Origin of the sequence: Micromonospora sp. NPDC005203, assembly GCF_042872705.1 — a bacterium.
In the GTDB taxonomy this organism is placed as follows: domain Bacteria; phylum Actinomycetota; class Actinomycetes; order Mycobacteriales; family Micromonosporaceae; genus Micromonospora.
The window spans coordinates 1-54,671 of sequence record NZ_JBIAKV010000001.1; the positions used below are offsets into that span (position 1 = coordinate 1).

The 54,671-nt window shown below is 71.2% G+C and carries 53 protein-coding genes and 2 pseudogenes; 32 read left to right on the forward strand and 23 right to left on the reverse strand.

Features of this window, described 5'->3' with window-relative positions:
- Positions 1–248 precede the first annotated feature (248 nt).
- From ACFYPM_RS00005 to ACFYPM_RS00015, 3 genes are all read right to left on the reverse strand, one after another.
- A complete protein-coding gene (locus ACFYPM_RS00005; protein WP_387189519.1) occupies positions 249–680 on the reverse strand; it encodes a hypothetical protein in 432 nt (143 codons plus the stop codon).
- A 198-nt stretch (positions 681–878) separates the two neighbouring features.
- A complete protein-coding gene (locus ACFYPM_RS00010) occupies positions 879–2,093 on the reverse strand; it encodes a cation:proton antiporter (RefSeq protein ID WP_387189521.1) in 1,215 nt (404 codons plus the stop codon).
- A 5-nt stretch (positions 2,094–2,098) separates the two neighbouring features.
- Positions 2,099–2,599: a TrkA C-terminal domain-containing protein gene (locus ACFYPM_RS00015; protein ID WP_357243392.1), complete on the reverse strand. Its 501-nt coding sequence runs from the start codon at positions 2,597–2,599 to the stop codon at positions 2,099–2,101.
- A 30-nt stretch (positions 2,600–2,629) separates the two neighbouring features.
- Between ACFYPM_RS00015 and ACFYPM_RS00020 the strand changes: the two genes are divergently transcribed.
- Positions 2,630–3,727 carry a hypothetical protein gene (locus ACFYPM_RS00020; protein ID WP_387189523.1) on the forward strand — a complete coding sequence of 366 codons (1,098 nt, stop codon included), beginning with the start codon at positions 2,630–2,632 and terminating at the stop codon, positions 3,725–3,727.
- Positions 3,728–3,803: 76 nt separating this feature from the next.
- Here ACFYPM_RS00020 and ACFYPM_RS00025 read toward each other — a convergent pair whose 3' ends face one another.
- On the reverse strand, positions 3,804–4,022 hold the full coding sequence (locus tag ACFYPM_RS00025; RefSeq protein WP_357243398.1) for a winged helix-turn-helix domain-containing protein: 219 nt from the start codon (positions 4,020–4,022) through the stop codon (positions 3,804–3,806).
- Between the two features lie 284 nt (positions 4,023–4,306).
- Here ACFYPM_RS00025 and ACFYPM_RS00030 point away from each other — a divergent pair.
- Positions 4,307–4,569 (forward strand): annotated as a pseudogene (locus tag ACFYPM_RS00030) (hypothetical protein).
- 241 nt (positions 4,570–4,810) lie between these two features.
- Here ACFYPM_RS00030 and ACFYPM_RS00035 read toward each other — a convergent pair.
- A complete protein-coding gene (locus ACFYPM_RS00035) occupies positions 4,811–5,947 on the reverse strand; it encodes an epoxide hydrolase family protein (RefSeq protein ID WP_387189525.1) in 1,137 nt (378 codons plus the stop codon).
- An 85-nt stretch (positions 5,948–6,032) separates the two neighbouring features.
- On the opposite strand from ACFYPM_RS00035, the gene ACFYPM_RS00040 reads away from it, so the two are divergent.
- The 9 genes from ACFYPM_RS00040 (at position 6,033) to ACFYPM_RS00080 (ending at position 14,167) form a co-directional block, all read left to right on the forward strand.
- Entirely contained in the window at positions 6,033–6,677 is a 645-nt protein-coding gene (locus tag ACFYPM_RS00040) for a TetR/AcrR family transcriptional regulator (protein WP_387189527.1), read from the forward strand.
- Positions 6,678–6,762: 85 nt separating this feature from the next.
- Positions 6,763–9,354 (forward strand): ATP-dependent chaperone ClpB, encoded by a 2,592-nt coding sequence (gene clpB, locus ACFYPM_RS00045; RefSeq protein WP_387189530.1) that lies wholly within the window; start codon positions 6,763–6,765, stop codon positions 9,352–9,354.
- A 111-nt stretch (positions 9,355–9,465) separates the two neighbouring features.
- On the forward strand, positions 9,466–9,846 hold the full coding sequence (locus ACFYPM_RS00050) for a hypothetical protein (RefSeq protein WP_387189532.1): 381 nt from the start codon (positions 9,466–9,468) through the stop codon (positions 9,844–9,846).
- Between the two features lie 172 nt (positions 9,847–10,018).
- The gene (locus ACFYPM_RS00055) at positions 10,019–10,615 is read left to right on the forward strand and encodes a DUF4178 domain-containing protein (RefSeq protein ID WP_387189535.1); all 597 of its coding nucleotides are present in this window, start codon (positions 10,019–10,021) and stop codon (positions 10,613–10,615) included.
- Positions 10,616–10,705: 90 nt separating this feature from the next.
- Positions 10,706–11,464 carry a hypothetical protein gene (locus ACFYPM_RS00060; protein ID WP_387189537.1) on the forward strand — a complete coding sequence of 253 codons (759 nt, stop codon included), beginning with the start codon at positions 10,706–10,708 and terminating at the stop codon, positions 11,462–11,464.
- A 72-nt stretch (positions 11,465–11,536) separates the two neighbouring features.
- A complete protein-coding gene (locus ACFYPM_RS00065; protein ID WP_387189539.1) occupies positions 11,537–12,202 on the forward strand; it encodes a hypothetical protein in 666 nt (221 codons plus the stop codon).
- A gap of 11 nt (positions 12,203–12,213) precedes the next feature.
- Positions 12,214–13,023 (forward strand): SDR family NAD(P)-dependent oxidoreductase, encoded by an 810-nt coding sequence (locus tag ACFYPM_RS00070; protein WP_387189541.1) that lies wholly within the window; start codon positions 12,214–12,216, stop codon positions 13,021–13,023.
- Between the two features lie 169 nt (positions 13,024–13,192).
- A complete protein-coding gene (pyrE, locus tag ACFYPM_RS00075) occupies positions 13,193–13,732 on the forward strand; it encodes an orotate phosphoribosyltransferase (RefSeq protein ID WP_357243427.1) in 540 nt (179 codons plus the stop codon).
- Between the two features lie 57 nt (positions 13,733–13,789).
- Positions 13,790–14,167: a helix-turn-helix transcriptional regulator gene (locus ACFYPM_RS00080; RefSeq protein WP_030332125.1), complete on the forward strand. Its 378-nt coding sequence runs from the start codon at positions 13,790–13,792 to the stop codon at positions 14,165–14,167.
- A gap of 173 nt (positions 14,168–14,340) precedes the next feature.
- On the opposite strand, the gene ACFYPM_RS00085 is transcribed toward ACFYPM_RS00080, so the two are convergent.
- Positions 14,341–15,162 carry a DedA family protein gene (locus tag ACFYPM_RS00085; RefSeq protein ID WP_387189543.1) on the reverse strand — a complete coding sequence of 274 codons (822 nt, stop codon included), beginning with the start codon at positions 15,160–15,162 and terminating at the stop codon, positions 14,341–14,343.
- Positions 15,163–15,305: 143 nt separating this feature from the next.
- Between ACFYPM_RS00085 and ACFYPM_RS00090 the strand changes: the two genes are divergently transcribed.
- Positions 15,306–15,785: a SigE family RNA polymerase sigma factor gene (locus ACFYPM_RS00090; protein WP_357243436.1), complete on the forward strand. Its 480-nt coding sequence runs from the start codon at positions 15,306–15,308 to the stop codon at positions 15,783–15,785.
- Positions 15,786–15,787: 2 nt separating this feature from the next.
- Complete coding sequence (locus tag ACFYPM_RS00095) at positions 15,788–16,852, forward strand: LCP family protein (protein WP_387189545.1); 1,065 nt, start codon at positions 15,788–15,790, stop codon at positions 16,850–16,852.
- Positions 16,853–16,856: 4 nt separating this feature from the next.
- On the opposite strand, the gene ACFYPM_RS00100 is transcribed toward ACFYPM_RS00095, so the two are convergent.
- Positions 16,857–17,069, reverse strand: coding sequence for a hypothetical protein (locus tag ACFYPM_RS00100; RefSeq protein ID WP_387189547.1), 213 nt, complete (start codon positions 17,067–17,069; stop codon positions 16,857–16,859).
- 125 nt (positions 17,070–17,194) lie between these two features.
- Here ACFYPM_RS00100 and ACFYPM_RS00105 point away from each other — a divergent pair, with 125 nt between their 5' ends.
- On the forward strand, positions 17,195–17,578 hold the full coding sequence (locus ACFYPM_RS00105; protein WP_387189548.1) for a phage holin family protein: 384 nt from the start codon (positions 17,195–17,197) through the stop codon (positions 17,576–17,578).
- 136 nt (positions 17,579–17,714) lie between these two features.
- Positions 17,715–18,740, forward strand: coding sequence for a class II fructose-bisphosphate aldolase (gene fbaA / locus ACFYPM_RS00110; RefSeq protein ID WP_387189550.1), 1,026 nt, complete (start codon positions 17,715–17,717; stop codon positions 18,738–18,740).
- A gap of 53 nt (positions 18,741–18,793) precedes the next feature.
- On the opposite strand, the gene ACFYPM_RS00115 is transcribed toward fbaA, so the two are convergent.
- Positions 18,794–19,987, reverse strand: a complete 1,194-nt coding sequence (locus ACFYPM_RS00115; RefSeq protein ID WP_387189552.1) for an LOG family protein — start codon at positions 19,985–19,987, stop codon at positions 18,794–18,796.
- A 249-nt stretch (positions 19,988–20,236) separates the two neighbouring features.
- Here ACFYPM_RS00115 and ACFYPM_RS00120 point away from each other — a divergent pair, with 249 nt between their 5' ends.
- On the forward strand, positions 20,237–20,665 hold the full coding sequence (locus tag ACFYPM_RS00120; RefSeq protein ID WP_387189554.1) for a DUF3151 domain-containing protein: 429 nt from the start codon (positions 20,237–20,239) through the stop codon (positions 20,663–20,665).
- 45 nt (positions 20,666–20,710) lie between these two features.
- Here ACFYPM_RS00120 and ACFYPM_RS00125 read toward each other — a convergent pair whose 3' ends face one another.
- Both ACFYPM_RS00125 and ACFYPM_RS00130 read right to left on the reverse strand, forming a co-directional pair.
- Positions 20,711–22,726, reverse strand: coding sequence for a MinD/ParA family protein (locus ACFYPM_RS00125; protein ID WP_387189556.1), 2,016 nt, complete (start codon positions 22,724–22,726; stop codon positions 20,711–20,713).
- Between the two features lie 93 nt (positions 22,727–22,819).
- Entirely contained in the window at positions 22,820–23,833 is a 1,014-nt protein-coding gene (locus ACFYPM_RS00130) for a diacylglycerol kinase family protein (protein ID WP_387189557.1), read from the reverse strand.
- A 124-nt stretch (positions 23,834–23,957) separates the two neighbouring features.
- Here ACFYPM_RS00130 and ACFYPM_RS00135 point away from each other — a divergent pair, with 124 nt between their 5' ends.
- The 6 genes and pseudogenes from ACFYPM_RS00135 to ACFYPM_RS00160 all read left to right on the forward strand — a co-directional run bounded on the left by ACFYPM_RS00135 (position 23,958) and on the right by ACFYPM_RS00160 (position 29,980).
- Positions 23,958–25,256, forward strand: coding sequence for an adenylosuccinate synthase (locus ACFYPM_RS00135; protein WP_387189559.1), 1,299 nt, complete (start codon positions 23,958–23,960; stop codon positions 25,254–25,256).
- Between the two features lie 184 nt (positions 25,257–25,440).
- A pseudogene (locus ACFYPM_RS00140) lies at positions 25,441–25,581 on the forward strand (type IV toxin-antitoxin system AbiEi family antitoxin domain-containing protein); the annotation flags it as partial.
- A gap of 225 nt (positions 25,582–25,806) precedes the next feature.
- Positions 25,807–26,370, forward strand: a complete 564-nt coding sequence (locus ACFYPM_RS00145; RefSeq protein ID WP_387191383.1) for a hypothetical protein — start codon at positions 25,807–25,809, stop codon at positions 26,368–26,370.
- A gap of 122 nt (positions 26,371–26,492) precedes the next feature.
- On the forward strand, positions 26,493–27,743 hold the full coding sequence (gene purD / locus ACFYPM_RS00150; RefSeq protein WP_387189560.1) for a phosphoribosylamine--glycine ligase: 1,251 nt from the start codon (positions 26,493–26,495) through the stop codon (positions 27,741–27,743).
- 438 nt (positions 27,744–28,181) lie between these two features.
- Positions 28,182–28,766, forward strand: coding sequence for a SigE family RNA polymerase sigma factor (locus ACFYPM_RS00155; protein ID WP_387189562.1), 585 nt, complete (start codon positions 28,182–28,184; stop codon positions 28,764–28,766).
- A gap of 2 nt (positions 28,767–28,768) precedes the next feature.
- Entirely contained in the window at positions 28,769–29,980 is a 1,212-nt protein-coding gene (locus ACFYPM_RS00160; RefSeq protein WP_387189564.1) for a hypothetical protein, read from the forward strand.
- A 55-nt stretch (positions 29,981–30,035) separates the two neighbouring features.
- Here the strand turns inward: ACFYPM_RS00160 and ACFYPM_RS00165 are convergent, their stop codons facing one another.
- The 3 genes from ACFYPM_RS00165 to ACFYPM_RS00175 form a co-directional block, all read right to left on the reverse strand.
- Entirely contained in the window at positions 30,036–31,598 is a 1,563-nt protein-coding gene (locus ACFYPM_RS00165) for an AMP-binding protein (protein ID WP_387189566.1), read from the reverse strand.
- 200 nt (positions 31,599–31,798) lie between these two features.
- A complete protein-coding gene (locus ACFYPM_RS00170) occupies positions 31,799–33,013 on the reverse strand; it encodes an acyl-CoA dehydrogenase family protein (protein WP_387189568.1) in 1,215 nt (404 codons plus the stop codon).
- Between the two features lies 1 nt (position 33,014).
- On the reverse strand, positions 33,015–33,467 hold the full coding sequence (locus tag ACFYPM_RS00175; protein WP_387189570.1) for an SCP2 sterol-binding domain-containing protein: 453 nt from the start codon (positions 33,465–33,467) through the stop codon (positions 33,015–33,017).
- A gap of 68 nt (positions 33,468–33,535) precedes the next feature.
- On the opposite strand from ACFYPM_RS00175, the gene ACFYPM_RS00180 reads away from it, so the two are divergent.
- Positions 33,536–34,174 (forward strand): TetR/AcrR family transcriptional regulator, encoded by a 639-nt coding sequence (locus ACFYPM_RS00180; protein ID WP_387189572.1) that lies wholly within the window; start codon positions 33,536–33,538, stop codon positions 34,172–34,174.
- Positions 34,175–34,216: 42 nt separating this feature from the next.
- Here the strand turns inward: ACFYPM_RS00180 and ACFYPM_RS00185 are convergent, their stop codons facing one another.
- Complete coding sequence (locus ACFYPM_RS00185) at positions 34,217–34,861, reverse strand: DedA family protein (RefSeq protein WP_387189573.1); 645 nt, start codon at positions 34,859–34,861, stop codon at positions 34,217–34,219.
- 169 nt (positions 34,862–35,030) lie between these two features.
- Between ACFYPM_RS00185 and ACFYPM_RS00190 the strand changes: the two genes are divergently transcribed.
- Both ACFYPM_RS00190 and ACFYPM_RS00195 read left to right on the forward strand, forming a co-directional pair.
- Entirely contained in the window at positions 35,031–36,182 is a 1,152-nt protein-coding gene (locus tag ACFYPM_RS00190; protein ID WP_387189575.1) for a sensor histidine kinase, read from the forward strand.
- On the forward strand, positions 36,179–36,820 hold the full coding sequence (locus ACFYPM_RS00195; protein ID WP_387189577.1) for a response regulator: 642 nt from the start codon (positions 36,179–36,181) through the stop codon (positions 36,818–36,820). The genes ACFYPM_RS00190 and ACFYPM_RS00195 overlap by 4 nt, the downstream gene beginning before the upstream one ends.
- A gap of 25 nt (positions 36,821–36,845) precedes the next feature.
- Here the strand turns inward: ACFYPM_RS00195 and ACFYPM_RS00200 are convergent, their stop codons facing one another.
- From ACFYPM_RS00200 to ACFYPM_RS00230, 7 genes are all read right to left on the reverse strand, one after another.
- Positions 36,846–37,445, reverse strand: coding sequence for a DedA family protein (locus ACFYPM_RS00200; RefSeq protein ID WP_387189579.1), 600 nt, complete (start codon positions 37,443–37,445; stop codon positions 36,846–36,848).
- 154 nt (positions 37,446–37,599) lie between these two features.
- On the reverse strand, positions 37,600–38,862 hold the full coding sequence (locus ACFYPM_RS00205) for an adenylosuccinate synthetase (protein WP_387189581.1): 1,263 nt from the start codon (positions 38,860–38,862) through the stop codon (positions 37,600–37,602).
- Positions 38,859–39,818 (reverse strand): hypothetical protein, encoded by a 960-nt coding sequence (locus ACFYPM_RS00210; RefSeq protein WP_387189583.1) that lies wholly within the window; start codon positions 39,816–39,818, stop codon positions 38,859–38,861. The genes ACFYPM_RS00205 and ACFYPM_RS00210 overlap by 4 nt, the downstream gene beginning before the upstream one ends.
- Before the next feature lie 9 nt (positions 39,819–39,827).
- A complete protein-coding gene (locus tag ACFYPM_RS00215; protein ID WP_387189584.1) occupies positions 39,828–40,799 on the reverse strand; it encodes a serine/threonine protein kinase in 972 nt (323 codons plus the stop codon).
- Entirely contained in the window at positions 40,796–41,548 is a 753-nt protein-coding gene (locus ACFYPM_RS00220; protein ID WP_387189587.1) for an NUDIX domain-containing protein, read from the reverse strand. The genes ACFYPM_RS00215 and ACFYPM_RS00220 overlap by 4 nt, the downstream gene beginning before the upstream one ends.
- An 80-nt stretch (positions 41,549–41,628) precedes the next feature.
- A complete protein-coding gene (locus ACFYPM_RS00225) occupies positions 41,629–42,447 on the reverse strand; it encodes a MaoC/PaaZ C-terminal domain-containing protein (RefSeq protein ID WP_387191385.1) in 819 nt (272 codons plus the stop codon).
- Between the two features lie 140 nt (positions 42,448–42,587).
- A complete protein-coding gene (locus ACFYPM_RS00230) occupies positions 42,588–43,952 on the reverse strand; it encodes a 3-oxoacyl-ACP reductase (protein WP_387189589.1) in 1,365 nt (454 codons plus the stop codon).
- A 55-nt stretch (positions 43,953–44,007) separates the two neighbouring features.
- Here ACFYPM_RS00230 and ACFYPM_RS00235 point away from each other — a divergent pair, with 55 nt between their 5' ends.
- The 3 genes from ACFYPM_RS00235 (at position 44,008) to purB (ending at position 48,106) form a co-directional block, all read left to right on the forward strand.
- Positions 44,008–45,300, forward strand: a complete 1,293-nt coding sequence (locus ACFYPM_RS00235; RefSeq protein WP_387189591.1) for an acetyl-CoA C-acetyltransferase — start codon at positions 44,008–44,010, stop codon at positions 45,298–45,300.
- Positions 45,301–45,391: 91 nt separating this feature from the next.
- Positions 45,392–46,576, forward strand: coding sequence for a Fic family protein (locus ACFYPM_RS00240; RefSeq protein ID WP_387189593.1), 1,185 nt, complete (start codon positions 45,392–45,394; stop codon positions 46,574–46,576).
- 105 nt (positions 46,577–46,681) lie between these two features.
- A complete protein-coding gene (purB, locus tag ACFYPM_RS00245) occupies positions 46,682–48,106 on the forward strand; it encodes an adenylosuccinate lyase (RefSeq protein ID WP_387189595.1) in 1,425 nt (474 codons plus the stop codon).
- A 117-nt stretch (positions 48,107–48,223) separates the two neighbouring features.
- On the opposite strand, the gene ACFYPM_RS00250 is transcribed toward purB, so the two are convergent.
- Positions 48,224–48,787: a YbjQ family protein gene (locus ACFYPM_RS00250; protein ID WP_387189598.1), complete on the reverse strand. Its 564-nt coding sequence runs from the start codon at positions 48,785–48,787 to the stop codon at positions 48,224–48,226.
- A gap of 24 nt (positions 48,788–48,811) precedes the next feature.
- Entirely contained in the window at positions 48,812–49,495 is a 684-nt protein-coding gene (locus ACFYPM_RS00255; protein WP_387189600.1) for a S1 family peptidase, read from the reverse strand.
- 356 nt (positions 49,496–49,851) lie between these two features.
- Between ACFYPM_RS00255 and purS the strand changes: the two genes are divergently transcribed.
- From purS to ACFYPM_RS00275, 4 genes are all read left to right on the forward strand, one after another.
- Positions 49,852–50,115 (forward strand): phosphoribosylformylglycinamidine synthase subunit PurS, encoded by a 264-nt coding sequence (gene purS / locus ACFYPM_RS00260; protein WP_357243527.1) that lies wholly within the window; start codon positions 49,852–49,854, stop codon positions 50,113–50,115.
- On the forward strand, positions 50,112–50,795 hold the full coding sequence (gene purQ / locus ACFYPM_RS00265; RefSeq protein WP_387189602.1) for a phosphoribosylformylglycinamidine synthase subunit PurQ: 684 nt from the start codon (positions 50,112–50,114) through the stop codon (positions 50,793–50,795). The genes purS and purQ overlap by 4 nt, the downstream gene beginning before the upstream one ends.
- A 67-nt stretch (positions 50,796–50,862) precedes the next feature.
- Complete coding sequence (gene purL, locus ACFYPM_RS00270; RefSeq protein WP_387189603.1) at positions 50,863–53,520, forward strand: phosphoribosylformylglycinamidine synthase subunit PurL; 2,658 nt, start codon at positions 50,863–50,865, stop codon at positions 53,518–53,520.
- The gene (locus ACFYPM_RS00275) at positions 53,489–54,280 is read left to right on the forward strand and encodes a 2-phosphosulfolactate phosphatase (RefSeq protein ID WP_387189605.1); all 792 of its coding nucleotides are present in this window, start codon (positions 53,489–53,491) and stop codon (positions 54,278–54,280) included. The genes purL and ACFYPM_RS00275 overlap by 32 nt, the downstream gene beginning before the upstream one ends.
- Positions 54,281–54,671 lie beyond the last annotated feature (391 nt).

The window sequence follows — 54,671 nt, forward strand, 5'->3', positions numbered from 1 at the left end:
CGGGACGCGGTGATGCCAGGGTGGGGGTCGCGGCCCGTTCGTCGTCATGAGTGCGGGCCGGGACGCGGTGATGCCAGGGTGGGGGTCGCGGCCCGTTCGTCGTCATGAGTGCGGGCCGGGACGCGGTGATGCCAGGGTGGGGGTCGCGGCCCGCACGCCGTCATGAGTGCGGGCCGGGACGCGGTGATGCCAGGGTGGGGGTCGCGGCCCGTTTGCCGTCATGAGTGCGGGCCGGGACGCTACCTACCTCAGCCGAGGCGGCGGTTCTCGCGGACCAGACCGCCTTCGCACCACTCCCGGTAGACGAAGAGGTCCGGGCGGGCCAACAGCACACGGCCGTTGTGCGCCCAGATCTTCATCAGCTCGTCGCCGTCCCGTTCGGCCTGCTCGACGAGCTTGCGGAAGCGGCGCTTGGGGTGGGCGCGGAAGTTCGTCCGGATGCCGTCGGCCGCGTAGATGTAGAGACAGTGCAGGGCGAAACGCCGGGCCGGGCAGGTCGGGTCCATCGCCAACTCGAAGAGTGTCAGCACCAGCCGGTCGCCGGAGACCAACAGGTCCCAGTCGGGTGGCATCGAAGCCAACGGCACCGAATCGGGCTTGTACGCCCAAGCTCGCAACTCCGCCGGACTCGGATCGACGGGGTTGGCGAAGCCGTGGAACGTCGACTCCTGCACGCTCACCGGCCAACCTTCCGCTCTCGCCCGTTTGTGGCAACGCTGCCTACGGACGTGGCTGCTGGGGCGAAACGGTAACCCGCCGTCGGGTGCTGCGGTAGTAGCCGCGAGGAGCAATTCCGCAACCGTTGGCATGGTCGGGTTCATCGGCATCGGCATCGGCATCGGCAGCGGCAGCGGCAGCGGCAGCGCGGCCGGTGGAGCTCAGTGCAGTGAGTCGACGACCGGGGTCGACTCCCGCCGCTGGGCCGCCGCGCGGTTACGCAGCCACCGCTTGAACCACGGGAAGTCCGGTAGCCGAGCGAGGATCGGCCCGGTCACCACTGTGATCAGGACGTACGTCGCGGCCAGCGCCGCCAACCGCGGCTCGACGCTCCCGGCGGCCACCGCGAGGCCGGCGATGACGATGGAGAACTCACCGCGAGGTACGAGTGCCAGGCCGGCCCGCCATCGGCCGGGTTCCGCGATGCCGACGCGGCGGGCGGCAAGGTATCCGGTGAGCGTCTTCGTCGCCATGGTGACCACGGCCAGGGCGAGTGCCGGCAGCAGCACCGGCGGAATGTCCTGCGGGTCGGTGACCAGGCCGAAGAAGACGAAGAACACCGCGGCGAACAGGTCCCGCAGCGGGGAGAGCAACTCGGTGGCGTGGTGCGCCACCGGGCCGGAGAGGGCGATGCCGACCAGGAACGCGCCGACCGCCGCCGACACCTGGAGCGATGCGGCGAGGCCGGCGATCAGCAGGGTCAGACCGAGTACGCCGAGTAGCAACGCCTCCGGGTCCTTCGCCGAAAGAGCGGACGAGATGAGGTGGCCGTACCGGATGGCGACCACGAGCACGAGCAGCACGGTGCCCACCGCGACGGCGAGCGCGATGCCGCCGCCGAGCAGTCCGGTGCCGGCCAGTACGGCGGTGACCAGCGGCAGGTAGAGCGCCATCGCCAGGTCCTCGATGACCAGCACCGAGAGGATCACCGGGGTTTCCCGGTTACCGAGCCGGCCCAGGTCGGCGAGGACCTTGGCGATCACCCCGGAGGAGGAGACCCAGGTGATGCCGCCGAGAACCAGGGCAGCGACCCAGTCCCAGCCGAGGAGCAGGGCGAACCCCGCGCCGGGTAGCGCGTTGAGCACGCCGTCGATCAGCCCTGCCGGTGCCGCCGAGCGCAGGTTGCCGACCAACTCGTTGGCCGAGTATTCCAGGCCGAGCATCACCAGCAGCAGGATCACGCCGATCTCGGCGCCGACGGCGAAGAACTCCTCGCTGGCGTCCAGCGGCAGCAGGCCGCCGTGGCCGAACGCGAGCCCGGCGAGCAGGTAGAGGGGGATGGGAGAGAGACCGAAACGCCGGCTGAGCCGGCTGAGGAGCCCGAGCAGCAGCAGCAGCGCACCGACTTCGATGAGCAGCGTGGTGAAATCGTGCATCCGCCTCAGCCGTCCGGGTCACTGTCGGCGAGGATGGCGGACACGCCGTCGAGACCTCTACGGGTCCCGACAACGACCACCACGTCGCCGGCCGCGAAGCGGAAGGAGGGGAGTGGCGAGACGATCACTTCGCCTTCGCGCAGGACCGCCACGATGGAGGCGCTGGTGCGGGTACGCGCCTTGGTGTCGCCGAGCTTGCGGTTGACGTACGGCGAGCCGGCCGTGATCGCGATCTGCTCGGTGAGCAGACCGGCGGCCTGCTCCCGCAGCCCGGAGAGCTGGCCGAGCATCAGCGACGCGCCGAGGATGTCGGCCAGTGCCTCAGCCTCGTCGTCGGTCAGCGGGATGTCCGCCTGGCAGGAGTCCGGATCGTCAGGGTCGTAGAGCACAAGGTCACGACGGCCGTTGCGATGGGAGACCACGCCGAGCCGACGGCCGGATTCGGTCACCAGATCGTGACGCACTCCGATGCCAGGTAAGGCAATCTGTTCCACACGTACTCGCACCCGGGCAAGGCTACCGCTTCGGAGACGCCGATGATCGGACGGAGGTCGGGTCGGGCGGTGGTCCTGCTGCTCGTACCCCTGCTAGCTGGGTGTTCGATCGGCGACATCCGCCGACATCCGCCGACCGTGCCGTCGTCCCGGGCGGCCGTCACCACGCCGTCTCCATCGGCCGCCGTCGCAGAGGTCCGCCGCGTCCGGGTCGCCGTTGGGCAACGGTACGACCCGCCGTACGTCGAGTTCGTTGACGCCGAGCACGGTTACAGCCTCTTCGCCAACTGCGGCGAGCCGCCGCCCGGCGACGACTGCCCGGCGCGGATCTTCGCCACCGATGACGGCGGACGGTCCTGGCGGGAGCTGCGACACCCCCACCCCGCGGCGGAGAACCACCAGCTCTACGCCGCTGCGGGGGTGCTGACGCTGTGGAGTGAGCCGCACGGCTGGTGGACCTCGACCGACGGCGGCACCTCGTTCACGCACAGGCTGGACGGGCCACCGCCGCAGTGGCGCGGCGCCCAGGGTCGATTCCAGTTGATCGAGGACAGTGGTCAGGTCGGCGAGTGGGACGGTCAGCGGCTGCGCCCGCTCGCCACCCAGCCGCGCGTACCCGCCTTGAACACGGTCGACGCGGGCGACGGCCCGCTGGTGGTCGCGGCCGGGACGAAGGACGGGAAGCCGTACGCGGCGGTCTCGTTCGACCGGGGGCGGAGCTGGCAGCAGACCCCGGTGCCGGCACCCGACGGGCTTGTCGGCGTCCTGCGGGCCGTGGTCGATCGGGACGGGACGGGATGGCTGGTCGGGGAGCGGCCGGACCGCAGGTCCTTTCCGGCGCTCTGGCGACTGCGCCGAGGGTGGGATCCGATCCGCGCCGAGGGGCATCCGCCGCAGATCCAATCCGTCGCGCCGATCGGCGGCGGGCTGCTCGCGGTGACCGGCTCGGCGGGCACGGGCACAGGCGCGGTCGGGGACGGTCGCTACAGCGAGCTGCCCTGGCCGATCGGCCCCGACCGACACCTGTCGGTGCTCACCGACGGCACGATCGTGGCCGCCGGCGGGGACGGTGACATCCTGCTCGGCGTCGGCCGGGTGGCCGAGCGCCGCTGGACGGAGATCATCCTCGACAGACCCTGACAACCATCCGGCCACGTGCTCACCGCCCGAGATCTTGGATGAATCCGGCCCTCCAGCCGCGCTTTCGCGCCAAGATCTACTTCTCGGCTACGTACGTGCCCTTGCCTTGGTGGCCTTCGATCAGGCCCTCGGCTTGCAGGATCAACAGGGCTGAGCGGACTGGCTCGGCGGACACCCCATAGTGGGCGATCATCTCGCGCAAGGACGGCAGTTTGTCGCCGGGCGCGTACTCGCCGGAAGCGATCTTGTCGCGGATGTCCTGCGCGATGCGTTGGCGGTCCGAAACTCGGGGCATGGGCAACTCCTGGTAGGCCCCCAAGATCCTCCCATGCGGTTGGCCGGGCGACCAACACTTCGCGTGCTAAGCATGGTCACCACTTGCCCTGCAATGCTTTGCATCGCATGTTGACCGGGCGGGCACTCGGGATGCGGAAAGCCTGGTAGGCAACCGGCCTCCTCGGCCGGGTCGTCCGTGTCGCCGTTGGCGCGGCCGTGTGCTCCCCTCGGGTAAACGGCCGTGCCAGCGATCCGCACCTCCAGGAGAGGAGCACCGCCGATGGTGGACCGAGGGTTGCGGCGATGAGCGGGCGGTTCGTCATTCACCTGCCGATATCCGCGCCCGATCTGGCACGCGCCAGATGCTCGGTCGGACCGCCGGTCGGTCGCTGGCCTTCCTTGCCCGGATCGACCTTGGCGGGATCACCGTCTCGGCCGAGGACGACCAGGGGGTACGGCACTGGGTCTTCTGCGACCGGCGGCTGGACGGTGGCCGTCGTTGCGTACTCCGCGCAGATCACGAGACTCCCTGCACTGTCCGCCTGCCCCGGCGAATCAGGCCATAAGGGTCTTGGAGGGCCGTTCCTAGAGGTGATCGACTCGGTTTTCATGATGTCGCGGGGTCTTGGCGGTCCGGATACCCCGACTTCCTGAAGGCCGAGTGGATCAACCGCGCCGGGGCCGGACGCCGGGGCCGGACGGGCGGGGCCGGACGGGCGGGGCCGGACGGGCGGGGCCGGGCGGCGGGGCTGGACGCGCCGGTGCCCGCGCCGGCAGCGCGGGCGCGGGCAGTTGGGCACGCCGTGGTCAGCGAAGGCTGGCGAAGAACTCGCGGATGTCGGCGACCAGGACGGCGGTGGCCTGGTGGGCCGCGTAGTGACCGCCGACGTCGCCCCGGCCCTCGACGTCCGTCTGATAGGCCGTCCACCGGACGATGTTCGCGTGGTCCCGCTCGGCGAAGCGGCGGATGGACTGGAAGTCGCCGGGGAACATGGCGAGCGCGGTCGGTGCGGTGGTCGGCTCGGTCGGCGGCTCGCCGGCGTGCGCGTCCTCCCGGTAGAGCCGGATCGCCGAGGCGGCCGTGCCGGTGAACCAGTAGAGGGCCACGTTGGCCAGGACGAAGTCGGCGTCCAGGCTCTCGTCGAAGAGTTGCGAGTTCCAGGCGAGGAGCCCCACCGGGGAGTCGGCCAGCGCGAACGCCAGGGTCTGCGGCTGCTGGCTGTGCACCTGGTTGAAGGAGAACTTGTTCTCGTAGAACCACTGGAGGTGCCCGAGCGCGGTCTGATCCGCCTCGGAGAGGCCGGCGAACTCGGCCGGGTCGCCGGAGGGGAACGAGAAGAGTTGGGTGACGTGGACGCCGAGGACGTGTTCGGAGTCGATCCGGCCCACCTCCGGCGCGACCATCGAGCCGGCGTCGTTGCCGACCGCACCGTAGCTGTCGTACCCCAGGCGGTTCATCAGCTCGGCCCAGGCGCGGGCGGTGCGGAACCGGTTCCAGCCGGCGCTGCGGGTCGGGCCGGAGAAGCCGAAGCCGGGCAGCGACGGGATGACCAGGTGGAAGGCCGGCGCGGCCGGGTCGCTGGGCTCGGTGAGCGGGGCGATGACGTCCAGGTATTCCAGAACCGAGCCGGGCCAGCCGTGGGTGAGCACCAGCGCTGTGGCGTGCGGCCGGGACGACCGGACGTGCAGGAAGTGGATCTGCTCGCCGTCGATCTCGGTGACGAACTGGGGGTGGGCGTTCAGCCGGGCCTCGACGGCCCTCCAGTCGAACTCGCCCCGCCAGCGGTCGACGAGGGTGCGCACCCGATCGGTGCTCATCCCGTAGGCGTCGCCCGCGCCGGGCAGCTCGGCGGGCCAGATCGTGCGGCCGAGCCGGGCGGCCAGGTCGTCGAGGTCGGACTGCGGGATCTCGACGCGGAACGGGCGGATCGCGGTGTCGCTCATGACGGAACTCCTTCGGAACGGAATGTTTCGTTCTGCAATCACCGTAGCAGAGCGGAACGATCCGTTCCAGTGTTAGGCTGGCGACATGGCAACGACTTCCGGCAGGACGCTGGGCGGGCGCCGCGCCCAGGCCGCCCGCAACGACGAGGTGATCCTCGAAGCCGCGCGCGCCGTCTTCCTCGACGACCCGAAGGCCCCGATCGCCGCCGTCGCCGATCGCGCGGGCGTGGGCATCAGCGCGCTCTACCGGCGGTACGCGGGCAAGGAGGACCTGCTGCGTCAGCTCTGCCACGACGGGTTGCGCGGGTACGTCGCCGAGGCCGAGGCCGCCCTTGCCGAGCCGGACGGCTGGGCCGCGTTCACCGGTTTCCTGACCCGGGTGGTCGATGCCGACGTGCACTCGCTCACCGTCCGCCTGGCCGGCACCTTCACCCCGACCGAGGAGATGGGTCGGGACGCGATGCGCGCCGGCGAGTTGGCCACCGCCCTGTTCGAACGTGCCCGCGCCAGCGGGCGGCTGCGCCCGGACGCGGTCGTACACGATCTGGGGTTGTTGTTGGAGTCGTGCGCGGCGGTGCGGGTGCCGGATCCGGAGCGGACCGGGCAGTTGCGCCGCCGCCAGCTCGCGGTGCTGCTGGCCGGTCTGTCGTCGGCGTCGGACGCGGACCCGCTGCCCGGCCCGGCCCCGGCGGCCGGGGAGTTCGACTGGCGGTGGCGGCCGCGGGGGTGATGGGCGTCACACGCTAAGGTTGAGTGGAATACGCTCAACTCTGGTTGTGTCCTTCTCAGTGGACAACGCCGATCCGGGGGAGCCCATGAACACCGAAAGACTCACCACCAAGAGCCGCGAGACCATCACGGGCGCTGTCGCGCTGGCCAACCAGCGTGGCCACGCCACCGTGGAGCCCTGGCACCTGCTGCTGTCACTCCTGGACACCGATGGCTCGACCGCCACCGGTCTGTTGCGCGCCGTCGGGGCCGACCCCGCCGAGCTGCGCCGGGCCGCCCAGCGCGCGGTCGACGCCCTGCCGGCCGCCCGCGGTTCGAGCATCGCCGAGCCCACGTTGGCTCGGGAGTTCGTCAACGCCATCGGCGCCGCCGAGCAGATCGCCCGCCCGTTGGGCGACGAGTACACGTCCACCGAGCACCTGCTCGCCGGCCTGGCCCGGGTGGGTGGCGCGGTCTCCGGCGCGCTGAAGACCGCCGGTGCCACCGAGGATGCCCTGGTCGCGGCCTTCCCGACGGTCCGCGGTGGCGACCGCCGGGTCACCACCGCCGACCCGGAGCAGACCTATCAGGCCCTGACCAAGTACGGCGTCGACCTCACCGCCAGCGCCCGGGACGGCAAGATCGACCCGGTGATCGGCCGGGACGCCGAGATCCGCCGGGTCATCCAGGTGCTCTCCCGGCGGACGAAGAACAACCCGGTGCTGATCGGCGAGCCCGGCGTCGGCAAGACCGCGATCGTCGAGGGCCTCGCCCAGCGGATCGTCACCGGCGACGTGCCCGAGTCGCTGCGCGACAAGAAGCTGATCTCGCTGGACCTCGGCGCGATGGTCGCCGGCGCGCAGTACCGCGGCCAGTTCGAGGAGCGGCTGAAGTCCGTCCTGGAGGAGATCAAGAACTCCAACGGCCAGGTCATCACCTTCCTCGACGAGCTGCACACGGTCGTCGGCGCCGGCAAGGGCGAGGGTTCGATGGACGCCGGCAACATGCTCAAGCCGATGCTGGCCCGTGGCGAGCTGCGGATGGTGGGCGCGACCACGCTCGACGAGTACCGCGAGCACATCGAGAAGGACCCGGCGCTGGAGCGCCGTTTCCAGCCGGTGCTCGTCGGCGAGCCGACGATCGAGGACACCATCGGCATCCTGCGCGGGCTCAAGGAGCGCTACGAGGTGCACCACGGCGTACGGATCACCGACGCCGCGCTCGTTGCCGCCGCCACCCTGTCGGACCGCTACATCACCGATCGGTTCCTGCCGGACAAGGCGATCGACCTGGTCGACGAGTCCGCGTCCCGGCTCCGGATGGAGATCGACTCCCGGCCGGTCGAGGTGGACGAGATCGAGCGGGCGGTCCGCCGGCTGGAGATCGAGGAGATGGCGCTGGCCAAGGAGCCGGACGCGGCCTCCGCCGAGCGGTTGGAGCGGTTGCGCAAGGAGTTGGCCGACAAGCGCGAGCAGCTCACTGTGCTCTCCGAGCGCTGGCAGACGGAGAAGAGCCACATCACCAAGCTTTCCACGGCCAAGGAGGAGCTGGAGCGTCTCGGCGGCGAGGCCGAGCGGGCCGAGCGCGACGGTGAGCTGGAGCGTGCCGCCGAGCTGCGCTACGGCCGGATCCCCGCCCTCAAGGTCGAGCTGAAGCAGGCCGCGGAGGAGCTGGCCCAGCTCCAGGCCGACGGCGCGATGCTCAAGGAGGAGGTCGGGGCGGACGACATCGCCGCCGTGGTCGCCTCCTGGACCGGCATCCCCGCCGGCCGTCTACTCGAAGGCGAGACGGCCAAGCTGCTGCGGATGGAGGAGTCGCTGGGCAGCCGGGTGGTCGGCCAGGGCGAGGCGGTCGGCGCGGTCTCCGACGCGGTACGCCGTGCCCGGGCCGGTATCGCCGACCCGGACCGCCCGACCGGCAGCTTCCTCTTCCTCGGCCCCACCGGCGTCGGCAAGACGGAGCTGGCCAAGGCGCTCGCCGAGTTCCTCTTCGACGACGAGCGGGCGATGGTCCGCATCGACATGAGCGAGTACGGCGAGAAGCACTCGGTCGCCCGCCTGGTGGGTGCCCCGCCCGGCTACGTCGGCTACAACGAGGGTGGTCAGCTCACCGAGGCGGTGCGTCGTCGGCCGTACTCGGTGATCCTGCTCGACGAGGTGGAGAAGGCCCACCCGGACGTCTTCGACGTGCTGCTCCAGGTGCTCGACGACGGCCGACTCACCGACGGTCAGGGCCGCACGGTGGACTTCCGCAACGCGATCCTGATCCTCACGTCCAACCTCGGGTCGTCGGTGATCGGTGACCTGACGCTCGCCGACGAGCAGCGTCGGGAGGGTGTCCTGGCCGTGGTCCGGTCGCACTTCAAGCCGGAGTTCCTCAACCGGCTGGACGACATCGTGGTCTTCGCCTCGCTGCGTGGGGACGACCTGCGGACCATCGTCGACATCCAGGTGGACCGGATGCGGCGGCGGCTGGCCGACCGCAGGCTCGGCCTGGACATCACCGAGTCCGCCCGTCAGTGGCTGGCCGAGCACGGCTACGACCCGATCTACGGCGCCCGCCCGCTGCGCAGGCTGGTCCAGACGGCGATCGGCGACCAACTGGCAAAGGCCCTGCTGTCCGGCCAGATCCGCGACGGCCAGACGGTGAAGGTAGAGCTGAACACCCCGACCAACACCCTCTCGGTAACCCCGGCCTAACCCCGCCCAGCGACGTTGATCATGAGGTTGTTGCCCGCCGCGTCGGCGTGTCGTGGCAAAACTTCATGATCAACGGGGTCGCGGTGGCGTGGACGGGGAAAGGGTTGGGACATGTTTGGGATTGGGAAGAAGTGGGAGCGGGAGCTTGCTGCCGCCGTCGACGAGTTGGTCGCGGCTGACACGCTTGCCTTTGGTGGCGTGGGGCTCGCTGGTCAGGTGCTGCCGGTGACGTCGGCGTACGAGCGGGTTTCCGCGGCCGTCGACGATCACCCCGACGAGGTCCGCCGGCAGCTCGACCGTGTGCTGGCCGACGGGACACCCGCCGGCCGGGCGTACGCGGCCACGCTGCTGGAGCGGGTCGACCCGGCGGCGGCTCGAGCGGCCTGGACCTCGCTGCGGGACGACCCGAGCGAGTTCACCACATTCGTCGGCTGTGTGATGGACCGCGAGACCCTTGGCAACTACGCCCGCCAACGGCTCGCCACATCTTGATCCATCTGCGGACACGGACGAACCACCGCCCACCCGGCCGTCCACAGTGCGATCGTGCACAACAGGCGACGCCGCGACTGCCGTCGGTAGCTGAGCTGTCGGTCACGGTACGGGTCGCACCGGAGCCGAGGATTGTTACCGTCTGCGCCGAGGTACCTGGGGAGATGGTCGGGTGGGCAGGTCAGTGACGTACCTGGTGGTGGCGCTTGCCGTACTCGCGGCGGTCGTCATCGTCGTCGCCGTGCGGACCCGGCGGTCGACCCGGCCGGGCGGGCGGTCGTCGGACGCCACGGCGGAGTCGCTGCGCGGCGACCCCCTTCGCCTGAGCCTGGGCGACCGCGTGCGGATCCGCGATCGGGAGTACGCGCTGAGCGGCACCATCCGCCTCGTCGAGGGGGACTGGAGTTGGGTGCAGCACCTCCTCGACGACGACTCCGGCACCCGCTACCGGCTCTCCGTGGAGGACGGCCCCGAACTGGAGTTGGTGCTCTGGACGGCTGAGCCGGGCGCGAGCGTCACCCCGGGTGCCCCGACCATCGACCTCGGCCGGCGGCGCTACACCTGGGCCGAGACGGGGCAGGCGCGCTACACCGCGACCGAGGAGGTCGGGCTGCCGTCGGCAGGGACGATGCGCTATCACGACTACCAGTCCGGCGGCGCGGCGCGGCTCTCCTTCGAGGCGTACGGCGAAGAGGGTTGGCGAGTGGCCCGCGGTGACCTGCTCGACCCCGCCGAGCTGACGATCCTGCCCCGATCCGGCGAGCGCTGAGCCCGAGCCGGGTGGGCGTGCCGGCCCGCCACGGCATGCCGAACCGGCCGGTTGCCGATACGGTGTGGGCGATCTGAGGGAAGGAGAATCATGGTCGATTCCCAGAGCACGCCGGCCCGTCAGCGGCCATCAGTTGTCTCGATCTCCAGTTACCTGATCTACCTGTTCCTGGCACTCCAGGTGATCACGCTGATCATCTCGCTCACCACCTTCGGCAAGACGCGTGACGCGCTCCGCGACGCGTACGCGGGCAGCAGTGTCGACGGCGACCAGGTGGCCGACGTCTTCGTCGCCATCGGCCTCGGCGGCGGCATCCTGCTGCTGCTGCTCGCGGTCGTGCTGGGCGTCCTGGCCCTGTTCAACAACCAGGGCCGCAATGGCGCCCGGATCACCACCTGGATCGTCGGTGGCATCCTCGTCTGCTGCGTGGGCGGTGGCCTGCTCAGCAACGCGAGCGGCGGTTTCAACACCGGTGGCGACACCGGCGACGGACCCAGCCCCGACGAGATCAAGCGCCGCCTGGACGAGGCCCTGCCCGACTGGGTCACCCCGGTCAGCCTGCTGCTCGGTGTGCTCAGCCTGATCGCGCTTGTCACCGCGCTGATCCTGTTGGCGCTTCCGAAGGCCCACCCGTTCTTCCGCAGGGCCACCGCGGCCTGGGAGCCGCCGACCCCGGGCACCAGCTACCCGGGTGCCCCGCCGACCGCGGGTCAGCCCGGCTACCCGCAGTCGTCCGGTGAGCCGGGCTACCCGTCAAGTGGCGAGCCGGGCTACCCGCCGCCGGCGAATCGGCCGGACGACACGCCGCCCGGGGATCGGCCCGGGTCAAACCCACCGTCCACGAGTTGACGGCCCGGTAAGCACGACGCCGACGATCCCTCCGAGTAGGTTGCAACCCGACGCCTACCGGAGGGATTCGTCGTGTCGTACCCCGAAGCCGCATCGGCCCGCCGGCCCGCCGTCGTCCTGTCGGCCGCAACCGTGCTGTGGGTGATGGCGGTGACCGCGCTCGTCTACACCGTGGTCGACCTGGTGGTGTTGGGCGGGACTGTCGACGCGTTCCGTTCCGCCGCCCGGGACACCTCGGCCAGCCCGGACCAGATCGACGACGTAGTGACCCTGCTGCGCGCGTCCGCCGTGCTGTCGGCGGTGGTGGCGGCGCTCTCCGCGCCGGTGCTCGCCGGCCTGGCCCTCGGGCTGCTGGCGGCGCGCAACGGCGCCCGGGTGGCCACCTGGGTGGTCAGTGGGCTCGGTGTGCTCGGCGGCTGTTGCAGCGTGGCGGTGCTCATCGGTGAACGGGCCGCGCCACTGCAACTGGGTGCCGACGACCAGGCTCTCGCCGAGTTGCTGGGCCTGATCGGGGACGCCTACCCGTCCTGGTGGATCCCGCTCAACGCCGGGCTTTCCGGCGGGCAGGTGCTCGGTTACCTTGTAGTAGCCGTGCTGCTGGCCCTGCCGGCGGCGAACGCCTGGTTCGGTCAACGCCGCTCGACCGCGCCGACGCCACCATCCGCGCCACCCGCGTTCACGTCCGCCCCGTACCACCCGCCATCGGCGCCGCCCGTGCCCCCGTACCCGCCCAGGTGAGGACCGTCCCCGTGCCGCTCGACCCCACGACTGCCGAGCGCCGGGCCCTGATCACCGGGGCCACCGCCGGCATTGGCGCGGCGTTCGCCCGGCGGCTGGCTGCCGACGGTTGGCACCTGGTGCTCGTCGCCCGCGACGCGGCCCGGTTGGCCGAGGTGGCCGGCGAGTTGGGTTCCGCCCACGGCCGCGAGGTGGAGACGATCCCGGCGGATCTGTCCACCGACGACGGGTGCGCCATCGTGGAGCAACGGCTCACCGACGGCGGCCCCGTGCACCTTCTGGTCAACAACGCCGGGATCAGCCTGAACAAACCGTTCCTGCGGTCCACCGCGGAGGACGAGGCGCGCCTGTTGCGGCTCAACGTGCACGCGGTCATGCGGCTGACCCTGGCGGCGTTGCGACCGATGACCGAACGCCGAAATGGGGCAGTGATAAATGTCTCTTCGGTTGCTGGGTTCGGTGCGGCGATGCCCGGTTCGACGTACTCGGCCAGCAAGGCGTGGGTCACCAACTTCAGCGAGTCCGTTGGCCTGTCCGCCCGGCCGTTCGGCGTCCGGGTGATGGCCCTCTGCCCCGGCTACACCCGCACGGAGTTCCACCAGCGGGCCGGCATCAACATGTCGAAGACGCCCGAGTGGTTGTGGCTGCGGGCCGAGGATGTGGTCGACGAAGCCCTGCGTGACCTGCGCAAAGGCAAGATGGTCAGTGTCCCGGCATGGAAGTACAAGGTGGCCGTCGCCGGCATGCGCCATGCGCCGCGTCGGCTGCTCCAGGCGGTCGCCCGGGACACCCGCGGCCGGATCGGTCGCGACGACCACTGAGCCCTGGCCGACCCGCCGGCCTCCGGTGGCCGGTACGGAGACCTTGGCGCGCCGCTGTCAGGACAGTCGCTGAGCGTAGTCGAGCATCGCCAACCATCGGTGCCTCGCCGGGCTGGTCAGGGTGGACCCCACACACACCGCTCAGACTTGCGCAGTAACCTCTATCGCCATGGGGGACCACGACGACCTGCGTAAATTCATTACCGACCTGGCCGTGGTCCACGGGCGGGTCGTGCTCTCCTCGGGGCGTGAGGCAGACTGGTACGTGGATCTGCGGCGCGTCACGCTCCATCACCAGGCCGCTCCTCTGGTCGGCCGGGTGTTGCTCGACCTCACCGCCGACTGGGATTACGCCGCTGTTGGCGGCCTCACCCTGGGCGCGGATCCCGTCGCGGTCTCGATGCTGCACGCCGCTGCTCCGACTGGCCGTGCCCTGGACGCCTTTGTGGTGCGCAAGGCGGGCAAGGCACACGGTCTGCAGCGGCGGATCGAGGGACCGGAGGTGGCCGGCCGCCGGGTGTTGGCGGTGGAGGATACGTCCACGACGGGCGGAAGTGTGATGACCGCTGTCGAGGCGCTTCGCGAGGCCGGGGCGGAAGTCGTGGGCGTGGCGGTTATTGTTGATCGAGGCGCCGGCGACGCGGTGCGAGCCGCCGGATTGCCTTACCGGGCGGCCTATACGTTGGCTGACCTTGGCCTTGTGGCGTAAAAGTTTACCGATTCGGATCTGCTGATATGCAGGCGGATCGATGCTGCTGGTGGAAGGATGGAATACGTGGGAACTGCGTTGGCCGAAATGACTATGCCTCAGATCTCGCCGCTTAACGGCGAGCCGATCGAACGTGCCGATGCCGAGCGTCTCGCCGGGGTCCTCAAGGCCCTTGCGGATCCTGCTCGGTTGCGGCTGCTCAGCCTGATCCAGTCGGCCCCCGAGGGCGAGGCGTGCGTCTGTGACCTGACGGCGCCGCTCGGCCTCTCTCAGCCGACGGTCAGTCATCACCTGCGTATCCTCACCGAGGCGGGCTTGCTGCAGCGGGAGAAGCGCGGTGTCTGGGCGTACTACAGCCTGGTCCCGAGTGCGATCGCGACGATCGCCGACCTGCTGACCCCGCCGCGTAAGCGGGCCACCAAGAAGGCCCGCTGACGTAGGCAGTAATCGCCGTCCCGCGCCGGGACGGCGTCCGGTGGCGAGCCAGGGGTGGCGCCATCGGTGGGTAACACCTGTGCTCGTCCCCGGCCGCACCGCCGGAGGCCGGGTCCGACATGCCGACGGCCGACCCCCGCACCAGGGGCCGGCCGTCGTCGTCGTACGTGGGCTCAGTGGTCCTGGCCGTGCTCCGGGCGGTGCCGGCCGTGCTGGTTCCGGTCGTGGTCGAACGCCTCGCGGGCTGCCTCCACCGCGCCGGCGGCGCTGGCCGCCGCGACCACCGCGACCGCCTCGCCGCGCTTGCGGGCACGCCGGTCGCGGAGGAACTCGAAGAAGATCGGCAGCACCGAGATCAGGATGATCAGGGCCACCACCGGCAGGATGTAGCGGTCGATCTTGTCACCGATGGCGTCGTAGATCTGCTCGGCCAGCAGGTAGCCGATCAGCAGGATGCCGTCCACCCAGAGCACCGCGCCGACGATGTTCCAGAGCAGGAACTTCCGGGCCGGCATGCCGAGCGCGCCCGCCACCGGGTTGAGGAACGTCCGGACGATCGGAATGAAGCGCGCCAGCACCACGGCCTTCGCCGGGCCGAACTTCTGGAAGTAGTACTCGGCCTTCTCCACGTACTCCTTCTTGAAGAGCCGGGAGTTCGGCTTCTCGAACATCGGCCGGCCGTAGCGGGAACCGAGCCAGTGCCCTAGCTGGGCGCCGACGATCGCGCAGATCGGGCCGCCGATCAGCAGGCCGGCAAGGGAAAGACGGGTGCCGTCACCGAAGATCGCGTCCGCCACCGGCGACGAGGCCACGCCGGCGAGGAACAGCAGTGAGTCGCCCGGGAAGAAGAAGCCCACCAGCAGGCCAGTTTCGGCGAAGAGGATCACCCACACACCGATCAGGCCGAAGGTCTGCAACAGATCCTTGGGATCGAGCGGGTTCAGGGCGACGCTCTCCACGAGAGCGCGGGTCTTCTCAGCTGTGTCCACGGCCACAAAGGGTACCGAAGCCCAAGGTCCCAGCCGCGCCGGACCGGTCCCGCACCACCCGCCCGCGTCGTGGAGTCCGTACGACGGCGTTGCTGCAATGTTCTGCCCGTCCGCTTCCGTCATCTGCGGTAGGAGCCCCGGGAGGTGCAGTGACGTACGAGGAGTTCGCGGACACGCGGCTGGCCCCGCTACTGCGGTACGCGGTGATGCTCACCGGTGATCCGCACCAGGCTCAGGATCTGGTCCAGGAGACCATGGTCCGGGTCCAACTGAACTGGCGTCGGGTCGCCCGGGCGGACTCGCCCGAGCACTACGTGCGCCGGATGCTCACCAACCAGTACGTCGACTGGCGGCGCGGCTCCTGGGTCCGCCGGGTGCTGCTGCGCGGGGAGGCCGACGCGACGGTGCCGGTGCCCACCGACCACACCCAGACCGCTGTGGACCGGGACCAGATCTGGTCCTGGCTGTCCCGGCTGCCGCGCCGGCAGCGGGCCACCCTGGTGCTGCGCTACTACGAGGACCTACCCGACGCGGAGATCGCCGACATCCTCGGCTGTGCCGTCGGGACCGTACGTTCGTCCATCTCCCGGGCCCTGGCCACGCTCCGGGCCGAGTACGTGGAGGCGTGAACATGATTGAGGACGACCTGCGTGCCGCCTTCGGCAGGCACGAGCCGCTGACCCCGCCGACCGGCCCACTGCGGGCCGCGATCGACCGGCTGGCGGCACGTCGCCGGCAGCGTCGGCGTCGCTGGCAGGCCGGTGGCGTGGCCCTGGCCGTGCTCGGCGTACTTGGCGTCGGGGTGCCGCTGTTCACCCCGGAACGCGCCGGAACGCCGCCGACCGCCGACCTGATCGGGGCGTCGGATCGGCCGTTGGCGACGGGTGCGGTGACCGTGCTGCTGCTCGGCATCGACAGTCGCGCGTCCGTTCCGCCGCTGGCCGACTCGGTACTGCTGCTGCACCTCCCGGCCGACCGCAGCCGCCCGTACCTGATCTCACTGCCCCGCGACCTGAGGGTGCCGATCCCCGGTCACGACACCGACAAACTGAACGCGGCGTTCGCGTTCGGCGCGGGCTATGCGTCGACGGACCCGGCCAAAGGCTACGAGCTGACCCGGCAGACGGTGGCGAACCTGACCGGCGTCCGCATCGACACCGGTGTGGTGTTGACGTACTCCGCTCTGCGGTCGCTGACCAACGAGGTGGGCGGGGTGCCGGTCTGCCTGCCCGAGCAGGTGCGGTCGGCCCACACCCGGCGGGTGTTCCCGGCCGCGTGTCAGCGTCTCGACGGCACCGCGGCGGTCGACCTGCTCCGCCAGCGCTACGGGCTGCCCGAGGGCAGCCAGGACCGCGACCGCAATGCCCGGATCTTCGCCACCGCGCTGGTGCGTTCGGCCTCCGACCAGGGCCTGCTGACCAATCCGGTACGACTGGCCAAGCTGCTGAGCACCGTCGGGCCGGACCTCGCCGTGTCGCCGGGTGACGCCACCATGCTGGACCTGACGCGGCTCATCCCGACGCTGCGCTCGTTGGAACCGGTCGGGCTCAGCCTGCCGGCGAACGAGTCGACCGGACCCAGCCACTATCTGGAGGCGGACCCGAAGCTCGCCCCGGAGCTCCTGACCGCACTGCGCGAGGATCGGCTCGGCGACTGGGTGGGCCGCCACCCGAAGCTGGTGGACGGCGCTCGCTGAACGCTCAGCGGTAGTCGTCCTCGTCCCCGGTGACCACTCGGGCCTGCTCCATCGCGTCCCAGTCGTCGACTTCCAGGCCGCGCTGCGGCGCTCCGTCACCGTCCACCGGGACGGCCGAGGCGGCCTGCTCGACGGCGTCCGCCGGCTCCGCCTCGGGGTTGCGCTCGTCCGGGGCGAGGTGGTCGCCGGGGGTGAAGTCCTCAACGGGCTGACCCATCGTCCCTCCCGGGGGGTCTCGGGGCACGGTTTCCACCCACCGTACGGGGTGGGCCGGCACCGCGCCCGGAAGCGGAGTAGGCGGAATCAGCCCTCGGCGACGCGACCCGGTGCCAGGATGGTGCGGTGGGCTTCTTCATCCGACTGGCGATCACCGCGGTCGCGCTGTGGATAACCACGCTGATCGTGCCCGGGGTCGACGTGCACGGCCGCTCGGGTGGCAACACCGTGCTCACCCTGATCGTGGTGGCGCTGATCTTCGGTGTGGTCAACGCGGTGCTCAAACCGATCATCCGGGTGCTCGGCTGCGTGTTCTACCTGTTGACCCTGGGCCTGTTCGCGCTTGTGGTCAACGCTCTGCTGTTCCTGCTCACCGACCGGATCGCCCGAGGGCTCGACCTGCCGTTCGAGGTGGACGGTTTCTGGGCGGCGTTCTGGGGCGCCATCGTGATGACAGTGGTCACCTGGCTGATCAGCGTCATCGTGCCGGACAACCTGGACCGCCGATGAACGGCTAGCACCCGGGTCGGTTGTTCCGGCACACCCCACCTACGGGATACTGCCGGGCGGAGGACAGCGCGGTCCGGCGCACACGTGAACAACAGCGGCCAGCACGGCCGAGAGTGGTAAGTAAGGAGCGCATCACATGCCCATCGCTTCCCCCGAGGCCTACGCGGAGATGCTGGACCGCGCCAAGGCTGGCCGGTACGCGTACCCCGCGATCAACGTGACCTCCTCGCAGACGCTGAACGCGGCGCTCAAGGGCTTCGCCGACGCGGAGAGCGACGGCATCATCCAGGTCTCCACCGGTGGCGCCGAATACCTTTCCGGCCCCTCGATCAAGGACATGGTCACCGGCGCCGTGGCGTTCGCCGCGTACGCGCACGAGGTGGCCAAGAAGTACTCGGTCAACGTCGCCCTGCACACCGACCACTGCCCGAAGGACAAGCTGGACGGGTTCGTCCGTCCGCTGATGGCCATCTCGCAGGAGCGGGTGAAGCGCGGCGAGGAGCCGCTGTACCAGTCGCACATGTGGGACGGCTCGGCTGTGCCGGTCGCGGAGAACCTCCAGATCGCCGCCCAGCTCCTCGACGAGGCCGCCAAGGGCAAGATCGTCCTTGAGATCGAGGTCGGCGTCGTCGGTGGCGAGGAGGACGGCGTCGAGAACGCCATCAACGACAAGCTCTACACCACCACCGATGACGGGCTGGCCATGGTCGAGGCGCTCGGCCTCGGCGAGAAGGGCCGCTACATGGCGGCGCTGACCTTCGGCAACGTGCACGGCGTCTACAAGCCGGGCAACGTCAAGCTGCGTCCGGAGATCCTCAAGCAGATCCAGGACGCCGTCGGCGCCAAGTACGGCAAGGACAAGCCACTCAGCCTGGTCTTCCACGGCGGCTCGGGCTCCCTGCTGAGCGAGATCCGTGAGGCTCTCGACTACGGCGTGGTGAAGATGAACATCGACACCGACACCCAGTACGCCTTCACCCGCCCCGTCGTGGACCACATGCTCCGCAACTACGACGGCGTGCTGAAGATCGACGGCGAGGTCGGCAACAAGAAGCAGTACGACCCGCGCGCGTGGGGCAAGGCCGCCGAGGCCGGCCTGGCCGCCCGTGTCGTCCAGGCGTGCGAGGACCTGCGCTCGACCGGCACCACGATGACCAAGTAACGACGCATCCACGAACGGCCGGCTTCCCCTCGCGGGGAGCCGGCCGTCGTCGTTCAGGCGGTGAGCAGGCGGACGGCCTCGCGTACGTCGTCGGTGAGGTGGATCGTCGACGACAGGTCACCGAACGGCGACGCGGCCAGCAGCGGACGCAACAACGCCTCCACCGGCAGTTCGGTGGTCCAGTAGCCGCGGTCCAGGAAGATGTAGGCGCCGCTGGCGCCGTCGGTGCCGTAGTAGGTCTTGGTGGCCGCCTGGAACACCTCCTGCACCGTGCCGGCACGCCCCGGCGCGAAGACGATCCCGCCACGGGCGAGTCGCAGGATGGTGTCCTCCCGGATCGCGTTGGAGAAGTACTTGGCAATCCGCCCGGCAAACAGGTTCGCCGGCTCGTGCCCGTACAGCCAGGTCGGGATGGCCAGGCCACCGGCCCGCGCCCAGCCGAGGTCGTCACCACGTTGCCGGGGCACGCCCGCGTAGCGCTGCCGCACCGCCAGGGCCGTGGCCGTGTACCGGTGGTGGTCGGTGAAGTCGGGCGCGCCGGCCAGCAGGTCGATCGCCTCGGTCAACTCGGTCGCCGGCCGGTCCGCCAGGTAGGCGCCGAGATTCGCCGCCTCCATCACCCCCGGACCGCCGCCGGTCACCACCAGCCGGTCGGCCCGCGCCAGCTCCCGACCCAGCAGGGCGGCCATCCGGTACGGCGGGCTGCCACGGCGCACCGCGTGCCCACCCATGATGCCCACCACCGACTGCGGCCCGTGTCGGGTCAGCCAGGCCCGGGTGGCGTCGGTCAGCGCATTGTCCACGCCGTGGTCGTGCAGCCGCTGACCCAGCGCCTCCTTGACGTCCGGCAGCGCCCCGCCGTGCGCCCGGTAGTGGTCGTACACCCGGGTGTCGTACATCCCGGTGAACCCGCCCTCGGCGAAGCCGGCGGCCAACTCCTCCGGGGTGTAGAGGTGCGACGGCTGGGTCGGGTACGGCAACCCCGAAAACGGCGGCACCACGTTCGCGCCGCGCCGGACCAGGTCGGCCCCGACGTCCCGGGAGGCGAACCGGCAGCCCACGAAGAGCGTGCCGGCGACCTCGATGCCGGTGAGATCGGGCACCGGCGCCAGGTCGAGGCGCAGGCCCTGCACGGTCAGCCCGGTCAGTCGGCCGGTGGCCAACTGACTGTCGAACTCGTCGCGGGTCTGGATCTCGTCGGCGTGCAGGTGCGGCTCGATGACGTCCGCGGGAGGTGGGGTCGGCACCCGGCCATCCTGCCCGTCCGCCGGGGGCGGGCAAACCTCGGGCCTGGGGTGCAACCGACAGGAGCCCGGTGACCGTGGCCACCGGGCTCCTGCGTTACCGGTTCCTGGGGAGGCTCCGGACCATTAGTTGTAGTGGAAAACACATGGCAGCGGCATAGGCCGCAGGCGTGACCAACTCCTCAGCCGTTCAGCCGAACGCGTCGGCCGACCCGCTCGCGTGTCGCCCTGTCCAGCGGGTTGAATGGGGCGATGCAGAACCTTTTGCCAGAGCCACCGGCCACCCGCCTGCCCGCGAACGACGAGGCCGACGCCGCCCTGGCTGCCGCCGAGGGGGCCGGCACCGAGGAGGCGCTCGCCACCGTGGCGGCCGGCTTTCCCACCTACAGCGCGGCCTGGGCGGAGCTCGCCGCCCGGTCGTTCGGACAGGACCAGGTGGTGACGGCGTACGCGTACGCGCGCACCGGCTACCACCGTGGCCTCGACCAGCTGCGCCGCAGCGGGTGGAAGGGGCACGGCCCGGTGCCGTGGTCACACGAGCCCAACCGGGGTTTCCTCCGCTGCCTCTATGTGCTGTCCCGAGCCGCGGACGAGATCGGCGAGGCCGACGAGGCGGCCCGCTGCGCCCAGTTCCTGCGTGACTGCGACCCGGAAGCGGCGGACGCGCTCGCGAGCACCTGACCCCGATCCGACGGCCGGCCCGACATCGGGCCGGCCGTCGGCGGGTTACAACCCTTCGGCGACCGAGGCGGCGATCTTCAACCAGGCGTCCCGGGTGGCCGCGGAGAGCCCGCCGTACCGGATCGGCTCACCCGTGTCGATGAGCCGCTCGTACGGGGCCAGCAGCACCGCCCGGGTGCGGGCCGCGAAGTGCTCCTGGATGGCCGGCAGGTCGATCTCCTTGCGGGACGGTGGCATCGACACCACGGTCACGGCCTGGCGGACCAGCCGCTGCCGGCCGCTCTGCTCCAGGTGGTCGAGCATCCGGGCGGCCGTTTCCGCCGAGTCGTTACGGGCCGACATGGTGACCACCAACTGGTCGGTGGCGTCCATCGACGCCTGCCAGTTCTGCGCCCGCACGTTGTTGCCGGTGTCCACAAAGATCAACTTGTAGAACCGGCTGACCACCTCGCGGATCTCGGCGAACGCGGCAGCGGTCAGCATCTCGCCGCCGGTGGCCGACTCGTCCGAGGCCAGCACGTCGAACATGCCCTCGCCCTGCGAGCGGACGTACTGCGACAGGTCACCGACCCGCCCGTGCGCGCCCTGGAACTGGCCGAGATCCCGCAGCATGTCCCGCACGGTGCGGGAGTGGAAGTCCTGCTGGGCCCGCATCCCCAGGGTGCCCTGGGTCTCGTTGTTGTCCCAGGCCAGCACGTAGCCACCGCGCTTCTGACCGAACGTCATGGCGAGCAGCAGGATGGCCACCGTCTTACCGGCGCCGCCCTTCGGGTTGACCACCGTCACCTGCCGCAGTCCGCCGAAGTTGCGGCGCACCATCTCGATATCCCGCTTCAGCTCCTGCTCGTGCCGGCCGGGAGAGAGCCGGAGCAGCCCCATCTTGTTGACCACCGCGCGGACACCCATCGTTGCCATCGGGTCGGCGGGCCGGACCTGTCGGCGTCGGCTGAAGTCCTCGGCGGTCGGTACCGCGGTGTCCTCCGACGCCCAGCTCGCGTCCGGGTACGCGGCCGTGTCCGGGTATCCGGTGCCGGGCATCCGGGTCACGCCGTCGGCCTCCGGATAGGGCTGCCCGGGCTGGACGCCTGGCGCGCCCTGTTGCCACGGCGGTGGGTACCAACCCGGCGACGGCGGATACGGCCCGGGCGGTGGGGCCACCGGTCCGCCCTGCTGCGGCGGGTTGCCGAACTGCGTCAGGTCCGGCGGCGGCGGGATGTACCCGGGACCGGCCTGACCGGGGATCACCGGCGGGGCCGGGTACGCCGGACCGGGACCGGGGTGCGGCGGCTGCGGTGCGGGAGGCGGCGGCGTCGCCGTGGCGTCGTGGGACGCGGGGCGTTGCGGCGGATAGGCCCAGGGTGACTCGGTGGGCCGTCCCACCCCGCCAACGGATCCGTCGCCACCGACCCCGTCGACCTGAGGTGCCGGCCCTGCCGCTGTCGGGTCCGCCGAGGTTCGGGTTGTGCCGTTCGGGCGGTCGGTGGGCGTCGGGGCCGCGGTGGAGTGATCCAGGGTGAACGGCAGGTTCAGGTCGACGCCTCCCGGGGGGATGGGCGGGGCGACCGGCGGCTGCGCCGTTGCGGCCGAGCCGGGGGCGCCCGGTTCGGGCGTGCCGGGTGCCACTGGCGTGCCCGGTCCCGCCGGCGTGCCCGGGTTCGGTGGACGGCCCGGGGCCGGCGGTGTCGCCAAACCACCCGGCGGCGGCCAACCCGGCTGCGGCGGCGCCCAGCCGGGCGTGGCGGCGTTGGGGCCGCCGGCGCCCCAACCGCCCGGCGCCGGAACAGCACCGGAGAGCGACGGGTAGTCGGACGGTGAAGGCGGCGGCTGGGCCGGGGCCCCGGGCTGCCCGGGCACCGGCGGCCGGCTGAACGGCGGCACGTCGGCCGGCGGCGTCACCGGCCCCGGCTGTTGGGCGCCCGGCTGTTGGGCGCCCGCCGCCCACGGCGGCACCGCGTTACCCGTGCCGCGGTCGGCCGGATCCGGTGGCCACAGTGGTTCGATGTCTCGCTCCGGCACCGGCTGCTGGCCGTGCACCTGCGCCCGGTCGGCATTCTCGTCCATTACGGCCCCTCCCAGTCCTCCTGCGAGGATAGGCCCATCCACCCAGGCGGGGCCGTCGGCGCAGCCGCGCCGCCGCTCGGCGCGACCTCAGGGTCAGATCGACCAGACCGCCCAGGCGCCCGGCTCGATCCACCAGGAACGCTTTCGGGTCAGCTCAGCCTCGACACCATCGTCGAGATAGGGGACCTTCCCCTCCCGGGGCAGCACCGAAACGGCCCGTCCACGGGCTCGCCGCACCTCCAGGCGAACCCGTCTGCGGCCCAGCGCCGAGCGGACGACCACCGGCACGGCCACCGCGACCTCGATCTGGCCGTCGGTCGGGTCCGGCGCGGTCAGCAGCACCACGTCGTCGAGCGTCGCGTACCCGCCGGCGTTGCCGACCACGCAGGCCAGCAGCGGTTCGTCGCCGTTGGTGAGGACGGTGTCGTCCACCTCCACCCGGGCCCGCCAGTGCATCGGCCGCCCGCTGTCGTCGGCGGCGCCGAGCAACGCGCCGTCCAGGGTCACCGAGCCACCGTCGTTGCGCAGCAGGTCGAGTCGGCGCGCCGTGCCCTCCACCACCGCCTCGGCCACCGCCGCCGGGTCGCGCGGCAGCCCGAGCTGCGCGGCCAGGTCCTGATGGGTGCCGCCACGGGCCGGATCAAGCGGGAGTACGGCCACCGGCGGCAGGTCGGGCAGGGTCCGGTTGCCGGGCAGATCCGCCGGTCGCTTGCTCGGTGCCGGCGCGTACCGCCGGACCAGTCGGCGCAGCACGGCGCGCAACTGCCCGTCGCTCGCCGTGGCGACGACCAGCCGGGTCTTGCCGTCCAGGTCGGGCCAGGTGAGACCGTCCGGGCGGGCCGGACCGTCAAGCCGGGCCAACACCGCGTCGATCTCCGCGTCGGAGCGGGCGATGACCATCTCCACCCGGGCACCCCTGGCGATCAGCGCGTCCGAGCAGGCCAGCACCGGCACCCGGGGCCGCTCGGTGGCGCACTGCTCGCCGTCGGTCTTGTCTGTCGGGCCGGTTTCGGCCTTGGCCGCGCCGCCGCAGCAGGCCCCACCGCTGCCACAGCCCCCGGGAGCGTCCCGCTCCGAACCGAGGGTGAGCAGCACCACGTCGTACACGGAAGGAGCCTCCTGCCTCTCGACGCGACCCCTGCCGGCCACGCCGTCACTACTTGTTAACCTGACACCCCGGGCTCGCCGAGCGGTCGCCACCTGGCACCCGAGCCTTCTGGAGGCGGAAAAGATGCCAGCGATCGTGCTCATCGGCGCTCAGTGGGGCGACGAGGGCAAGGGCAAGGTTACCGACCTGCTGGGTGAGCGGGTCGACTACGTCGTGCGCTACTCCGGTGGCAACAACGCCGGGCACACGGTGATCACCCCGGACGGCCAGAAATACGCGCTGCACCTGATGCCGTCCGGCGCGCTCTCACCGAACGCGATGATCGTCATCGGCAACGGTGTGGTGGTCGATCCGAAGGTGCTGCTCGCCGAGATCGACGGCCTGGCCGAGCGCGGCGTCGACGTCTCCCGGCTGCGGATCTCCGGTGACGCGCACCTGATCATGCCGCACCACCGGGCACTGGACCGGGTGATCGAGCGCTACCTCGGCTCGTCGCGCATCGGCACCACCGGCCGGGGCATCGGCCCGGCGTACGGCGACAAGGTCGCCCGGATCGGCATCCGGCTGCAGGACCTGCTCGACCCGGGCATCCTGCGCAAGAAGCTGGAACTCGCCCTGCGCGAGAAGAACCAGATCCTGTTCAAGGTCTACAACCGCAAGGCGATCGACCTCGAGGCGACCGTCGAGGAGTACCTGGCGTACGCGGAGCGGCTCAAGCCGTACATCGCGGAGACCCGGGCGATGCTCTGGGACGCGCTGGACCGCGGCGACACGGTGCTGCTGGAGGGTGCGCAGGCCACCATGCTCGACATGGACCACGGCACGTACCCCTTCGTGACCTCGTCGAACCCGACCGCCGGTGGCGCCTGCGTGGGTGCCGGCATCCCGCCGACCGCGATCAACAAGGTGATCGCGGTGAGCAAGGCGTACACCACCCGGGTGGGCGCCGGGCCGTTCCCGACCGAGTTGTTCGACGCCAACGGTGAGCACCTACGCAAGATCGGTGCGGAGTACGGCACGACCACCGGGCGGGAGCGCCGGTGCGGGTGGTTCGACGCGGTCGTCGCCCGGTACGCCTGCCGCCTCAACGGTGTGACCGACCTGGTCATCACCAAGCTGGACGTGCTCACCGGCCTGCCCAAGGTGCCGCTCTGCGTCGGCTACGAGATCAACGGCGTCCGGGTCGACGACATGCCGATGAGCCAGACGGACTTCCACCACGCCACGCCCGTCTACGAGGAGCTCGACGGCTGGTGGGAGGACATCACCAAGGCCCGCACCATCGACGACCTCCCGGAGAACGCCCGCCGCTACATCGCGAGGGTCGAAGAACTCTGCAACACGAGGGTGAGCGTCGTAGGCGTAGGCCCAGGCCGAGAAGAAAACGTAGTCCTCCACCCCCTCCTCCCCCTCCTCCCCTAACAACCCCCACCCCACCCTCCCCCCACCCAGCTCGCCCTGGTGATCAAGAGGTTTGCGTCAAAATTCCGCCTGGGGTTGACGCAAACCTCTTGATCAACCGGAGTGGGGGCGGGTTATCCACAGGGGTGGGCGGGGTTATGCACAGGGGCGGCGGTGGGGCGGGGTTGGCGGGCAGGGTGTGGGCGTGGGACCGCATCAGCTTCTTGGCGAGCTCGCCGCCCGGCAGGACGGGATGGTCACCCTCAGGCAGGCGTTGCGGGCCGGTCTGAGCAAGGACCAGGTCCGGCAGTTGCACCGGTCCGGCAGGTGGCAACGGCTGCTGCGCGGCTGTTTCGTGCCGGATGCGGAGCTGAGCGAGCCGACTCGACGACGAGCGCGGATTCGCGCTGCGGTCGTGAGCCTCGGGCCAGGCAGCTTCGCTGTTCTGGACACTGCGCTGGAGTTGCAAGGAATCGCGGGCCTTCGGCGGACCGCGCAGGTCCACGTTTCGGTGCCGATTGATCGACCCCGGCCACAGCGCGCTCTGGCGCCGTGGCTGACTGTGCATCAGATGACCGTTAGCCTGGACGATGTCGCCGAGATCGCTGGGGTGCGCGCGACCTCCCCGCTCCGCACCGTCGCCGACGTCCTTCTTCGTGTCGATCGTTATCCGGCAGTCTCGGTCCTCGACTCGGCGCTCAGTCGGGGCCGTGTCAATCCCGCACAACTGGCGGTGATTCCGAGTCTGATCAGGGGACGACGAGGTGCGGTCGCGGCACGCGCCTGCCTGGCGGAGGCAGACGGGCGGGCGCAGTCGCCACTGGAGACTCGTAGCCGGCTGCGGTGTGTAGACGGCCGGGTACCACCGGACACGCTCCAGTTGCAGGTCCGCGACGACGACGGATATCTGCTCGGCATCGGTGACCTGGGCTGGCGTAGTCCACGGGTGATCGCCGAAGCCGACGGACGAGACGCACACGCCACACCCGAGGCCCTCTTCGCCGACCGCCGCCGCCAGAACCGCCTGATCAACGCCGGCTGGACCATCCTTCGCTTCACCTGGCGGGACACCCTGCACCCTGACTACATCCCCCACACCGTCCGCGAGGCGATCGCAGCGGCTCAGCGCAAGTGATCAAGAGGTTTGCGTCAGATGCGCGCCGAGCGATGACGCAAACCTCTTGATCGACGGCGGGCCGGCGGGGCGAGTGAGTGGGGCGGGGTGGGCCGGAGCGGTGGGCAGTAGGATGCGGGGTCGTGCGCGTTCTTTTGGTGGGTGGTGGCGGGCGGGAGCATGCGCTCGCGCTCGGGTTGGTGCGCGATCCGGCTGTTTCGGCGCTGATTGCTGCGCCGGGCAACCCGGGGATCGGCGCGGTGGCTGAGCTGCGGACCGTGACTCCGACGGATCCGGCCGCGGTCGCGGCACTGGCCGTGGAGGCAGCCGCCGACCTGGTGGTGATCGGCCCGGAGGCGCCGCTGGTCGCCGGGGTCGCCGACGCGCTACGCGCCAAGGGGATCGCCGTGTTCGGCCCCTCCGGTGCGGCCGCTCAGCTGGAGGGTTCCAAGGCGTTCGCCAAGGACGTGATGACCGCCGCCGGCGTGCCGACCGCCCGAGCGTACGTCTGCACGGACGCGCAGAGCACCGCCCGGGCGCTCGACGAGTTCGGTGCCCCGTACGTGGTGAAGGACGACGGTCTCGCCGCCGGCAAGGGTGTGGTGGTGACCGACGACCGGTCCGCCGCCCTGGCGCACGCCGCCGACTGCGGACGGGTCGTGATCGAGGAGTTCCTCGACGGCCCGGAGGTCAGCCTCTTCGTGGTCACCGACGGCGAGGCGGCCCTGCCGCTGCTGCCGGCGCAGGACTTCAAACGGCTCGGCGATGGCGACACCGGCCCGAACACCGGCGGCATGGGCGCGTACGCACCGCTGGCCTGGCCCCCCGCCGGCCTGGTCGACGAGGTCATGCGCGACGTGGTCCACCCGACGCTGGCCGAGATGCGCCGTCGGGGCACCCCGTTCGCCGGCCTGCTCTACGTCGGGCTCGCGATCACCTCGGCCGGCCCCCGGGTGATCGAGTTCAACGCGCGCTTCGGTGACCCGGAGACGCAGGTGGTGCTCGCGCTCCTGGAGACCCCGCTGGGCGGGCTGCTGCACGCGGCGGCCACCGGCACGCTGGCCGAGCATCCGCCGCTGCGGTGGCGGGATGGCAACGCGGTCACCGTGGTGCTGGCCGCGCCGGGCTATCCGGCCGCGCCGCACACCGGCGACGTCATCACCGGCGCGGACCGACCGGGCATCATCCACGCGGGCACCGCCCGCCGGGCCAGCGACGGCGCGTTGCTATCCGCCGGCGGCCGGGTCCTCTGCGGTACGGCCACCGGCCCCGACCTGGCCGCCGCGCGGGACGCCGCGTACGCGCTGGTGGACGGCGTGGAGTTGGCCGGCTCGCAGCACCGCACCGACATCGCCGCCGCCGCGATCGACGGCCGGATCACGATCCCGAGCTGACTCCCCGCATCGGTGGGCGGGTGCCTGCCTCTCACCGCGAACGTCCGCAGGGGCGGGTCGGGCTGATGGAGGGTTCCACCCCCGGTTCCGGGCCGTAGCTCGATGCCTCCGTGCCGGCGCAGCGGATCGGCGTGCGCGCGGCCAGTGTGTTCGCCCCGCTCCGGTGCCGCCGCACGACACCCGAAGCCCGTGCACGACCTGCCACCACCACGGCCCGCCGACAATCCACCCGGTTAGATCCATCACCCTCCTGGTCGAGCGTGCCGACCGAAGGGGTGGATGAGCCGGTCTGGCGAGGTTGTCGCCCCCGTGGGGCAACCCGGCGTTGCTCGGGCCACGACTTAGCGGTGTCGGAGGCACAGCGACGGGAGGAGTGGAGATGCGGGTTTGCGGACGATCACCGTGCTGTTGGTGGCCGGTGGGAGGACAGGTCCGAGGATGCCGCTGAGCGGGAGATCGGTCGAACGGTCCGCGGCCGACGCGGACTACACCGAGTGCGTTCGCGCTGGTCTGCCGCAGTGGCGCCGGACGGCGTACCTGATGTGCGGTGACTGGCATCAGGGCGACGACATCGTGCAGCGGGTGCTCACCGAGCTGTACCGCAACTGGCCCCGGGCTCGGCGGGCCGACAGCCTGAATGCGCTGGTCCGGACGATGTTGATGCGGCGGTTGATCGACGAGCGGCGACGCCGCTGGGCTCGGGTGCTGCTCACCGACCTGCTACCGGAGCGGCCCGCACCGATCGCCCCGGATGCCACGGAGCGGCTCGATCTGGTTGCGGCGCTGCGCCAGGTCCCGCCGCGGCAGCGGGCCGTCCTGGTGCTGCGGTTCTTTCAGGACCTGACGGTGGAGGAGACGGCACAGGCGCTGGGCTGCGCGCCGGGCACCGTCAAGAGCCAGACCGCCAAGGGGTTGGCGACGCTGCGAGGACTGCTCACCCCCGTCCGAAACGACGTGCCGACCGCCATGCAGACCGGCCAGGCGAGTGGCACGCCGACCAACGCGTGGGCCCACGGGAGTTGACAATGATCGACGAAATGGATGTGGCGCGCTTGATGCGCGCCGAGGTCGAGGCGGCCGAGACACCGTCCGCCGTGGTGAACATCGAACGGGCGATGACCGCCGGGCGGCGGCAGCGCCGGTACGTGCGCAGCGCGGGTGCCGCACTGGCGGTGGTCGCGGTGGTCGTCGGCGCCGTCACGGTGCCGGGCCTGGTCGCGCCGCCGGACAGGTCGTCGTCGGCGCCGCCGTCGTCACTGAACCTGTTCGGCGCCCTGGCTCCGCTGGAGCCGTACACCGGAAAGGTGCCGTCGCCCGACACGTCCCGGATCCCGGCCGCGTTGGAGACGATCGACCCGACCGTTCAGTACGTTCGGTTCGGTTGGTTGCCGTCGGGGCTGGCCAGTCTGCAGTACGGGGCGGGTCTGACACAGAGTGGCCCGGGTGTCTTTCTGAACGGGCATTCCGGCGATCCGCAGAACTGGGCAGGGGTCTCGGTCGACCTCTACCCGAAGGGGGTGACGCCGAAGGCGCCGCAGGTCATGGGTGTTGACCAACGGGCACCCGTCGTGAGTACGGTGCCCGCACCCGATGTGCGGGGCGCGGCGGCGACCTTCACCCTGTACGACGTCGACGGCACTGACCGCCTCACCCTCCGCTGGCAGTACGCCCTGGACGGCTGGGCCGAGGTCGATGTCTCACCCTGGGCGGCGGGGCAGGATGCCCGCGAGATCGCCCTGCACGTGGCGCAGAAGCTCAGGTTCAGTACGACCGAGCGGGTGCGGATGCCGGGCCGGGTCTTGGGGGTGCCGCAGAACCTGCGGCTGATCTATGCGACTGTCAACGGGCCACTGACCCCGGACGGCTGGCGGTGGTACGCCGGCGTCAGTTACAGCGCCTTACCCCCCACCGCGAACCCCGGTACGCAGTGGTCGAAGACGCTTGACGTGAGCTTCTCCCCGTACGTCGAGATGACCGACAAGATTCGGGCCGAGTTGGACGGGAAGCTGTTGCACGAGCCGCCGAACACCACCATCGACGGTCATCAGGCGGCCTTCTACGCTGCCGCTGATCCGAGCGGGTTGGAGAGGCTGGATGTGATTGACGTGCGGGGGATGGTGGTCCGCATCGACGCACACCACGGCACGCTCGATGAGCAGGGCACCAAGGGCCTGTTCCAGCGCCTCGACCTCGCCGGGGCCAAGCAGGACTGGCGGCCTTCGCTGATGGTCGACTGACGGGCGCGGTCACCGCCCCGGAACTCGCCGGTTTCCGCCGACGGTTGCGGGGCGGTCAGCCGTAGTAGCGGCGTAGCTCTCGGCTGAGCACCTTGCCGGTGGCGTTACGGGGCAGGTATTTCACGAGGATCACGTCCCGGGGGACGGAGAATCGGGCCAGGTAGTGCCGGACGTACTCGCGTACCGCCTCGGGGTCGAGCGTCTCGCCCGGGTGCAGGGCGAGGAACGCGGACAGTCGCTGGCCGTACTCCGCGTCCGGCACGCCGATCACCGCCGCCTCGCGGACCTGGGGTAGTTGGGCGAGCAGGTCCTCCACCTCGGATGGGAAGACGTTCTCGCCACCGGAGACGATCATGTCGTCGGCTCGTCCGTCGACGAAGAGCAGCCCGTCGGGGTTGAGTCGGCCGAGGTCACCGGTGTCGAGCAGGCCGTCGTGGGTCTCCCGGCTGGCACCGGAGGTGTACCCCTCGAAGAGCATCTCGTTGCCGACGAAGATCCGCCCGACCTGGCCGGGCGGCACCGGCTGCCCGCTGTCGTCGAGCAACTCCAGCCGGGTGCCGTGGGGTGGCCGGCCAGCCGTGGTGGGTGCCTGGCGCAGATCCTCGGGAGCCGCGAGGGAGGCCCAGGAGACCTCGGTGGAGCCGTAGAGGTTGAACAGGACGTCGCCGTAGACGTCCATGAACCTCGGAGCGAGCCCGCCGGGCAGGGCGGAGCCGCTGACCGCGACGACCTTGAGCGGGGGGCGCGGGTCCGGCGCGGGCACCTCCAGGAGCCGCTGCACCATCACCGGTACGGCGAACAGCGCGTCACACCTGTGCGCGGTCAGGGCGGTGAGCGTGGCGACCGGGTCGAAGCGCCGGTGCAGCACGATGGTGGCCCGCAACGCGAAACAGACCTGGAGGGCGGCGAACCCCCAGGTGTGGAAGATCGGTGCCGCGATCATCACCCGGTCCCGGGCATGCAGCGGAATGCGGTCGATGATGGACACCAGCGGGCCGAAGCCGCTCGGCGTGGGTCGGCGGGCGCCCTTGGGCGCACCTGTCGTGCCGGACGTGAGCACGATGATCCGGCCGTCCCGCTCCGGCGGCTGCAGGTCACCCGGCAGCGCCCCGGCGACCAGTTCCTCGCGGCCTCGTTCGTCGAGGCGGGGCAGCTCGGCGGGGAGGCCGAGGACCCGCTCGGCGAACTCGTCGTCGTGCACCAGCAGCCGCAGCCGCTGCTCCTCGGTGACGGTGCCCAGTTGGGCGGCGGAGAGCCCGGTGTTGACCAGCACGACGTCGACGCCGAGCAGGGTAGCCGCGACGATCGTCTCGATCAGCCCGTGGTGGTTGCGGCAGAGCACACCGATCCGGTCACCGGCCTGTACGCCGAGGCCCGCCCGCATCGAGCGGGCCATCCGCTCGGCCCGGTCGAGCAGATCGTGGTACGTCAGCTCGTCGCCGTTCTCGTCGATGACCGCCGTCCGGCCGGGGTCCCGGGCGGCGGCCTGGCGCAACTCGCCGCCCAGGCTCCATCCCCACGTCCGCAACGCGTTGAGCTGCGCGGCGACCCGGACGGGGCTACCGGGGGTGAGCAGTCCACGACGGGTCAGCGTGGCGATGCTGAACGGCAGGTCCATGCCGCAGACCTCCTCGGGGTGGTGCGCGGACAGGGCAGCGGATCTCCCCGTCCGTCAGGGCGTCGTCCTTGATCATGCACTGGGTCCGGCGGAAGGCCCAGTTCGCGTCCGTGTGGGGTGACGAACACGGCACAGATCGTGGAATCCGGTGGCGACCGCGGTGTGCGGAGGCCGGGGCTTCGACGCCCGGCTGCGCCGAGTCAGCGGATCTGCATCCCGGAGATCGCGCGGGAGATGACCAGTCGCTGGATCTCGGAGGTGCCCTCGAAGATGGTGTAGATCTTGGCGTCGCGGTACCAGCGCTCCACCGGGTGATCGCGCAGGAAACCCGCACCGCCGAGTAGCTGCACCGCCTTCTCGGTGACCGACACCGCGACCTCGCCGGCCTTGAGCTTGGACATCGATCCCTCGCCCGCCGTGAACGGGCGGTTGTTGCGGCCCATCCACGACGCACGCCAGACCAGCAGCCGGGCTGCGTCGATCTCCATCCGCATGTCGGCGAGTGCGAACGCGACAGCCTGGTTCTCGACGATCGGCCGTCCGAACTGGATCCGGTCCTTCGCGTAGTCCAGGGCGTACTCGTAGGCGGCCCGCGCTACGCCGAGCGCCTGCGCGCCGACGGTGGGTCGGGTCAGTTCGAAGGTGCGCATCGCGGCCTGCCCGGTGGCCCGCTGACCGGAGCGGGCGCGGTCGAGGCGTGCCAGCAGGGCGTCTCGTCCGCCGAGCAGGCAGCGGCCGGGCACACGTACCCCGTCGAGGAAGACGTCGGCGGTGTGGGACGCGCGCAGGCCGAGTTTGCGCAGCTTGCGGGTGGCGGCCAGGCCGGGGGTGCCCGGGGGTACGACGAACGCGGCCTGGCCGCGGGAGCCGAGCGCGGGGTCGACGGAGGCGGTGACCACGTGCACGCCGGCGATCCCACCGTTCGTGGCGTACGCCTTCTGGCCGTTGAGCACCCACTCGTCGGTGGCCTCGTCGTAGGTGGCCCGGGTGCGCATCGCGCCGACGTCGGAGCCGGCCTCCGGCTCGCTGGAGCAGAACGCGGCGACGGCGGGTGAGTCGACGTCGCCGAAGCACTGCGGCACCCACTCGATGAGTTGGTCCGGCGTGCCGGCGCCGTAGATGGCGGCGACGGCGAGCGAGGTGCCGAAGATGGAGAGGCCGATGCCGGCGTCACCCCAGAAGAGTTCCTCGCTGGCGATCGGCAGGGAGAGCCCGGTCGGGTCGGCCCAGCAGGTGGCGAGGAACTCGAAGCCGTATAGGCCGACCTTCGCGGCCTCCTGGATCACCGGCCACGGGGTTTCCTCGCGCTCGTCCCACTCGGCGGCGGCCGGGCGCACGACCTCGGCGGCGAAGCCGTGCACCCAGTCGCGCAGATCCCGCTGTTCCTCGTTCTCCTCAAGCGAGAACTCGGCCATGTCAGGCCTTGGGGATGTCGAACAGGTTGGCGATGTTGGCGGCGAGGCCGAGGTCGCCCTTCGCCTTCAGCTTGCCGGTCATGAACATCATCACCGGGTTGGCGCCACCGGAGACGATCTTCAGGAACTCGACCGGACCCATGGTCAGGCTCAGCTTCGGGTCGTGCTGCGGGGTCTCGTTCACCACGCACGTGCCGTCGGCGATGACCACCTCGTAGGTGTCGTTGCCGCCGTCGGGGCGACCGGTGATGACCCAGTGGATGACCGCGTTGGTGGAGCCCGCCCGGTCCGCGCGGAACAGCGACGGCATCCGACCGAACACCTCGCCGAGGATCTTGCCGCGCAGGTCACCGGACATCACCTGGGCGATCTTGTCGTCCGGCGTGGACTTGACCAGCTGGGCGAACTCCTTGGGGCCGACGTTGGCGAAGGTGGCCGGGTCGAAGTCAGTCATCAGGTGCGCCTTCCGGAAGATATGGCTACTCGTGCGTAACCCTACGCACGAGTAGGTATGCTCGCAAGGTGTCCACACCGCCCGCCTTCAAGCGCCTGCCACGCGCCGTTCGTGAGCAGCAGATGCTTGACGCGGCCGTCAAAGTCTTCTCCCGACGTGGCTTCCACGCCGCCAGCATGGACGAGATCGCCGAGGATGCCGGCATCTCCAAGCCCATGGTGTACGCGTACCTCGGCACCAAGGAAGAACTCTTCGTAGCCTGCCTGCACCGGGAGGGCACCCGCATGATGCAGGCCATCGCCGGCGCCGCAGCCCCCGACCTGCCGGCCGACGTTCGGCTCTGGCGAGGGCTGAGGGCGTTCTTCGGCTTCGTGGGCGCGCACCGCGACGGCTGGGCGGTGCTCTACCGGCAGGCTCGGGGTGAGCAGCCGTTCGCCGGCGAACTGGCCACCATGCGTGCCCGGCTGGTCGAGGTCGTCGCCGGAATGCTCGACCACGCACTGCGCGCCGAGGGTCGGGAGATCGCCGCCGTCGACCTGGAGGTCGTCGCGTACGCCCTGGTCGGCGCCACCGAGTCGCTTGCCGACTGGCTCGCGGACCACCCGGAGGCCGACCCGGAGAAAACCGCCACCCGGATGATGAACGTGGCCTGGCTGGGCGCCGGTCAACTCCTGCACGGCGTCGTCTGGCGCCCGGCCGCCGACTGACCGCCCGAAAGCCAGCGCACCGGCCGGGCCGCCGCCCGAATGTCAGCGCGCAGGCACCCGGCGCACCGGCTCGTCCGCCGTCGCCGATCGCGCGGATCGGCGACTCCGGCCCAGCCAGCGAACCACCTCGACGATCGTCGTCACCCCCAGGGCGAGGCCCAGACCAAGCAGGAGACCGCGCAGCGGGTCCTGCTCGAAGGCCATCCCGCCGAGGTATCCCACCAGCCCGGAGTAGAGCCCCCACGAGCCGGCGGCGAGCGCGTCGAAGGCCAGGAACCGTCGGCGGGGATAGTGCACCGCGCCCATGGTGAGGGTGACCGCCGTCCGGCCGCCCGGCACATAGCGGGCCACGGTGAGGATGAGTCCTCCCCGCGTGGCGATGCCCCGACGCGCCCACTCGATGGCCCGCCTACGCCGACCCCCGGGTGGGAGCCGGTCGAGTAGCCGGGTGCCACCACCCCGGCCGATGGCGTACGAGACGTGATCGCCGATCAGGGCCCCGGCCGCGGCCACCAGAATCACCGCGGGGAGGTACGGCGCGCCGGAGGCCGCGAACACCCCGGCGGTGATCACCGCCGTCTCGCTCGGCACCACCGGAAAGAAGCCGTCGAGCACCGCGATCGCGAAGATCGCCAGGTACACCCAGGGCGAGGACATCGTCTCGTGCAGCAGGTCGAGCAGATCCATGCCCCGATGCTGGTGTGGGCGGCGGTTCCTGCCATCGGCCAGTGGTCAGCGGGACGCCATCACTTAGGTCTGGTTCGGCCCGGAGGTCGGGTAGGGGTCATCCCCCAGGACACCCGCAACCGACGGTGTGGGGCGAGCCGAGCCTTCGGCGGAGCCCTACGCTCACCCTGTGGCCCCCAGCGCCGTCGCCCTCCGGCGGGTCGTTCAGCGGTACGCCCCGCTGCTGCTCGCCGTCCTGGTCGCCATCGCCGTCTGGGCCAGCGCGACAGGTGACCTGGGGGTTCGCTCGCCGCTGCCGGGCGCGGTCGTGCTGATGCTCGCGGTGGGCTCGGGCTGGGCCGCCAGCACGGTCCGGAGCCGTCGCTGGCCGTTGTTCCTGGCCGCGGCGGTCGGCTGGTTGGTGCTCGCCGCCGCGGCCGCCGGGGTGGTCGCCTCGTACCAGGCGGGGTTGCGGTTGCGGGGTCGCCGGCTCGCCGGCTACCTCGTTGGTGCGGCAGTGGTGCTGGCCGGCGGGGTGCTCGTCGGTCTGGCGGTGGGTGGCGTACGCCGGATCACCACCGCCACCACCGGCAACGTGTTCCTCCTCGCCGCCGGTCTGGTCGGGCTCCCGTTGGTCTTCGGTCTCTGGGTGCGGGCCCGCCGGGACACGCTCGCCGCCCTGCGGGACCGGGCCGAGCGGCTGGAACGCGAACAGGAGGCCCGCGCCGACCGGGTCCGCGCCGAGGAGCGGACCCGGATCGCCCGCGAGATGCACGACGTGGTCGCGCACCGGGTCTCGCTGATGGTGGTGCACGCCGGGGCGCTGGAGGTGACCGCGGCCGACCCGGCGACAGTCGAGGCCGCCGCGCTGATCCGGACGACCGGACGGGAGGCCCTCACCGACCTGCGCGAGGTGCTGGGCGTGCTGCGGCAGGCCGGTCCGACAGTGCTGCCGGAGCGAGGGCTCGACGCGTTGGACGAACTGATCGGGGAGTCCCGTGTCGCCGGGCTGCTGGTGCACCGGCGGGACGAGGGGGTGCCGACGGCGCTGCCGGCGACGGTGGGGCGCACCGCGTACCGGGTGGTCCGGGAGGCGCTGACGAACGTGCGCAAGCACGCCGCCGACGCCGAGACGACCGTGTGCCTGCACTACCTGCCCGACGGGCTGGAGGTGCGGGTCCGTAACGGTCCGTCCGACGGCGGCCGGTCCCTGCCCGGTGCGGGTCAGGGGCTGCTCGGGCTGCGCGAGCGGGTGGAGTTGCTCGGCGGCCGGCTGGAGGCGACCCCGGTGGACGGCGGCTTCCTGGTCCGCGCCCTGATTCCGCTGGCGGGTGCGGCGTGATCCGGGTGGTGGTGGTCGACGACGAGCAACTGCTCCGCGCCGGGCTGCGGCTGATCCTGGAGGCGGCCGAGGACATCACGGTGGTGGGCGAGGCGGCGGACGGCGCTGGCGCGTTGGAGCAGGCCCAGCGGTTGCGTCCCGACGTGGTGCTGCTCGATGTGCGGATGCCGGGCGTCGACGGGCTGACCATCGCGCCCGACGTGGTCGCCGCCGGACCGAAGGTGATCATGTTGACCACCTTCGACCTCGACGAGTACGTGCACCGGGCGCTGCGGGCCGGGGCGGTCGGCTTCCTACTCAAGGACACCCCGCCCTGGGAGTTGGCCGCCGCCGTCCGCACGGTGGCCGCCGGAAACGCGATGCTCTCCCCGACTGTCACCCGGCGCCTGATCAGCTCGTTCGCCGAGCGCGGTCCGGCCCGCCGGGAAGCGGCTCGGGAGCGGCTGGCGCCGCTGACGACGCGGGAGTTGGAGGTCGTCCGGGAAGTGGCCCGCGGGCACGGCAACGCGGAGATCGCCAGGCGGTTGGCGATGGGCGAGGCCACCGTGAAGGCACACGTCAGCCGTGCGCTGGCGAAGCTCCAGGCCGGCAACCGGGTGCAGTTGGCCATCCTGGTGTACGACGCGGACCTGCTGTGACGGTGTCCCGCCGCCACCGGGCCGGTCAGTGGCGCGACCGGTGTCGCAGCCAACGGATGCCCTCGATGCCCAAGGTGACGAGCACCGACAGGCCGATCCCGGCGAGGACGCCCTTGACGGGGTGGCGCTCGAAGGCCAGCCCACCGAAGTAGCCGAGCAGCCCGCAGTACAAAGCCCAGGTGACCGTCGCTATCGCGTCGTAGAGCAGGAACGACCGGCGGGGATAGCGCACCGCGCCCATGGTGAGGGTGACCGCCGTCCGGCCTCCCGGCAGGTAGCGGGAGGTGGTCAGGATCAGCCCGCCGCGCCGGTTCAGCGCGCGTCTCGCCCATTCCGAGCTGGCCCGTCGGCGGCTGCCGTCGGGAAACCTGGCGAGCCGGTTCGCGCCGCCACCGCGCCCGATGGCGTACGAGATGTGGTCGCCGGCGCACGCGCCCACCGCGGCGGCGACGATCACCGCCGCCAGGTTGGGATTTCCGCTGGTGGAGAGCACGGCGGCGGTGATGACGGCCGCCTCACCGGGTACGGCGGGAAAGAACGCGTCGACCGCCGTGAGCCCGAAGATCAGCAGGTACACCCATGGTGAGGTGACCAGCTGTCGGAGCAGGTCGAGCGCGGAGTCCATGCCCCCATGCTCGCCGGGTACGACCCGCCCAGGTGCGGAAGCCGCAGTATAGCTTCCACCCCTCCCGCGCCGATCTTGCAATTTCTGCCCTCGCAAGCCGCTGCAAAAGCCGCAGAACACCGACAGAAAGTGCAAGATCGACGGCGGCGTGGGGCTAGCGCGCGTGGACCAGGGATGGTGGGGCGAGGAGTGGGCCGTGGGGGGTCTTGTCGTCGGCGGTGGGGCCGCGCGAGGTCAGCACCACCGGGGTGGCCAGCTCCGTGCTTATCGCCTCCGCCCAGTCCGCCGGCGGGTCGTCGTAGCGGGGGCGGGAGCGCAGCAGGCGGGCGGTGAGCGCGGCCTGCCGGTCCAGGTCACCGGGTGGGCCGGGGGTGAGCCGGTCGCCTGTGTCGTAGCGGCGGCAGATCCGCAGGTCGGAGCCGGTCAGGTCGAGGTGGGTCAGCGCCAGGCCGTCGACCCCACCGGCCGCCGCGAGGGCGTACCGGTGGGCGACCGCGTCGAAGTGGCCGAACCGGAACCGGCCCTGCCACGGGTTCGTGGCGTTGTGCCGGTCGGTGAACGGCAGGCTCGGGTCCTCGGTCACCAACGGGCCGGCACCGTGCCGGGTGGTGACGATCCGCAGCACTCCGACCCGGGTCGCGTCGCCGGACTGGCCCGCCTCGGCGAGCAGGTCGTCCACGTTGGCGAAGGTGGTGGTGCTCCACGTGGTGTACGGGTGGAAACCGTGCCACTCGTCGAGCAGCACCCCCTGTGCCCCCTCGAAGACGCAGGTCCCCGCGCGCAGTGCTCCGGCGAGCCAGTTTCCGTCCACGATCGCGACCCGCCCGGCGAACCCGGTGAACGCGGGCAGGCAGTCCTCGACCGGCGGCGCGTCCAGCGGGCCCAGCTCGGCGGTCAGCCGGTCCCGCAGGGCGGTCAACCGGCGGCGCAGCAGCGCTGGGCTGCGGCAGTCGCCGACCCGGGGCGCGTCGTCGGGGTGGGCGAGACCGTACGCGACGGCCTCGCCCACCCCCAGCCCGCAGGAGCCGTGCCGGTCGGCTCCCCGGGCGATCTCCCGGGCCTGGTTGGCGGCCCGGTGGTACGGGGTGGCGAGCAGCGCGTCGGAGTCGACGGTGAGTCGGTCGAGCGCGTCGGTCACCCCGAGCGTGGCGAGATGGTCGGCCTCGGCGGCCAGCGCCAGCGGGTCCACCACGACGTGGCGCGACAGGTGGGTACGGACACCGGGGTGGAACGTCCCGGCACCGAACTGCGCGAACGTGTGGTGCCGCCCGTCGCGCAGCACGACGTTGTGCGCCGCCTGCGCGCCCCCGTTGAAGCGGATCACCGTGTGCACGGGCCGGGTGGCGCAGAGCCAGTCCACCACCGTGCCCTTGCCGGCGTCGCCGTAGCCGAGGTCGACCACCGCCACGTGCCTCACAGCCTCCTCACCCCACCGGCGGTGTCGGTGAACGCGGGCAGCGTCGACACCTCGGCCCGTCGTCCCCGGCCGAGGCGGGCCAGGGCCTTCGAGACGGTGCCGGTGGCGCGGGAACCGGCGCGGTCCAGGTGGCGCAGGCCCTCGTCCAGGTCGATGGCCTGCTCGCCGAGGCCGATGGTGAGCGCGATGGTCTCGCAGACCGCGTCGAGGTCGTCGAGCACGACGGCGTTCTGGCCGAACAGGTCCCGCCAGAAGTCGAGCACCTTGGCGTTGCCGGCGTAGTGGCTGCCGGCGGGAAGCAGGTAGTAGGTGTCCCAGCGGCGGGTCACCTCGTCGACGACCTGCCGCAGCGGCACGTCCTCGGCCAGGTCGTCGCCGATCAGTTTTGCCACCTCACGAGCCTTCACCTGCTGGTACGCCAGTTCGTCGCCGATGATGAACAGGTAGCCGCGCCGGCCGCGCTTCTCCCAGTTGTCGGTGGCGGTGTGTCGGGCCATGAAGTACATGGCCAGCTCGTACGACTCGCTCATCTGCCCGCCGCCACCGCCTTCGAGGACGATCCGGCCGAGGTCGTCGTCCATCCGGTTGTCCGACTCGAACTGCCCGACCTGCAACGGCACCCGGTCGCAGGTGGCGTCGCCGATCGCGCCGAACATGATCTGCGGGTCACTGGCGTACCCCTGCCGTTGCAGCAGCCCGAGCAGCTGCGGCAGCTTGGTCTGCAGGACGCGTGGCACGGTGCGCATCGAGCCGGTCACGTCGAAGAGCACGGCGACGGGGGTCGACCGCGGGTGCTCGTCGGAGTCGCGGCTCTCGCGCATCGCGTCGCGGGGATCGAGCGCGGTGTGCACGGTGCGTGCCCCGCTGTCGCTGTAGGAGAAGGCGCTCCGGCCGGTCGACCGGCGGTAGCGGTCGGCGGCGTCGTACACGTCGGTGGACCAGATTCCACTGCCCATGACAGCTCCCTAGGGGGTGAGGGTGAAGGGTCGGAAGGTGCGTGGCCCGTAGAGCCGGTCCAGCACCTGGTCGAGTTCGCGCAGCAGCCGCCAGGCGTCGGCGGGCCGGGCGTCCAGGGACCGCTGCCGGCAGCCCCGCGCGAAGGCGTGCAGCTCGCGGGGCGCACGCGACCCCATCAGCCAGCTCATGCAGCGGCTGGCCATCGCGATGTCGGTGCCCGGTCCGGCGGGCCGCTTGCGGGGGACCTCCTCCGGATACCAGTCCTCCTGGCCGGGCACCAGCGCCGGGATGGTGGTGCCGGTGGGGGCGGAGAAACACCAGTCGACGAGCACGACGCCGTGGCCATCCGGCTCGATCAGCACGTGTCGCGGCAGGATCGCGCCGTGCACCACACCCGCCCGGTGGCCCAGGCCGAGCACCACCAGCAGCCGCCGCCACATCCAGGCCGCGTCCCGGGCGTCCAACCCGTCGGGGTACGCGCGCCGCACCTCGTCCAGGTCGTGCAGCCCGGGTGCGGTGGCGATGACGTTGATCCGTCGTTCGGCGCCGGACGCGGTGTCGCGGTGCGGAAACTCGTCGACGAGCCGGGGCACGTACGGCAGGTAGCGCGGGTCGCCGCGCTCGGCGATGGTGCGCAGGGCGTGTGCCTCGCGGGCCAGCAGGTCGTTGTCGGTGGGCCGTCGGGGGAGCTTGAGCAGACGGTCGTCGCCGACGTCGTAGAGGTCGGCCAGGTCGCCGGAGTGGGCCGGCGCGCCGAGCCGGTAGTCGCCAAGGACGGTGACCTGCCGGGCCTGCCACCGGGTGGTGACGTGGACGAACGCGTCGAGGGCCTCGGCGCGTACCGCGGGGTCGGCCGGCAGGCGGTCGGGGTGCAGGGCCGCGACCAGCTCGCGGTAACGCCGGGCCGGCTGGTCCGTGCCGAACAGGTCGGCGTCGGTGTGGGCCGCCGCGACCAGGCCGATGGCCGCCGCCGTCCTCATCGCACCGTCTCCTCGCGGGCGGGACGCAGCAGCGCCGGGTGCAGCAGGCGGGCGTCGCCGGCCCGGTAGAGGCGGGCACGGGGGCCGCCGCGGGAGCCGCCGCGCTCGGTGCTGGCGCCGGTGCTCTCCACGAGGCCGGGCACGGAGAGCACCTTGCGGTGAAAGTTGCCGGCGTGCAGCGGGTGACCCCAGACCGTCTCGTAGACCGTGCGCAGCTCGCTGATCGTGAACTCGGCGTCGAGGAAGCGCGTGGCGAGCGGGGTGTACTCCAGCTTGGACCGGGCACGCTCCAGCCCGTCGTCGATGATCCGACCGTGGTCGAAGGCGAGCTGTCGGCTGGTCAACGCGGTGACCGGCAGCCAGATCGCGGCGTCGGCGTCGGTGCCGGCGGCCGGATCCGGCAGGTCGGGGGCGAACGCGAGGTGCGCGATCGAGACGACACGCATCCGCGGGTCGCGGTCGGGGGTGCCATAGCTGCCCAACTGCTCCAGGTGTACGCGGCGCAGCCGGTCCCCGCCGAGCCCGGTCTCCTCGGCCAACTCCCGTCGGGCGCCGGCGGCCAGGTCCTCGTCGGGTTGGACGAAGCCGCCGGGCAGCGCCCAGTGCCCCGCGAAGGGCTGCTGACCGCGCTGGATCAGCAGCAGGTGCAGTGCGCCGTCGCGGATGGTCAGCGCCACCACGTCGACGGTCACCGCGACCGACGGGTAGGCCCGTGGGTCGTACGCGGCCAGGAACTCCTGCTCGTTCATCGCGTCTCTCTCAGGTTGAGAATATCTCGCTCTGAGAACAACTTAACGCATGCGCGCGCGCCTGCCAAGAGGGGTGCCCGTCAGCGCACCAGACCCGCCAGGTGCGGTCGGCCGCGCGAGTCGTGCAGGGCGAACCCGCCGTCCGGCAGGAGGGCGAAACTCACAGTGCTCGGAAGTGGGATGGGAAGCTTGAAGGTGACCTCGACGGTGTAGGCGTCCGGCAGTCGGTTCTCCACTGCGGCCAGGCAGCGCGCCTTGCTCCACATGCCGTGCGCGATCGGCCGGCGGAAGCCGAACAGCCGCGCACCGAGCAGCGAGGTGTGGATCGGGTTGTGGTCCCCGGACACCCGCGCGTACTCCGTGCCGACCCGGGGCCCCACCCGCCAGCGGGACGTGCCGGCCGGCGGCTCGGGGCGTCCACTCCGGTCGCCCCCGTCAGACTTGCGCTCCCGACCCAGGTACGTCGAGACACCCTCCCAGACCGTCTCGCCGTCGACCGAGCCGACCAGCACCACGTCCACCTGCCGTCCCCGGTCGTGCGGGCGCAGGTTCTCCGCGTACGTCGTGAGGTCGAGGGTTTCGTCGGCGGTGATCGGGCGGTGCACGGTGATCCGGTTGCCGACGTGCACCAGACCGATCAGTGGGAGGGGAAAGTCCGGCGCGGTCATCAGCCGCAGGGTCAGCGGAAAGCCCATGACGTGCGGAAACGTGCCCGGCAGACGATCGGTGAGCCGGAACCCGCAGACCCGGTCGTAGGCGGCCAGGTGCGCCCGGTCGACGCTCACCCCGCGCACGGCCAACTCGACGCCCGGCAGGTCGGGACCACGTCGCCGCCCGCCACCGACACCCGGCAGCGCGCCGAGCACCGCCCGCCGGTGCAACGCCCCGGCCGCCGGCATCCGAGCCAGTTCGACAGGGGTCCGTCCACCGGGCTCCGGCCGGAGCGCCGCGGCCCGTGTCTCCGCCGACAGCGTCTCCGTCGGGCCGTCGATCAGCTCGTGCAGGGAAAGGTGGTCATCCGGCTGCCTCCGAGTGCCCATTACGCCCCCAGCAGGCTCTGGCCGCAGACCCGGACCACATTTCCGCTGACCGCGCCGCTGGCCGGCCAGGCCAACCAGCCGATCGTCTCGGCCACGTCCACCGGAAGCCCGCCCTGGGCCAGGCTGTTCATCCGCCGGCCCGCCTCGCGCACCACCAGCGGGATGCGCGCGGTGAGCCGGGTCTCGATGAAGCCGGGGGCCACCGCGTTGACGCTGATCCCCCGCCCACGCAGGGCCGGGGCGAGCAAGTCGACCAGCCCGATCACGCCAGCCTTGCTGGTGGCGTAGTTGGTCTGCCCCCGGTTGCCGGCGATTCCGGCGATCGAGGAGACCGAGACGATGCGCCCGCCGGTCGGGATGAGCCCCCGCCCCAGCAGCATGTCGTTGATCCGCTCCTGGCAGGAGAGGTTGACGTCGATGACCTGGTCCCACTGGTCGGCGTCCATCCGGCCGAGCGTCTTGTCCCGGGTGATGCCGGCGTTGTGCACCACCACGTCGACCCGGCCGTGCCTGCCGGCCAGGTGGTCGGCGAGCCGGGTCGGCGCGTCCGGTGCGGTCAGGTCGAGCTGTACGGCCGTACCGCCGATGTTGTTTGCCACCGCGGCCAGCGCGTCCCCGGCGGCCGGGATGTCCAGCGCCACCACCTGTGCGCCGTCGCGGGCGAGCACCTCGGCCAGCGCCGCGCCAATCCCCCGGGCTGCCCCGGTGACCAGCACGACCTGGCCGTCCAGTGGGCGTTCCCAGTCGGCCGGGACGGTCGCCTCGCCGGCGCCGACCCGGATCACCTGGCCCGAGACGTACGCGGACCGCCCGGACAGGAGGAATCGGAGCGTCGACTCAAGGCTGGTGCGGACGCCGCCCTCGACACGGGCCGCGTAGACGAGTTGGGCCGTGGTGCCCCGGCCGAACTCCTTGCCAATGCTGCGCACCAGCCCCTCCAGGGCGCGCTGAGCGGTCGCCTCGCGGGGCATCGGGCACTCCTCCGGTGGGGTGCCCAGCACGATCACCCGGCCGCTGGGCAGCAGCGCCCGGGCCTGCGGGTGGAAGAAGTCGTAGAGCTGGCGCAGCTCGGTCGAGTCGATGATCCCGGTGGCGTCGTAGAGCAGTGCGCCGTACCGCCGCGGGTTGTCGCCGGCTGCGGTGTTGGCGGCTGGGTCGGCCAGCTCAACCCCGGCGGCGGTGAGGATCCTGGCGACCGGCTCGGCGAGCAGGCCGCCGGTGGCCGCACCGAGCAGGGCCGGCCCGGCCAGCAGCGGGTCGCCGGGGTGGTGCCGGCGCAGTCGGGGCGGGTCGGGCAGCCCGAGGCGCTTGACCAGCGCGCGGCCGGCGGCCGATTGGACGAAGCTCGCGTACCTGTCGGTCATGGGCGTAGCCTACTGGCGAGTAGGGTTCGAGCAACACAGGTCGAGGAGGCGGATCGTGCAGAGCATCCGGCGGGTCGCGGTCATCGGGGGCAACCGCATCCCCTTCGCCCGTTCCAACTCCCGCTACGCTGACGCGTCCAACTCGGACCTGCTCGGCGCCGCGCTGGACGGCCTGATCGCCCGGTACGGGCTGGCCGGGCAGCGCGTCGGCGAGGTGGTGACGGGCGCGGTGCTCAAACACTCCCGCGACTTCAACCTCACCCGCGAGGTGGTCCTCGGTTCCCGGCTCGACCCGCACACCCCGGCGTACGACATCCAGCAGGCCTGCGGCACCGGCCTGGAGGCGGCGATCCTCGTCGCCAACAAGATCGCCCTCGGCCAACTCGACGTGGGCATCGCCGGCGGCGTCGACACCACCTCCGACGCGCCGCTCGCGGTCAACGAGGACATGCGCCGCACGCTGCTCAAGCTCAACTCGGCCCGCACGCTGGGTGAACGGCTCAAGGTAGCGGCGAAGCTACGCCCGCTCCAACCGTTCAGGCCGGAGATCCCGCGCAACGCCGAGCCGCGCACCGGCCTGTCCATGGGCGACCACGCCGCCCGCACCGCCCTGCGCTGGCAGATCGACAGGCGATCCCAGGACGAGCTGGCGCTGCGCTCACACCAACGGCTGGCCGCCGCGTACGACCGGAACTTCTTCGACGACCTGATGACGCCATACCTGGGGCTGACCCGCGATGCGAATCTTCGCCCCGACACCAGCCTGGAGAAGCTCGGCAGGCTCAAGCCGGCCTTCGGCACCCGCGGCCCGGATGCCGAGCACGCCACCATGACCGCCGGCAACTCGTCGCCGCTCACCGACGGCGCGTCCACGGTGCTGCTGGCCAGCGAGCAGTGGGCGGCCGCGCACAACCTGCCGGTAATGGCCTGGTTCAGCTGGTCGGAGACGGCGGCCGTCGACTTCGTGCACGGCGACGAAGGGCTGCTGATGGCGCCCGCCCACGCGGTGCCCCGGATGCTGGCCCGCGCCGGGCTGACGTTGCAGGACTTCGACTACTACGAGATCCACGAGGCGTTCGCCTCGCAGGTGCTGGCCACCCTCGCCGCCTGGGAGTCGCCGGAGTTCTGCAAGGACCGCCTCGGCCTGGACACGCCCCTGGGCGCGATCGACACCGACCGGCTCAACGTCAACGGCTCGTCGCTGGCCGCCGGACACCCGTTCGCCGCCACCGGGGGGCGGATCGTGGCGACCCTGGCCAAGCTGCTTGCCGAGAAGGGCAGCGGACGCGGCCTGATCTCCATCTGCGCGGCCGGTGGCCAGGGTGTGACCGCGATCCTGGAACGCTGAGCGCAATTTGATCGTGTCTCATTGTCTCTTACATAGAGACAAGCTCGCCGCAACTGCTAACATGTCTCTTATTAAGAGACATGGAGTGGGTATGGTCTACCAAACGCCGCAGTTGGGGGCGGACGACGCCGCTGTGCTGGCTGACGTCCACGAAATGCGCCAAGCGCTGGCAGCGACGCTTCGGGTTCCGCGGCGGTGGCAAGGTGGACTGCGACGCACCATGCTCGCGCGTGCCATCCGTGGCTCCAACAGCATCGAGGGCTACGTCGTGGAGGAGGACGACGCCGCCGCGGCTCTTGATGACGAGGAACCGCTGAGTGCGGACGAGCGCACCTTCGCCGAAATCCGTGGTTACCGGCAGGCGCTCGGCTTCGTTCTCCAGATGGCGGCAGACCAGCACTTCATCTTCGACGCCACCGGCCTGCGCGGGATGCACTACATGATGTTGGCACATGATCTGTCCAAGAGCCCCGGTCAGTACCGCACCGGCCCAATCTACGTCCACGACGAGCGGGCTGACCGGCGAGTCTATGAGGGGCCGGATGCCCAACTCGTTCCGCAACTGGTCGAAGCGCTCGCCAGCCGATTACGAGACGAGCGGGAGGTGGACCCGATCGTGCGCGGCGCGATGGCCCATCTGAATCTCGTAATGATCCATCCCTTCCGCGACGGGAACGGACGCATGGCGCGGGCGCTGCAAACGCTCGTTCTTTCTAGAGAGGCGATCGTCGAGCCGGCGTTCTCAAGCATCGAGGAGTGGCTGGGGCATAACACCGACGACTATTACCGGGTTCTGCTGGCTACCGGTCAGGGCGTTTGGAGTCCCGAGAACGACGCCGCGCTGTGGGTTTCGTTCAATCTTCGAGCACACCACATCCAGGCGCAGACGGTGGCGCAGCGGGTTGAGGAGGCCTCGGCGATCTGGCAAGAGTTGGACCAGCTCACCGCAAAGCACCAGTTGCCGGATCGCGTTACGAACCTTCTGTACGAGGCGATTCTCGGCTACCGCCTCCGCCGCAGCACCTACGTCAAAATGGCCGGAGTCGAGGAGCGGACAGCCACTCGTGATCTAGCTCAGCTGTGCGACAAGGGCCTGTTGCGAGCAGTGGGCGAGCGTCGAGGCCGGTATTACCTGGCCGGTCAGATACTGATCGACGTGCGGACTCGCTGCCGGGAGAACAGGCGGCCAATGAGCGATCCCTATCCGTGGCTCCCGTCTCGCCTGTTGGCGGCTGCCGGGTCGGTCGCCAGCAGTCGAAGCGGCCTGACCACCTGACGGCAGTCCAACTGGGCCGCTGCCGCAGCCCGACATGCACCGAGCTGCGGCAGCGGCCACGACCTCCTTCGGGGGCAGCGCGTTCAGTAGGAGAGAATGAGGTACGTGACGACGATCCCCAACGTGCTGGCCAACCGGTACGCCTCGCCCGAACTTGTCGCCCTCTGGTCTCCGGAGGAAAAGGTCCGGATGGAGCGGCGGCTCTGGCTCGCCGTGCTCCGCGCTCAGCGTGACCTGGGTGTGGCCGTGCCGGACGGTGTGGTCGAGGCGTACGAGCGGGTGCTCGACCACGTCGACCTCGCCTCGATCGCCGAGCGGGAGCGGGTCACCCGGCACGACGTGAAGGCCCGGATCGAGGAGTTCAGCGCGCTCGCCGGGCACGAGCACGTGCACAAGGGGATGACCTCTCGTGACCTCACCGAGAACGTCGAGCAGCTTCAGGTGCGCGCCTCGCTGGAGCTGATCCGCGACCGGGTGGTGGCCACCCTCGCCCGGTTGGCGTGGCTGGCCCACGAGCACTCCGAGCTGGTCATGACCGGCCGTTCGCACAACGTGGCGGCGCAGGCCACCACGCTGGGCAAGCGCTTCGCGTCGGCGGCGGAGGAGTTGCTCATCGCGTACGAGCGGCTGGAGGACCTGATCGCCCGCTACCCGCTGCGGGGGATCAAGGGACCGGTCGGTACTGCCGCCGACCAGCTGGACCTCTTCGACGGCGACGCCGACAAGGTGGCCGAGTTGGAGCGGCGGGTCGCCGAGCACCTGGGCTTCTCCCGGGTGCTGGACAGCGTTGGGCAGGTCTATCCGCGCTCGCTCGACTTCGACGTGCTGGCCGCGCTGGCGCAGACCGCCGCCGCGCCGTCGTCGTTGGCCACCACGATCCGGCTGATGGTCGGCCAGGAGCTGGCCACCGAGGGCTTCAAGCCGGGTCAGGTCGGCTCCAGCGCGATGCCGCACAAGATGAACACCCGCTCGTCGGAGCGGGTGAACGGCTTCGCGGTGATCATCCGGGGTTACCTGTCGATGGTCGGCGAGCTGGCCGGTGACCAGTGGAACGAGGGGGACGTGTCCTGCTCGGTGGTCCGCCGGGTGGCCCTGCCGGACGCGTTCTTCGCCGCCGACGGGCTGTTCCAGACGTTCCTCACCGTGCTCGACGAGTTCGGCGCGTACCCGGCGGTGATCAACCGGGAGTTGGAGCGGTTCCTCCCGTTCCTCGCCACCACGAAGATCCTGGTGGCGGCGGTCCGGCGGGGTGTCGGCCGGGAGGTCGCCCACGAGGTGATCAAGGAACACGCGGTCGCGGTGGCCCTGGCCATGCGCGAACAGGGCTCGCCGGAGAACGACCTGTTCGACAGGTTGGCGGCCGACGGCCGGCTCGGCCTGTCCCGCACCGACATTGACGCTCTGGTCGCGGACCGATCCGCCTTCGTCGGCGCCGCCGCCGCCCAGGTCGAAGCGATCACCCGCCGAATCACCAAGGTAGTCCAAACCCATCCAAACGCCGCAACCTACTCCCCACCCCCCATCCTCTAACCCCACTCCGCCCCGCCCCGGTTGATCAAGAGGTTTGCGTCAACTTCGATCTCCTGCTTGACGCAAATCTCTTGATCAACCGCAAGGGAGGCGGGTGCGTCGGTGGGGTGGGGTGGGTTAGTCGCCGGTTGCGGTATCTGCTGCCGATCTCAGGTTGGGGGCGCTTGCCGGTTCGGCGATGCCACCTGGCGATTCCGTGAAGCCCGCGACCTCCGCGGTCTCCGCGGCGACCGCCGGCTGGTCGGCCGGCATGACCTCGGGCATCTTGGGTACGGCGACCACCGCCGTTCCGTACGCGCAGATCTCCATCCACATCTCGCCGCAGTCGCGGCTGTCGAAGCGCATGCCGATCACCGCGTTCGCGCCGAGCCGCAGGGCCTCCTCGCCGAGCCGGGACACCGAGTCGGTGCGCCACCGGGTCAGGTTGTCCGGGGCCATCGGGTCGTACGCGCCGCCGCGCAGGTTCTTGACCCCCTCGCGGTACGGGTTGCGTGTCCTGGCCATCGAGGACACGACCTCACCCAGAATCTGGCGGATCTCATAGCCGGGCAGTTGCTCCGTCGTCACGACCAGCACGGTTCCGATGCTGTCAGGAGTGGCCTGACCCGATCGGGTGCATTGTTCACCTGATCGGATGCTGCAAAACAGCGCGGCGCGGACGACCGACACGGGGCCGACCATCCGCGCCGCGCGTGGCGTTAACCGTCAGACACCGGCCACCGAGGTGATCCAGGCCCGGTTGTACGCAACGCTGCCGTAATTCTGGATGCTGTAGCCGTCGGCGGTGGAGGCGACGCCGACCTGCTGACCGTTGTAGAACTGGGGGCCGCCGGAGTCGCCCCGCCAGGCGTTACCGCTGATCTCCGTGCTGCGGATCGCCTGCCCGCCGTACGCGTCGGTGACGCTGTTGCTGGTCACCCGCACGGTGGCGGCCTTGAGCTGGCTGGACGCGGAGCAGCCGCTGTAGCAGGTCATGCCCCACCCGTAGATCGAGTTGGTCGAGTTGATGGGCGGGTTGCTGCTGGCCAGGGTGACCGTCGACGTGCTGACCGTGCTGGAGAGCCGCATGAGGGCGAGGTCGTTGCGGGTGTAGGTGGCGCTCACCGTACGGGTGACTCCGCCCGAGGCGCGGTAGACGCTGCCGACCCGCACCGACATGGTGCCGCTGACGCAGTGGCGGGCGGTGAGCACCCACTGCGCGGCGATGACGCTGCCGGAGCAGGTGAACGAGCCGTTGCTCAGCACCGCGGCGGCCCAGGGCGCGGACGCGACGGTGGTGCCGCCGATGATGGGTTGTGGGCCGGGCGGGGCGGCGGACGCGCCGGAGGCGGCGCCGAGGGCGCCGACCAGCGCGGTGCTGAGGACGGCGAGCAGGGGGCGGATGCGCATCGGGTGGACTCCTTGGACGGGCGGACCCGGGGTCGCCGGGTGCGGGAGGGCGACAGCGGGGGGGTTCCCACCAACGCCTAAATCGACTCACATCGATGCACGATAGGCCTCGGGGCTGCCGTTATCAAGATTTTGATTGGGATTGATCAATGTAACGATTCGGCTACCGAAAGCGCCGTAGATGTCCTGGTGGGGCCACCTGTCGCACTCCCTGGGTCATCCTGAGCGTCGGTAATGTCGATCACTGCCTGAACTGCACCCGGCCGGTGCGCCCGTGGCGATATCTGCCAGGTACGCTGGCTGCGCTCGCCCGTTGTGGGTCGGCACCCAACTGCGTACACAGTCAGGAGTGCCCAGTGCCTCGCGTCGTCGTCGACGTCATGCTCAAGCCCGAGATCCTCGATCCGCAGGGCCAGGCCGTCGCAAACGCGCTGCCCCGGCTCGGTGTCGGTGACGTCGCCTCGGTTCGGATCGGCAGGCGGATCGAGATCGAGTTCACAGGTGAACCGGACCTGGACCGCGCTCGGGAGATTGCCGACAAGTTGCTTGCCAACCCGGTGATCGAAGACTTCACCATCCGCCTGGTCGAGGCCGACGAGACCGCGGGCGCCCGCTCGTGACCGCCCGGGTCGGTGTCGTCACCTTCCCCGGCTCGCTCGACGACGGGGACGCGGCCCGGGCCGTCCGGATCGCCGGTGCCGAGCCGGTCCGGCTCTGGCACGCTGACCCGGGTCTGCACGGGGTGGACGCGGTGGTGCTGCCCGGCGGCTTCTCCTACGGCGACTACCTGCGCTGCGGCGCCATCGCCCGATTCGCCCCGGTGATGGAGACGATCGTGGACGCCGCCCAGGGCGGTCTGCCGGTGCTCGGCATCTGCAACGGCTTCCAGATCCTGTGCGAGGCGCACCTGCTGCCCGGCGCGCTCACCCGCAACCAGCACCTGCACTTCCGCAACCGGGACCAGGTCCTGCGCATCGAGTCGGCCGGCACCGCGTGGACCAACGCGTTCCAGCCCGGCCAGGAGGTGCTCATCCCGGTCAAGAACGGCGAGGGCTGCTACGTCGCGGACACCGCGACGCTGGACCAGCTCGAAGCCGAGGGCCGGGTGGTCGCGCGGTACGTCGGCGGCAACCCCAACGGGTCGCAGCGCGACATCGCCGCGGTCACCAACGCCGCGGGCAACGTGGTCGGCATCATGCCGCACCCCGAGCACGCGGTGGAGGCGCTCACCGGTCCTTCGCTGGACGGCCTCGGCTTCTTCACGTCGGCCCTCAAGCACCTGGTGGGGACGCCGGCATGACCGGCGACACGATCATCGGTCTGCTCAACCGTCGGTCTGGCGGGCACGAGCGCAGCGAGGAGAGGTCATGACCACCCATCCGGACCCGGTACGCGACACGCCCGAGGCGTACTCCGCCCCGGCGCAGTCGGCCGAGCCGAGCGCGGCGCAGCCCGCCGCTCCGGCCCCGCTGGACACCGCCGTGTGGACCGAGGGCGTGGACACCGTGCCGCGCGCCGGTGGCACCCCCGGCGAGCTCCAGCCGTACACCGAGCTTGGTCTGCGCGACGACGAGTACGACCGGATCCGGCAGATCCTCGGCCGCCGGCCCACGCAGTCCGAGCTGGCGATGTACTCGATCATGTGGAGCGAGCACTGCTCCTACAAGTCGAGCAAGGTGCACCTGCGCCAGTTCGGCGAGAAGGCCGTGCACAGCGACCGGCTGCTCGCCGGCATCGGTGAGAACGCCGGCGTCGTGCAGGTCTCCGACGAGCTGGCGGTGACCTTCAAGGTCGAGTCGCACAACCACCCGAGCTTCGTCGAGCCGTACCAGGGTGCGGCGACCGGCGTTGGCGGCATCGTCCGGGACATCCTCGCCATGGGTGCCCGCCCGGTCGCGGTGATGGACCCGCTGCGCTTCGGTGCCGCGGACCACCCGGACACCGCCCGGGTGCTCACCGGCGTGGTCGCCGGTGTCGGCGGCTACGGCAACTGCCTCGGCCTGCCCAACATCGGTGGCGAGTTGGTCTTCGACCCCTCCTACCAGGGCAACCCGCTGCTCAACGCGTTGTGCCTGGGTGTGCTGCCGGTCAACCGGTTGCAGAACAAGGCCGCCGCCGGCCCGGGCAACGTTGTCGTCCTGATGGGCGCCAAGACCGGCCGGGACGGCATCGGCGGCGTCTCGGTGCTGGCCAGCGCCACCTTCGACGAGGGCAGCGAGGCACGCCGGCCGGCCGTGCAGGTCGGTGACCCGTTCACCGAGAAGCTGCTGATCGAGGCGTGCCTCGAGCTGTACGACGGCCAACTGGTCGTCGGCATCCAGGACCTCGGCGGCGCCGGGCTGACCTGCGCGCTCACCGAGACCGCCGCCGCTGCCGGCACCGGCATGCGGGTCTGGCTGGAGCGGGTGCCGCTGCGCGAGCCCTCGATGGACCCGCACGAGATCCTCGCCAGCGAGTCGCAGGAGCGGATGCTGCTGGTCGTCGAGCCGGACAAGCTGGACGCGGTGCTCAAGACCTGCGAGAAGTGGGGCGTGCTCGCCACCGCGATCGGTGAGGTCACCGCACCGGAGCCGGACGGCCGCCCCGGTCGACTGCTGATCACCTGGCAGGACCACCTGGTCGTCGACGTGCCGCCGGGATCGCTTGTCGACGACGGTCCGGTCTACGCCCGGCCGATGCGTGAGCCGGCCGACCTGATCCTGCTCCAGGCCGACCGGGCCGAGACGCTGCCCCGCCCGGCCGACCCGGCGGCGCTGCGGGAGACCCTGCTGCGCATGATCGCGTCGCCGAACCTGGCCGACAAGACCTGGGTCACCGAGCAGTACGACCGCTACGTGCTGGGCAACACCGTGCTCGCCCAGCCGGAGGACGGCGGCGTGATCCGGATCGACGAGCGGACCGGCCTCGGCGTGGCGCTGTCGGTGGACGGCAACGGCCGGTACGCGAGGCTCGACCCGTACCACGGCACCAAGCTGGCGCTGGCCGAGGCGTACCGGAACGTGGCGGTGACCGGCGCGAGGCCGATCGCCGTGACCAACTGCCTCAACTTCGGCTCCCCGGAAGACCCGGGCGTGATGTGGCAGTTCGCCGAGGCCGTGCGCGGCCTCGCGGACGGCTGCCTGGAGCTGGGCATCCCGGTGACCGGCGGCAACGTCAGCTTCTACAACCAGACCGGCGCGGCGGCCATCCACCCGACCCCGGTGGTCGGTGTGCTGGGTGTGCTGGACAACGTCGCCGACCGGGTGCCGATGGGCTTCGTTCCGCGCCCCGGTGGCGATCACGACCAGCTCTACCTGCTCGGCGAGACGAACGTGGAGCTGTCCGGCTCGGAGTGGGCGTGGGTGACGCACGAGCACCTCGGCGGCATCCCGCCGCAGGTCGACCTTCTCCGGGAGAAGGCGCTGGCCGACCTGCTGGCCGAGGCCGCCCGGGTGGGTCACCTGGCCTCCGCGCACGACCTCTCCGACGGCGGCCTCGCCCAGAGCCTGGTCGAGTCCTGCCTGCGGCGTGGCGTCGGTGCCCGCATCGCGGTGCCGGAGCAGTTCGCCGAGGGCTCGATGCCGTTCGTCTACCTGTTCAGCGAGTCCGCCACCCGGGCGCTGGTGTCGGTGCCGCGCGGCCACGACAAGGCGTTCGCGGCGCTCTGCGCCGAGCGGGGGGTGCCGTTCGAGCTGATCGGTGTCACCGACCCGACCGGCGGCGCCCTTGAGGTGCACGGCCAGTTCCGGGTCGAGCTGGACGAGCTGCGCCGGGCGCACACCGAGACGTTGCCGCGCCTCTTCGGGGGTTCGGCGGCCGTCGAGGTGCCCGCGCCGGCCACCGGCGTGGCGGGCGCGGTCGAGGCCGTCCCACTGCCGGTCGCCCCGGCGGAGCGGATCGACCCGGCTGAGGTGCTCTCCGAGCCGATCGCCGCTTCGGGGCCGTCTCCGGAGACCGGCGCTGTCGAGCCGATCGGTCCGGCACAGCCTGGTCGGTCGTCCGAGTCTGACACCGGTGTCACCGAGCCGTCGCCTGACGAGCGCTGAGGCGTTGGCGGCCGCTGTCTACGGCCAACCCGGCTCCGGTGCCCGGTTCGACTGGGGGCTGACCGGGGCGGCCGAGCTCGGCCGGGTCTGCGCGGCGCTGGTGGTGGTGGACGTGCTGTCGTTCACCACCGCCGTGGAGGTGGCGGTCGCCCGGGGCATGCGGGTGCACCCGTTCCCCTGGGGCGAGCAGGCCGCCGAGTACGCGGTGCGCGTCGGCGCGGTCGCGGCGGTGGGAAGACGGCAGGTGAGCGCGGAACACCCGTGGTCGCTCTCGCCCGCCGCGCTGAGCACCGCACCGGTGGTGGCGGATCTGGTGCTCCCCTCACCGAACGGCTCCGCCATCAGCGCCGCCGCCAGCGCCACCGGCCTGCCGGTGGTCGCGGCGTGCCTGCGTAACGCACGGGCCGTCGGGCGTTGGCTACGCCGCCAGGGGTACGGCACCGTGGACGCTCCGATCGGCGTGATCGCCTCCGGGGAACGGTGGCCGGACGGGTCGCTGCGCCCGTCGGTGGAGGACCAACTCGGTGCCGCCTCGGTGCTCGACGCTCTCTCCGGCGTACCGGGCGGGCTGTCCGTGGAGGCTGCCATGGCACTTGCCGCGCTGGCGAGCACCCCGGATGTGCCAGCCGCGGTGCGGGGGAGCGTGTCCGGGCGGGAGTTGACCGAGGGCGGCTTCGCCGAGGACGTGAACATCGCCGTCCGGATCGGCGTGTCGGACGTCGTGCCGGTGCTCAACCAGGGTGTCTTCTCCGCCGCCTGATCGGTGCTCAACCCACGTCGGGCCGGGCTGCGCCGGGCCGGGCCGGGCTGCGCCGGGCCGGGCTGCGTCGGGCCGGGCCGCGTCGGGCCGGGCCGCGTCGGGCCGTGTCCAGCCGCGTTGGGTGGCGCGTTCGGTGATCAACTCGGCTTGCAGGAAGCCGGGGTGTCCAGGCATGCGGGATGCCACGACTTCCTTGAGCACGAGTGGACCTTGAATGCGAAACGGCCACCCGGAGGACCCGGGTGGCCGTTTTCGTGCGCTGTGGTCGGTCAGTCGTCGAGCCAGTCGAGACGTCGGCCGCCCCGGTCGGTCGGCGGCGGGGTCTCCGGTCGGGGCCGACCGGCGGCCGGCTGACCGTAGCCGCCCTGCTCGTAGCCGCCCTGCTCGTAGC

Excerpts from the sequence above, each read along its gene's own strand:
- clpB (WP_387189530.1), top strand. The coding sequence starts at position 6,763 with ATGAACACCGAAAGACTCACCACCAAGAGCCGCGAGACCATCACGGGC.
- ACFYPM_RS00220 (WP_387189587.1), bottom strand. The coding sequence starts at position 41,548 with ATGAACGAGCAGGAGTTCCTGGCCGCGTACGACCCACGGGCCTACCCG.
- ACFYPM_RS00050 (WP_387189532.1), top strand. The coding sequence starts at position 9,466 with ATGTTTGGGATTGGGAAGAAGTGGGAGCGGGAGCTTGCTGCCGCCGTC.
- ACFYPM_RS00225 (WP_387191385.1), bottom strand. The coding sequence starts at position 42,447 with ATGCCGGCGGCCGGGGCGTTGCACCGGCGGGCGGTGCTCGGCGCGCTG.
- ACFYPM_RS00145 (WP_387191383.1), top strand. The coding sequence starts at position 25,807 with ATGACCGTTAGCCTGGACGATGTCGCCGAGATCGCTGGGGTGCGCGCG.
- ACFYPM_RS00170 (WP_387189568.1), bottom strand. The coding sequence starts at position 33,013 with ATGGCCGAGTTCTCGCTTGAGGAGAACGAGGAACAGCGGGATCTGCGC.
- ACFYPM_RS00185 (WP_387189573.1), bottom strand. The coding sequence starts at position 34,861 with ATGGATCTGCTCGACCTGCTGCACGAGACGATGTCCTCGCCCTGGGTG.
- ACFYPM_RS00060 (WP_387189537.1), top strand. The coding sequence starts at position 10,706 with ATGGTCGATTCCCAGAGCACGCCGGCCCGTCAGCGGCCATCAGTTGTC.
- ACFYPM_RS00200 (WP_387189579.1), bottom strand. The coding sequence starts at position 37,445 with ATGGACTCCGCGCTCGACCTGCTCCGACAGCTGGTCACCTCACCATGG.
- ACFYPM_RS00210 (WP_387189583.1), bottom strand. The coding sequence starts at position 39,818 with ATGGGCAGTGGAATCTGGTCCACCGACGTGTACGACGCCGCCGACCGC.
- ACFYPM_RS00095 (WP_387189545.1), top strand. The coding sequence starts at position 15,788 with ATGATTGAGGACGACCTGCGTGCCGCCTTCGGCAGGCACGAGCCGCTG.
- ACFYPM_RS00240 (WP_387189593.1), top strand. The coding sequence starts at position 45,392 with ATGGTCTACCAAACGCCGCAGTTGGGGGCGGACGACGCCGCTGTGCTG.
- ACFYPM_RS00020 (WP_387189523.1), top strand. The coding sequence starts at position 2,630 with ATGATCGGACGGAGGTCGGGTCGGGCGGTGGTCCTGCTGCTCGTACCC.
- ACFYPM_RS00250 (WP_387189598.1), bottom strand. The coding sequence starts at position 48,787 with ATGGTCGGCCCCGTGTCGGTCGTCCGCGCCGCGCTGTTTTGCAGCATC.
- ACFYPM_RS00080 (WP_030332125.1), top strand. The coding sequence starts at position 13,790 with ATGGAATACGTGGGAACTGCGTTGGCCGAAATGACTATGCCTCAGATC.
- ACFYPM_RS00100 (WP_387189547.1), bottom strand. The coding sequence starts at position 17,069 with ATGGGTCAGCCCGTTGAGGACTTCACCCCCGGCGACCACCTCGCCCCG.
- ACFYPM_RS00155 (WP_387189562.1), top strand. The coding sequence starts at position 28,182 with ATGCCGCTGAGCGGGAGATCGGTCGAACGGTCCGCGGCCGACGCGGAC.
- ACFYPM_RS00125 (WP_387189556.1), bottom strand. The coding sequence starts at position 22,726 with ATGGACGAGAATGCCGACCGGGCGCAGGTGCACGGCCAGCAGCCGGTG.
- purL (WP_387189603.1), top strand. The coding sequence starts at position 50,863 with ATGACCACCCATCCGGACCCGGTACGCGACACGCCCGAGGCGTACTCC.
- ACFYPM_RS00135 (WP_387189559.1), top strand. The coding sequence starts at position 23,958 with ATGCCAGCGATCGTGCTCATCGGCGCTCAGTGGGGCGACGAGGGCAAG.
- ACFYPM_RS00230 (WP_387189589.1), bottom strand. The coding sequence starts at position 43,952 with ATGACCGACAGGTACGCGAGCTTCGTCCAATCGGCCGCCGGCCGCGCG.
- ACFYPM_RS00120 (WP_387189554.1), top strand. The coding sequence starts at position 20,237 with ATGCAGAACCTTTTGCCAGAGCCACCGGCCACCCGCCTGCCCGCGAAC.
- ACFYPM_RS00040 (WP_387189527.1), top strand. The coding sequence starts at position 6,033 with ATGGCAACGACTTCCGGCAGGACGCTGGGCGGGCGCCGCGCCCAGGCC.
- ACFYPM_RS00010 (WP_387189521.1), bottom strand. The coding sequence starts at position 2,093 with ATGCACGATTTCACCACGCTGCTCATCGAAGTCGGTGCGCTGCTGCTG.
- ACFYPM_RS00215 (WP_387189584.1), bottom strand. The coding sequence starts at position 40,799 with ATGAGGACGGCGGCGGCCATCGGCCTGGTCGCGGCGGCCCACACCGAC.
- ACFYPM_RS00255 (WP_387189600.1), bottom strand. The coding sequence starts at position 49,495 with ATGCGCATCCGCCCCCTGCTCGCCGTCCTCAGCACCGCGCTGGTCGGC.
- ACFYPM_RS00160 (WP_387189564.1), top strand. The coding sequence starts at position 28,769 with ATGATCGACGAAATGGATGTGGCGCGCTTGATGCGCGCCGAGGTCGAG.
- fbaA (WP_387189550.1), top strand. The coding sequence starts at position 17,715 with ATGCCCATCGCTTCCCCCGAGGCCTACGCGGAGATGCTGGACCGCGCC.
- ACFYPM_RS00025 (WP_357243398.1), bottom strand. The coding sequence starts at position 4,022 with ATGCCCCGAGTTTCGGACCGCCAACGCATCGCGCAGGACATCCGCGAC.
- ACFYPM_RS00035 (WP_387189525.1), bottom strand. The coding sequence starts at position 5,947 with ATGAGCGACACCGCGATCCGCCCGTTCCGCGTCGAGATCCCGCAGTCC.
- ACFYPM_RS00175 (WP_387189570.1), bottom strand. The coding sequence starts at position 33,467 with ATGACTGACTTCGACCCGGCCACCTTCGCCAACGTCGGCCCCAAGGAG.
- ACFYPM_RS00165 (WP_387189566.1), bottom strand. The coding sequence starts at position 31,598 with ATGGACCTGCCGTTCAGCATCGCCACGCTGACCCGTCGTGGACTGCTC.
- pyrE (WP_357243427.1), top strand. The coding sequence starts at position 13,193 with ATGGGGGACCACGACGACCTGCGTAAATTCATTACCGACCTGGCCGTG.